39 protein-coding genes and 1 riboswitch (1 of these 40 only partly in view) are annotated in these 57671 nt (G+C 49.0%); of the genes, 22 read left to right on the top strand and 17 right to left on the bottom strand.

Annotated features, from left to right (window positions below; translation table 11 throughout):
• Positions 1 to 68: 68 nt before the first annotated feature.
• From DWU89_RS00235 to DWU89_RS00245, 3 genes are read left to right on the top strand one after another with little or no spacing between them, the layout of a single operon-like run.
• On the top strand, positions 69 to 1811 hold the full coding sequence (locus tag DWU89_RS00235) for a glutamine--tRNA ligase/YqeY domain fusion protein (protein ID WP_115497692.1): 1743 nt from the start codon (positions 69 to 71) through the stop codon (positions 1809 to 1811).
• 31 nt (positions 1812 to 1842) lie between these two features.
• On the top strand, positions 1843 to 3288 hold the full coding sequence (locus tag DWU89_RS00240) for a tetratricopeptide repeat protein (protein WP_115497693.1): 1446 nt from the start codon (positions 1843 to 1845) through the stop codon (positions 3286 to 3288).
• A 2-nt stretch (positions 3289 to 3290) separates the two neighbouring features.
• Positions 3291 to 4202, top strand: coding sequence for a DUF368 domain-containing protein (locus DWU89_RS00245; protein WP_115497694.1), 912 nt, complete (start codon positions 3291 to 3293; stop codon positions 4200 to 4202).
• Here DWU89_RS00245 and DWU89_RS00250 read toward each other — a convergent pair.
• The 10 genes from DWU89_RS00250 to DWU89_RS00300 form a co-directional block, all read right to left on the bottom strand.
• A complete protein-coding gene (locus DWU89_RS00250) occupies positions 4186 to 4941 on the bottom strand; it encodes a LytR/AlgR family response regulator transcription factor (protein ID WP_115497695.1) in 756 nt (251 codons plus the stop codon). The two genes, DWU89_RS00245 and DWU89_RS00250, sit on opposite strands and share 17 nt — an antisense overlap.
• Positions 4942 to 4946: 5 nt before the next feature.
• Complete coding sequence (locus DWU89_RS00255) at positions 4947 to 6014, bottom strand: sensor histidine kinase (protein WP_187574904.1); 1068 nt, start codon at positions 6012 to 6014, stop codon at positions 4947 to 4949.
• Entirely contained in the window at positions 6011 to 6916 is a 906-nt protein-coding gene (locus DWU89_RS00260) for an efflux RND transporter periplasmic adaptor subunit (protein ID WP_115497696.1), read from the bottom strand. Before DWU89_RS00260 ends, DWU89_RS00255 begins: the two co-directional genes overlap by 4 nt.
• 46 nt (positions 6917 to 6962) lie before the next feature.
• Positions 6963 to 11288, bottom strand: a complete 4326-nt coding sequence (locus DWU89_RS00265) for a CusA/CzcA family heavy metal efflux RND transporter (RefSeq protein ID WP_115497697.1) — start codon at positions 11286 to 11288, stop codon at positions 6963 to 6965.
• Between the two features lie 128 nt (positions 11289 to 11416).
• Positions 11417 to 12121, bottom strand: a complete 705-nt coding sequence (pgl, locus tag DWU89_RS00270; protein WP_115497698.1) for a 6-phosphogluconolactonase — start codon at positions 12119 to 12121, stop codon at positions 11417 to 11419.
• A 109-nt stretch (positions 12122 to 12230) separates the two neighbouring features.
• The gene (gene zwf, locus DWU89_RS00275; RefSeq protein WP_115497699.1) at positions 12231 to 13700 is read right to left on the bottom strand and encodes a glucose-6-phosphate dehydrogenase; all 1470 of its coding nucleotides are present in this window, start codon (positions 13698 to 13700) and stop codon (positions 12231 to 12233) included.
• A gap of 249 nt (positions 13701 to 13949) precedes the next feature.
• The gene (gnd, locus tag DWU89_RS00285; RefSeq protein ID WP_115497701.1) at positions 13950 to 15401 is read right to left on the bottom strand and encodes a decarboxylating NADP(+)-dependent phosphogluconate dehydrogenase; all 1452 of its coding nucleotides are present in this window, start codon (positions 15399 to 15401) and stop codon (positions 13950 to 13952) included.
• A 12-nt stretch (positions 15402 to 15413) separates the two neighbouring features.
• Complete coding sequence (locus DWU89_RS00290; protein WP_115497702.1) at positions 15414 to 16790, bottom strand: FAD-dependent oxidoreductase; 1377 nt, start codon at positions 16788 to 16790, stop codon at positions 15414 to 15416.
• A gap of 168 nt (positions 16791 to 16958) precedes the next feature.
• Positions 16959 to 17804, bottom strand: a complete 846-nt coding sequence (locus DWU89_RS00295) for an AraC family transcriptional regulator (RefSeq protein ID WP_115497703.1) — start codon at positions 17802 to 17804, stop codon at positions 16959 to 16961.
• A gap of 22 nt (positions 17805 to 17826) precedes the next feature.
• Complete coding sequence (locus DWU89_RS00300) at positions 17827 to 18633, bottom strand: helix-turn-helix domain-containing protein (RefSeq protein ID WP_115497704.1); 807 nt, start codon at positions 18631 to 18633, stop codon at positions 17827 to 17829.
• Between the two features lie 213 nt (positions 18634 to 18846).
• On the opposite strand from DWU89_RS00300, the gene DWU89_RS00305 reads away from it, so the two are divergent.
• Entirely contained in the window at positions 18847 to 19755 is a 909-nt protein-coding gene (locus DWU89_RS00305) for a DUF2156 domain-containing protein (protein WP_115497705.1), read from the top strand.
• Positions 19756 to 19763: 8 nt separating this feature from the next.
• Positions 19764 to 20708, top strand: a complete 945-nt coding sequence (locus tag DWU89_RS00310; RefSeq protein ID WP_115497706.1) for a GNAT family N-acetyltransferase — start codon at positions 19764 to 19766, stop codon at positions 20706 to 20708.
• A 17-nt stretch (positions 20709 to 20725) separates the two neighbouring features.
• Here the strand turns inward: DWU89_RS00310 and DWU89_RS00315 are convergent, their stop codons facing one another.
• The 4 genes from DWU89_RS00315 to DWU89_RS00330 form a co-directional block, all read right to left on the bottom strand.
• Positions 20726 to 21073 carry an MGMT family protein gene (locus DWU89_RS00315; protein WP_115497707.1) on the bottom strand — a complete coding sequence of 116 codons (348 nt, stop codon included), beginning with the start codon at positions 21071 to 21073 and terminating at the stop codon, positions 20726 to 20728.
• 10 nt (positions 21074 to 21083) lie between these two features.
• Positions 21084 to 23201, bottom strand: a complete 2118-nt coding sequence (locus DWU89_RS00320) for a M3 family metallopeptidase (protein WP_115497805.1) — start codon at positions 23199 to 23201, stop codon at positions 21084 to 21086.
• Positions 23202 to 23319: 118 nt separating this feature from the next.
• Complete coding sequence (locus DWU89_RS00325) at positions 23320 to 25440, bottom strand: M3 family metallopeptidase (protein WP_115497708.1); 2121 nt, start codon at positions 25438 to 25440, stop codon at positions 23320 to 23322.
• Positions 25441 to 25485: 45 nt separating this feature from the next.
• The gene (locus DWU89_RS00330) at positions 25486 to 26976 is read right to left on the bottom strand and encodes a sulfatase family protein (protein WP_392391916.1); all 1491 of its coding nucleotides are present in this window, start codon (positions 26974 to 26976) and stop codon (positions 25486 to 25488) included.
• A 167-nt stretch (positions 26977 to 27143) separates the two neighbouring features.
• Between DWU89_RS00330 and DWU89_RS00335 the strand changes: the two genes are divergently transcribed.
• The 3 genes from DWU89_RS00335 to DWU89_RS00345 all read left to right on the top strand — a co-directional run bounded on the left by DWU89_RS00335 (position 27144) and on the right by DWU89_RS00345 (position 31017).
• Positions 27144 to 28082, top strand: a complete 939-nt coding sequence (locus DWU89_RS00335) for an NAD(P)H-dependent flavin oxidoreductase (protein ID WP_115497806.1) — start codon at positions 27144 to 27146, stop codon at positions 28080 to 28082.
• Positions 28083 to 28146: 64 nt separating this feature from the next.
• Complete coding sequence (locus DWU89_RS00340) at positions 28147 to 29718, top strand: PAS domain-containing sensor histidine kinase (RefSeq protein ID WP_222940330.1); 1572 nt, start codon at positions 28147 to 28149, stop codon at positions 29716 to 29718.
• Between the two features lie 51 nt (positions 29719 to 29769).
• Positions 29770 to 31017 carry a BamA/TamA family outer membrane protein gene (locus tag DWU89_RS00345; protein ID WP_115497710.1) on the top strand — a complete coding sequence of 416 codons (1248 nt, stop codon included), beginning with the start codon at positions 29770 to 29772 and terminating at the stop codon, positions 31015 to 31017.
• On the opposite strand, the gene DWU89_RS00350 is transcribed toward DWU89_RS00345, so the two are convergent.
• The gene (locus tag DWU89_RS00350) at positions 31018 to 33573 is read right to left on the bottom strand and encodes a DUF5686 and carboxypeptidase-like regulatory domain-containing protein (protein WP_115497711.1); all 2556 of its coding nucleotides are present in this window, start codon (positions 33571 to 33573) and stop codon (positions 31018 to 31020) included. It abuts the gene before it with no gap.
• A gap of 130 nt (positions 33574 to 33703) precedes the next feature.
• Positions 33704 to 33803, top strand: a riboswitch (TPP riboswitch).
• Positions 33804 to 33821: 18 nt separating this feature from the next.
• Here DWU89_RS00350 and thiD point away from each other — a divergent pair.
• The 9 genes from thiD to DWU89_RS00395 all read left to right on the top strand — a co-directional run bounded on the left by thiD (position 33822) and on the right by DWU89_RS00395 (position 44888).
• Complete coding sequence (thiD, locus tag DWU89_RS00355; RefSeq protein WP_115497712.1) at positions 33822 to 34661, top strand: bifunctional hydroxymethylpyrimidine kinase/phosphomethylpyrimidine kinase; 840 nt, start codon at positions 33822 to 33824, stop codon at positions 34659 to 34661.
• Positions 34658 to 35257, top strand: coding sequence for a thiamine phosphate synthase (locus tag DWU89_RS00360; protein ID WP_115497713.1), 600 nt, complete (start codon positions 34658 to 34660; stop codon positions 35255 to 35257). Before thiD ends, DWU89_RS00360 begins: the two co-directional genes overlap by 4 nt.
• A complete protein-coding gene (locus DWU89_RS00365) occupies positions 35248 to 35985 on the top strand; it encodes a thiamine phosphate synthase (RefSeq protein ID WP_115497714.1) in 738 nt (245 codons plus the stop codon). Before DWU89_RS00360 ends, DWU89_RS00365 begins: the two co-directional genes overlap by 10 nt.
• 16 nt (positions 35986 to 36001) lie before the next feature.
• Complete coding sequence (gene thiC, locus DWU89_RS00370) at positions 36002 to 37708, top strand: phosphomethylpyrimidine synthase ThiC (protein WP_115497715.1); 1707 nt, start codon at positions 36002 to 36004, stop codon at positions 37706 to 37708.
• 1525 nt (positions 37709 to 39233) lie between these two features.
• Positions 39234 to 40295: a Gfo/Idh/MocA family oxidoreductase gene (locus DWU89_RS00375; protein WP_115497716.1), complete on the top strand. Its 1062-nt coding sequence runs from the start codon at positions 39234 to 39236 to the stop codon at positions 40293 to 40295.
• Positions 40296 to 40387: 92 nt separating this feature from the next.
• Positions 40388 to 40642, top strand: coding sequence for a hypothetical protein (locus tag DWU89_RS00380; protein WP_115497717.1), 255 nt, complete (start codon positions 40388 to 40390; stop codon positions 40640 to 40642).
• 12 nt (positions 40643 to 40654) lie between these two features.
• Positions 40655 to 40969, top strand: a complete 315-nt coding sequence (locus DWU89_RS00385) for a type II toxin-antitoxin system RelE/ParE family toxin (protein WP_115497718.1) — start codon at positions 40655 to 40657, stop codon at positions 40967 to 40969.
• Positions 40970 to 41076: 107 nt separating this feature from the next.
• A complete protein-coding gene (glyA, locus tag DWU89_RS00390) occupies positions 41077 to 42357 on the top strand; it encodes a serine hydroxymethyltransferase (RefSeq protein WP_115497719.1) in 1281 nt (426 codons plus the stop codon).
• 182 nt (positions 42358 to 42539) lie between these two features.
• Positions 42540 to 44888 (top strand): family 20 glycosylhydrolase, encoded by a 2349-nt coding sequence (locus DWU89_RS00395; protein WP_115497720.1) that lies wholly within the window; start codon positions 42540 to 42542, stop codon positions 44886 to 44888.
• A 143-nt stretch (positions 44889 to 45031) separates the two neighbouring features.
• On the opposite strand, the gene DWU89_RS00400 is transcribed toward DWU89_RS00395, so the two are convergent.
• Positions 45032 to 47482, bottom strand: a complete 2451-nt coding sequence (locus DWU89_RS00400) for an alpha-L-arabinofuranosidase C-terminal domain-containing protein (protein WP_115497721.1) — start codon at positions 47480 to 47482, stop codon at positions 45032 to 45034.
• Positions 47483 to 47598: 116 nt separating this feature from the next.
• Between DWU89_RS00400 and DWU89_RS00405 the strand changes: the two genes are divergently transcribed.
• Complete coding sequence (locus DWU89_RS00405) at positions 47599 to 47961, top strand: response regulator (protein ID WP_115497722.1); 363 nt, start codon at positions 47599 to 47601, stop codon at positions 47959 to 47961.
• Between the two features lie 95 nt (positions 47962 to 48056).
• Positions 48057 to 49175: a hybrid sensor histidine kinase/response regulator gene (locus DWU89_RS00410; protein ID WP_115497723.1), complete on the top strand. Its 1119-nt coding sequence runs from the start codon at positions 48057 to 48059 to the stop codon at positions 49173 to 49175.
• Between the two features lie 74 nt (positions 49176 to 49249).
• Here DWU89_RS00410 and DWU89_RS00415 read toward each other — a convergent pair whose 3' ends face one another.
• On the bottom strand, positions 49250 to 50008 hold the full coding sequence (locus DWU89_RS00415) for a polyprenol monophosphomannose synthase (RefSeq protein WP_115497724.1): 759 nt from the start codon (positions 50006 to 50008) through the stop codon (positions 49250 to 49252).
• Positions 50009 to 50115: 107 nt separating this feature from the next.
• Here DWU89_RS00415 and mfd point away from each other — a divergent pair, with 107 nt between their 5' ends.
• The 3 genes in view from mfd to DWU89_RS00430 are tightly spaced (at most 57 nt apart) and all read left to right on the top strand, a layout consistent with a single transcriptional unit that may run on beyond the window.
• Positions 50116 to 53472 (top strand): transcription-repair coupling factor, encoded by a 3357-nt coding sequence (gene mfd, locus DWU89_RS00420; protein ID WP_115497808.1) that lies wholly within the window; start codon positions 50116 to 50118, stop codon positions 53470 to 53472.
• A gap of 29 nt (positions 53473 to 53501) precedes the next feature.
• Entirely contained in the window at positions 53502 to 55406 is a 1905-nt protein-coding gene (locus DWU89_RS00425) for an AMP-dependent synthetase/ligase (RefSeq protein ID WP_115497725.1), read from the top strand.
• Between the two features lie 57 nt (positions 55407 to 55463).
• Positions 55464 to 57671 carry the 5' portion of a beta-mannosidase gene (locus DWU89_RS00430; protein WP_115497726.1) on the top strand. 426 nt of this gene lie beyond the right edge of the window, so the window shows 2208 of its 2634 coding nt (coding positions 1–2208); the start codon lies at positions 55464 to 55466; its stop codon lies beyond the right edge, outside the window.

A 57671-nucleotide genomic window follows, 5' to 3' on the forward strand; every position in this document is an offset into this window, starting at 1 on the left:
TCAGTTGCATTCCGCCCTTTATTTTTGTATCTTTGCAAACTTTGAATAGAAAACATTTAACTACAAAGATGAGCGATATCAAAACGAACGAAGAAGAAGGCAAAAAGAGCTTGAACTTCATTGAAGCAATGGTTGAAAAAGACTTGGCGGAAGGTAAAAACGGCGAACGCGTACAGACCCGTTTCCCGCCCGAACCAAACGGATACCTGCATATCGGACATGCCAAAGCCATCTGCCTGGATTTCGGTATTGCCGAACAGTATGGCGGCGTCTGCAACTTGCGCTTCGACGACACAAACCCCGTAAAAGAAGATTTGGAATACGTGGATGCCATCAAGGAAGACATTGAATGGCTGGGTTACCACTGGAATAATATATATTACGCATCCGATTACTTCCAGCAACTCTGGGACTTTGCAATCCAGCTGATCAAGGAAGGAAAAGCATACGTCGACGAACAGACCTCCGAACAAATTGCGGCCCAGAAAGGGACGCCGACGCAACCGGGAACAAACAGCCCGTACCGCGACCGGCCGATCGAAGAGAGCCTGGAACTGTTCAACAAGATGAACAGCGGCGAGCTGGAAGAAGGCTCAATGGTGTTGCGCGCCAAGATCGACATGGCTAATTCAAACATGCACTTCCGTGACCCGATCATCTATCGTATCGTCAAGACTCCGCACCATCGCACAGGCGACAAGTGGAAAGCCTATCCGATGTACGACTTTGCACACGGACAGAGCGACTTCTTCGAAGGCGTCACCCATTCGCTGTGCACACTCGAATTTGTGGTACACCGTCCGCTGTATGATCTCTTCATCGACTGGCTGAAAGAAGGCAAAGACCTGAACGACAACCGTCCGCGTCAGACCGAGTTCAACAAACTGAACCTGAGCTACACGCTGATGAGCAAGCGTAACCTGTTGACGTTGGTGAAGGAAGGACTGGTAAACGATTGGGACGATCCGCGTATGCCGACGATCTGCGGTTTCCGCCGTCGCGGTTATTCACCGGAGTCCATTCACAAGTTTATCGACAAGATCGGTTACACGACTTACGACGCGTTGAACGAATTTGCCTTGTTGGAAAGCGCTGTCCGCGAAGACCTTAATACCCGTGCGACTCGCGTATCGGCCGTTCTGAATCCGGTCAAGCTGATTATCACCAACTATCCCGAGGGACAGGTTGAAGAGATGGAAGCAATCAATAATCCGGAAGATCCGTCGGCAGGAAGCCATACGATCGAATTCAGCCGCGAGCTGTGGATCGAACGCGAAGACTTCATGGAAGATGCTCCGAAAAAGTTCTTCCGCATGACGCCGGGACAGGAAGTACGTCTGAAAAACGCCTACATCGTGAAATGCACAGGCTGCAAGAAAGACGCTGACGGCAATATCGAAGAGATCTATTGCGAATACGACCCGAACACGAAGAGCGGTATGCCGGACAGTAACCGGAAGGTGAAAGGCACGCTCCACTGGTTGAGCTGCGCACACTGCCTGCCGGCCGAAGTACGCCTGTACGACCGCTTGTGGAACGTGGAGAATCCGCGCGACGAATTGGCTGCCATCCGCGAAGCCAAGAACTGTTCGCCGTTGGAAGCAATGAAAGAGATCATCAACCCCGACTCGCTGAAAATACTGGAAAACTGCTATGTCGAAAAGTTCCTGGCAAATGCCAAACCGCTCGATTACCTGCAGTTCCAACGTATCGGTTATTTCAATGTGGATAAAGATTCCACAGCCGGTAAATTAGTCTTTAACCGTACCGTATCCTTGAAAGATACCTGGAGTAAGGTGAAAGATAAATAATGTGCCAATATTTCAATATGCCAATGTGCCAATGAGAAAAAAAGAAGGTATCTCACGTCTGTTACAGCGCTATCTGTCCGGTCACCAGGAAGGCAGGGACGCCTATTTTGATGCCGATGAGATAGATAGCCTGTTGGACAGTTTTGAAGAATCGGACGATTATACTTACTACGATGAAGTCTTGGCCTTAGGTCTGAGGCTTCATCCCGGTAATACCGATTTGCAGGTCAGGCAATGCAAGTCGTTCGTCTATAACGAAGACTATGAAAGTGCACTTGCCCTGATCGAGACAATCGCCGAAACGGACAATCAGGATCTCGACATGCTGCGTCTGGAATGTTACGTCATGCAAGATTCCTATGACAAAGTGATCGGATATACGGAAAAACTCATTGCCGATAAATGCGAATATCTGGAAACTATATTCGAATATATCGCTCCTATCCTGGGCGATGCGGAGATGAATAAAGAGGCACACGATTACATCAATCGCGGGTTGATGCTCTTCCCCGATAATATGATTTTGAAAGACGAGCTTTGCTATAATCTGGAAATTGAAGGCGATATCGAAAAAGCGATCGGGATCTGTAACGAACTGATCGACAAGAATCCTTATTCCAATGATTACTGGTTTACACTCGGGCGCCTCTATTCGATCAGCGGAGATTATGAGAAAGCAATCGAAGCGTTCGATTTTGCCCTTACCTGTGACGATTCGGATGAAGAGTTGAAAATACTGAAGGCCTATTGCCTTTACATGAATGAGAATTATGAAAAGGCAATCGAAGTGTATAACGAGATTGCAACAACTGATGAGATACGCGCCCGTATCACACCGTTGCTTGCCGAATGTTATGTAAAGTTAGAAGATTACGAAAAGGCTTATGACCTATTGAAAGAACAACTTAGCCGGAACGGTTTGCAGGAAGATTCCAGTACTTACATTAATTATATCCGTTGTTGTGTCGAGACGGGACGTGAAAAAGAGGCTTCCGAGAATCTGATGAAAGCCTCCAGGCTGTTTCCTAAAAACGTCCGGATCCTCTCTCTGTTAGCTTTGACATATCTGGAAAACGGAGAGGAAAAGAAGGCTGTGGAGGTGACAGACCGCCTGTTTAATGTCCTCGACAAATCGGATGACAAAAATCAGGAAGATTTCGAAAGCCTGTTCCATGCCGGTCAATATCTGTATATGAAAGGGGATATAGACAAGGCTTTGCAATATTATAAGAAAGTCTTCGATGCCAATCCGAAAATGCCTCAGATGCATCTCCACTTAGCAATGGCTTATCTGGCAAAAGGAGATCTGAAACATTTCGGGGAGCATTTCCGGCAGACTTCTCCCAATGAAGTGTTCGAATATCTGAAAAATTCCGGTCTCGATTTTGATAAAATTACCGACGAGACAAACTACAAACATATTGCCCCGGAAGATCTGGTGAAAGAATTCCTCAATAATAAGGATAATAACAACTAAACATGAAAAGAAATCTAAAAGACTACGGCCTCTTAGTTTTAAAAGGCATGGGTATGGGTGCGGCGGATGTCGTGCCCGGCGTATCGGGCGGAACCATCGCCTTCATTGTTGGGATCTATGAAGAGTTGATCGACTCGATCAAAAGTATTAACGTATCCAGCCTGAAACTGCTCTTTACCGGAAAGATTGCGGCTTTCTGGAATGCGATAAATGCAAATTTCCTGTTGTCCATTGTTGCCGGGATCGGGATCAGTATCTTTTCATTAGCCAAGATTATTACCTGGTTGCTGACGGATCATCCGATTCTCGTTTGGTCTTTCTTCTTCGGCCTGGTGCTGGCTTCAACCTGGTTCGTATCCAAAGATATCCGGAAATGGGATTGGAAAACGATCCTGAGCTATATTATCGGAATCATAGTCGCTTTCTATATAACGGTTGCAACTCCGGCTGAAACGCCGTCCAATTTGCTCTTCATCTTCCTTTGCGGGGCAATTGCCATCTGTGCGATGATCCTGCCGGGGATATCAGGCAGTTTTATTCTGGTGCTTTTAGGTAAATATTTCTACATCATGGAGGCGGTGAAGACATTCAATATACCTGTGATGCTGGTGTTTATCGGTGGTGCAGCAATCGGTATTACGAGTTTCTCACGCATATTGTCATTTGCTCTCCGCCGGTTCCACGACATTACGATTGCCGTACTGGCCGGTTTTATGTTAGGATCGCTGAATAAGGTGTGGCCCTGGAAAGAGACGATCGAGACTTATACGGACAGCCATGGTCTCGTGAAACCTCTCGTAGAGGCAAACATCATGCCGAACCAGCATATCGGTGAAGCTGTCGGCCTGATGATTTTAGGCTTCGCAATCGTTTATTTCCTCGAAAAGCTATCGAAAACTAAAACCATTCTTTAAACTCCCCTACCCGTGCTTTGCTGACCAGTATTTTTTCCGGGACCGGTACTTTCAGGTTGATAGACAGCCGTCCGTTAAACCAGAGGTCGATATCCTGTATCGCTTTACGCGAGATCAGATATTGCCGGTTCACCCGGAAGAAGAACACCGGATTCAGACAATCGGAAAGTTCATCCAGAGTCTGGGGGAAAATACATTCTTTTCCGTCTGCAAGCACCGCTTTTACGATCCCGTCATCGATATGGAAGAAAAGAACCGTTTCGGCAGAGACCGGCAACAGCTTATCGCCTTTGATGGGGACTAAAAAATGGGTCTTATAACTTTCCTCCTTTCTTAACGCACGGATCAGGGTTGAATAGTCCGGCTCTTTGCCGGCAGGTTCGCCTTGCAAACGCTCCAGCTTATCGAGTGCTTTCCTGATATCGCTGGGATCGATCGGCTTGAGCAGATAGTCGATGCTGTTTACCTTAAATGCTTTTAATGCATATTCGTCGTAGGCGGTAGTAAAAATGATCGGACAGGTGATATCCACATGGCCGAATATCTCGAATGCGGAACCATCCGCCAGATGAATATCCAGGAAAATCAGGTCGGGCATTTTGTGAGCGCCGAACCAGTCTATCGTCTCGGTAATACTGTCTAATACGGCTAAGATTTCCATATCCGGCGCTATTTCCGACAGCAATGCCTGCAAATTGCGGACTGCCGCTTTTTCATCTTCTATAATAAGTGCTTTCATGTCATTTATATCAAAGGAATCGTCACTACAAACGTATCATTTTCTTCACTGACTGCGATCTCCTTTCTGAAAAGGAGGCGGTAGCGTTTAGCCAGGTTGGCCAGTCCGATGCGGGTGCCGCCGCTTGCCGTCAGTTTGGGCTGAAGCGGATTACTGACCGTCAACTGATGCCCTTCGGACTGTATCCGGATTGTCAGCGGGCGGCGGTTGCTGATCTCGTTGTGTTTGACGGCATTCTCGATCAGCAATTGGACAGACATGGGCGGAAGCAGACAGTTTTCCGTGCCTTCGTCAATCCGGATATCGAACGAGAGATTGTCTTCGTAGCGCATCTTCAGCAGAAAGATGTAAGCACGGACAAACTCCATCTCTTCATGGAGCATCACACTCTGGTTTTCGTTCTCCTGCAAAGTGTAGCGAAGCACGCGGGAAAGTTCCTGCAAGTAGTCCTGCGCCTTATCCGGAGTCTCGCGGATCAGGGAACGAAGCGTGTTAAGCGAGTTGAACAGCATATGAGGATTCAACTGGCTCTTCAAGGCTTCATACTGGTTTATCAGGTTCTCTGTCCGGAGTTGCTGGTTCTCGATAAGCACAAGCTGGCTCCGTCTCAACAGGTAGCTCATATAACAGCTTCCCACCACGATACAGGTGATCAGGAAGTCGCGTAACGGGTGCAAATAATGGTGCACCATCGCGTCGATAGCCGGAATGTTGAAATGATGATGCAGGAAGACAAATCCTTTCCCTAACAGGTTGCTGACGATCCAGGTCAGGACAAACGACAACGCTAATTTCCACCAGGTAATATGTACCGCCGGGCGGTCGAACTTGAACAGAAAGGTGTTCAGCGCAAAAAGCAACAGCAACGAGATAAAAGTAAAGAATATCTCGTTTGCCACATCCGCCCAATGCATGCCGGGAAACAGATTATTCTGCCCCGAACGGTCGAACAGCGAAATCAGTTCGGGAAAATGTGTAAGGAAAGCGACCACGATTGAAATCACCGTCAACGCAATCATATATCGGTCTATCCTGTTTATCCACTTCATATCCATAGGGGCAAAGATACTCATTTTTCAACACGCGCCGTCACATACATACCGGGACGGAAACGGCTGTTCGACTCTTTTACGCGGGCATAGACTTCCAGCGAACGGTTTGTCTCGTCCACTTCCTGCCCGACCGAGACGAGAACGGCATGGAACGTCTCTGCTCCCATCCCGTTCACACGGAACTGTACACGCTTACCGGGTTCCAGATTCTGCAAATCCTTTTCGTAGGCGGTCAGGCAAAGCAAGGTTTCGCCTTTGTCTACCACATCACAAATCGATTCTCCGGCATTGATATATTTTCCCAGATTCAGGTCCATCGCCGTGACATATCCGTTAAGAGGCGATTTGACCTCTAAATAAGGACGGATGCCGTTTGCCTGCAACTCTTCCGGCGCAACTCCGAGGATTGTCAATTGTGCGGCTGCTGCTTCCAAACGGCTTTTCATCGAAAGATAATCGGCCTTGCTTTGCTGGAAACGTTTCTGCGAGGCTGCTTCCTGCGAACTTAGGCGTTCCTGGCGTTCATACTCCTTTTGCAGGTATTCGGCCTGGGCGCAGGCATCGAGATAAGCTTGTTGCAGGTTGATGAAATCGGGGTTTTCGAGGGTTGCCAGCACACTGCCTTTCCTGACATAATCGCCGGGGAGCAGAGTCGTGCTGTGCACGGTGCCTCCCATTGTCAGTGTCACGGTGGCGCGGCGTTGCGGCGGGACGACCATGATTCCGTTGAAAGAGGAATGGTTCGGCATGGCCGTAGCGGAAGTGACGGCATCCACCTCGTTTGCCGTGCCGGTCGTATCTTGCATTTCGATTACGGGAGCGGTCGTGTCTGCGGCAGCTTCGGCTACCGGTATTGTCTCTTGTGTCGTCTGGTTGCAGGAGACTAACAACAGAGCTGCAACCGGGATGAATATTCTTTTCATATACTTTGTCTTTATTTGATGTTCTATTTTTATTTCTTCTCTGATGTTACCGGGTGTACATTTCCAACTCCAAAGCTGCCACATTATAGTTATAGACCGCCTCGACATAACCGCGACGGATTTCGCGGGCAGCGTTCAGACTTTGTACAAACTGCGTGATGTCCGTCTCGCTTTCGCGGAACAGCAGAAGGGCGCTTTGCAAAAGGGCGTCCGCTTCGGGCAATGCGCCGGTCGTGTAATAACGGATGCTTTCGGACTGTTTGCGAAGGATCGCCTGCAACTCTTCCACTTTATTATCCAATCCCCGGATATTGGCTTCCGACTCGATGCGGGCGACGTAGGCGTCGATCTTCGCCTGCTTCACCCGGCTATGTTGCGGGAAGAAAAGGACAGGGAAAGAAACGCCTACCATCCATGAGTTCAAACCATTCTGCGGAGCGATCTTCTGGCGGACATAACTTAAGGAAAGTTCAGGAAAGAAGCGGCTGCGTTCCACCCGGAGCATCATCTGTTTCTCATCCGCCTGGCTCTTGAAATAATTCAAATAGGTTTCCGAAGCGGAAGAGACGGCTGCTTCTGTCGGTAGAAGCGTCAATGCCGTATCGGCAGGGAGCAACGAACGGTCTGCGTAACAGGCCCATGTCAGCCGGCGACTTGCGAGCGAAAGCTCTTCCTCCGCCTGCATCAAACGTGTACGGAGATCGGCAGCTAACGTCGTCGTCATATTCCGTTCCAATAAGGTGATATCGCCTTGCTCATAGCGAAGTTGGCCGGCTTGTTGCAACCGCGAGGCTAAGTCGTTCTGCTCCCGGTAAAGGGAACAGAGGTTCGCGGCATACTGGTAATAAACCCAAGCGCGTTTCACCTCGGCTACGATCTCTTTCTTCACCATCTCGCGATAATAGCGGCTGGTCATCACCTGTTTGGAGACCAGGGCATTCTTATAGAAAGGCGTCAGCAGGGAACCAAGCGATTGTGTCAACTCCATCTGGTTATCGTGGCGATATTCGCCGTTTATCTGTCCCCAGGAATAACTGACGGATGTCGGCGCCACTTCCCAGGCTTCTCCCCGGGCGGCGTGCAGACGGTCGACGGCAGCAGATGCCGTTTTTAGCCGGGGATGATTTTGCAGGGCGATGCCGATTGCTTCATCCAGCGTGACTTTTCCTTCCTGCGCCTGCACGGTTGCCGGTGTCAATAACAGGACGGCAGCCAATAGCATGAGCGCTTTGCTTCCCGGCTTGCGCATCCGCTTCCACCAGACCGGGGCGGCATTCACCAAGCGGTAGAACACCGGAATCACAAGAAGCGTCAACACCGTCGAGACGATCAATCCGCCGATCACGACTGTTGCCAACGGCCGCTGTACTTCCGCACCCGCAGACTTGGCAATCGCCATAGGAACAAATCCTAACGAAGCCACCAACCCGGTCAGAAATACCGGACGCAACAGGTGCGGGCATCCTTTCGTTATAATCTTATTTGTCGTCATCTGATATTTTGTTTGTTTCCGCAAGTCATTGAAATGATTAATCATCAGGATACCATTCAGCACGGCAACCCCGAATAGCGCAATGAAGCCGACGCCTGCCGAAATGCTGAACGGCAATCCACGCAGCCATAGCGCTACAATCCCCCCGATCAGCGACAGCGGCACAGTCGAAAAGACCACCAACGTATAAGTCACGCTCTTGAAAGCAAAGAACAGCAGCAGCAGGATCAATGACAGAGCCACCGGAATCACGATCAACAGCGTATCGATCGCATTCTGCAGGTTCTCGAACTGGCCTCCGTACTCGAAATAATAGCCGGGGCTGAGCTTGATATTCTTCTCCAACGTCGACTGGATATCGGCAACGACCTGTTGGATGTCGGCATCGCGCACATTCACTCCGATCACGACACGCCGCTTCGTCGCATCCCGGTTAATCTGCAACGGGCCGTTCACCAGTTCGATATTCGCCACCTCTCCTACCGGAATCTGCACGCCTTCAGCAGTACGGACGAACAGTTTGTCAAGATTCAGATCCGCCACCTTTTCCTTGTCCAGGCGGACAACGAGATCGAAACGGCGTTCGTTCTCAAACACCACGCCGGCGGCTTCACCGGCATAAGCTGTCCGGATAATCGTATTCAGTTCCTCTATATTCATCCCGTAACGGGCAATCCGGGCGCGGTCGTATTTCACGACTAACTGCGGAAGTCCCATTGCCTGTTCGACAATGACGTCGGAAGCACCGGGCACTTTTTCCACGAATTTAGATGCTTCCTTCGCCTTGGCATATAGCTCTTCCATATCTTCTCCATACAGTTTGATCGCGATATCCGCTTTGGCTCCCGTCATCAACTCGTTAAAGCGTAACTGGATCGGCTGGCTGAAGTTGAACTCGGCTCCGGTGATCGGTTCGAGGGCCGCTTTCATCTTTTCCACCATTTCGGCACGGCTTGAGGCGGATGTCCATTCCTTAAAAGGCTTCATGATGATCATCACGTCTGCGTCCTCCACAGCCATCGGGTCGGTGGGAACTTCGGCCGTACCGATTTTAGCCACGACATGTTTGATCTCCGGAAATTTATCCTTCAACACCTTTTGTGCCTGGCGGGACAACTCTATGCTTTGTGTCAGCGAGCTACCGGCCGGAAGCGTCATCTGCATGGCGAAATCGCCTTCGTCGAGCGTCGGGATAAACTCGGCGCCCAACCGGGTAAAGAGCAGCAGGGAAGCGGCCAACAAGGCAAAGGCGGAAACGACTGTCACACCAATGTGATGCAGGCAGAAGTCCAAGCCGTGTTTATATATCTTGTTCAGGCCGGCAAAAAAGCGATCGGCAAAAGTCGGCTTCACCGAAATCGTCCGTTTCAAGAACAGGGAGGCCATCATCGGCACATAAGTCAGCGAAAGGATCAGGGCGCCGATGATGCAGAACACCAACGTCTTCGCCATCGGCGTAAAATACTTTCCCTCGATCCCCGAAAGTGTCAGGATCGGGAAAAAGACAATCAGGATAATGAAGACGGCAAAAGTAGCGCTCCGCACGACACCGCCCGCACCGGCTTCGACCTCGGCATCCATTTCCGCCCGCGACAGTGTCCGGCCTGCCAGACGGCGGGTGTAAAGATGCGCCAGGACACCTTCGACAATCACAATCGAGCCGTCCACAACAATACCGAAGTCGATCGCCCCCAAACTCATCAGATTGGCGGACACTCCGAACAGGCGCATCATAATGAATGCAAACAACATCGCCAACGGGATCACCGAAGCGACAATCAATCCCGCCCGGGCATTCCCCAAAAACAGCATCAGAACGATAAACACGATCAATGCGCCTTCGATCAGGTTCCTGACGACGGTCGAGATATTCCGGTTCACCAGCTCCGACCGGTTCAAATAGGGCTCGACGCTTATCCCTTCCGGCAACATCTTCTGCACCTTTTCCACACGGGCTTCCAACTCTTTCGTCACTACGTTGGCATTGGCTCCCTTCAGCATCATGGCGATCCCGCCGACGCATTCTCCGGTGCCATCCATCGTCATCGCTCCAAAACGCTTCGGGGCACCGAAACGGACTGTTCCCACGTCACTGATATGGATCGGGATTCCTCCCCGGTTGGTGATCACGATGCGTTCGATGTCTTTCGTCCGGCTGATCATTCCTTCCGAACGGATGTAATAGGCCCGGTTCACCTTCTCGATGTAACTGCCACCGGTATTCTGGTTGTTGCGGTTCAATGCCTCAAACACCTCCCCGATCGTTATGTTCAGCGAATAGAGAGCATCCGGATCGACCGCCACTTCGTATTGCTTCAGATAACCGCCGAAGCTGTTGATCTCCACGATGCCGGGAATGCCGGAAAGCTGCCGTTTCACGATCCAGTCCTGGATCGTACGCAGTTCCATGGCATCATATTCCTTTTCGTAACCTGGCGAGACTTTCAATATATACTGGTAAATCTCCCCCAATCCAGTCGTGATCGGCATTAGCTCAGGCATTCCCAGTTCGGAAGGGATTTCACCGGATACCGCCTGTATCTGTTCGTTGATAAGCTGCCGGGCATCGAGCGTCGGCACGCTTTCCTTAAAGACAACCGTAACGAGCGAAAGTCCGAACCGGGAAACGGAACGGATCTCTTCCACATTCATAATATTGCTCATCGCGATCTCGATAGGAAAAGTGATCAACTGCTCCACTTCCTGCGGAGCCAGTGTCGGCGAAACGGTCACAATCTGCACCTGATTATTGGTAATGTCCGGGACGGCATCGATCGGAAGCGTCAGCATTGCATAGATTCCTCCAATCAACAGGAACAGGGCCGTCAATCCCACAAACAGTTTTTTCCGGACAGAAAAACGGACAATTGCTTTAAACATATATTCTCTATTTAAAATAACAAAGGCAAAGATATCCAGCGTATCTCTGCCTTGAAATAAGAATCGTTTAAAGCTGCCCGATTCGGGGTTGAACTATCCGAATGCAGCCCTGAAGAATCAGGGAACGTCTATACAGTCGTGGTATAAACAACCGCCTCCACCGCATGTGTCAGGATATAGGCGGCAGGCGTTGGATTTGTAGGGGAATAGCCTTTTTTCAGTTCCTCCAGCATCTCCTGCTTTCCGGCGCCCAGGACGGGAACCAGCAAGGGCGAATCGTTCAGGATCAGCGGGCCGGTCATCGTGATACGGAACTGGCTCGTTCCCGGATGCTGCGACACAGCGTAATTGCGGCTATCGGTCAGAAGCGGCAATGTGTCCGGGAAAATGGATGCCGTATGCGCATCTCCGCCGATTCCCAAGATAATGCAATCGAAATAGGGCAACTGTCCGTGACGGGGCAGATATTCCTTTACAATGCGTGAATAGCGCATCGCTTCCGTCCCCGGCTCCACTTCGCCGTGAATTCGGTGCACATGATCTTCGGGGATATGCAGCGGCTTAAACAAAAGTTCGTTCGCATGGCCATAATTGCTGTCCGGATCAGTCGGCGGCACACAGCGTTCATCCACCCAGAAGAAACGGATATTATCCCAATCGATCCTCTCTTTATATTCTTCCACCCAAAGGGCGAACATCTTCTTTGCCGTTTCTCCTCCCGACAAGGCGAGGTTGAAAGGATGACCGTCCGTCTTCCGTTCCATATACCCGATCAGGCAGGATGTCATGGCCTGAAGGGCTTCTTTATCGGTTTTAAAATTCTCTATTTTCATAATAAATAATGTGTTAATGTGATAATGTGCCAATATGCCAATGTAAGCAATACAATACACTCTCATTGGCACATTTAGCGAAGCGCCATATTTGCACATTGGCAAATTATTACCCGCAAGTCTGGCAAGGGCAATCCTTCGGCACCATGCCCAAGCGGGCTTTTTCGAGCGGGCCGTCTTCACCGGGGGCGTAGAAGAAGAGGTTCTTTGCTCCTTCTTCTTTCCAGTGGTGAAGGATCGGATCGATCAAGCGCCAGCTGGCTTCCAAGGCATCGCTGCGGGCGTACAAAGTCGAGTCGCCCAGCATGGCGTCGAGCAAGAGGCGTTCGTAGGCGTCCGGCAGATAGCTCTTCGAGAGCGAATCGTAGCGGAAATCCATTCCCACCTGTTTCACCGTAAAACCGGCGCCCGGCATCTTCAGGCCGAACTTCAGCGTGATGCTCTCGTCCGGCTGGATGCGGATGATCAGCTTGTTGCAAGAACCTCCCGAACACTGCCCGGCAAACAGCTGGTGAGGCGTCGACTTGAAGTTCACCACGATCTCCGAACTCTTTTCCGGCAATTTCTTGCCCGTAAAGATATAGAAGGGGACGTCGCTCCAACGCCAGTTGTCGATGAACATCTTCATGGCCACGTATGTCTCCGTCGTCGAGTCGGTGGCAACATTCTTCTCCGTCCGGTATCCGTCGTACTGGCCGCGGACAATCAGGTGGTCCATATCGTGCGTCTTATAAGGACGCAGGGCGCGGAAGACCTTCACGATCTCGTCGCGGATCGGCTCAGGATCGAAGACCGAAGGCGACTCCATAGCCGTAAACGCCATGAGTTGCATCAAATGGTTCTGGATCATGTCGCGCAGGGCGCCTGCTCCGTCATAATACTTTCCCCGGTTCTCAACGCCTAATGTTTCGGAAGCGCTGATCTCGATCGAGTCGATATAGTTGCGGTTCCACAGCGGCTCGAATATACCGTTGGAAAAGCGGAGCACCAGGATGTTCTGCACCGTCTCTTTTCCCAGATAATGGTCGATACGGTAGATTTCTTCTTCGTCAAAGATGTGACAAAGATGTTTGTTCAGTTTCTGTGCCGATTCGAGGCTCGTGCCGAAAGGCTTCTCCACGATCACCCGGCGCCAACCGTCGGCTTTCTCCGGAACGTTTAGCCCGCTTTCTTTCAGGCAGGCCGGGATCAGTTCGTACATCAGGGGTGGCGTGGCAAGATAGTAGATGATCTTGTCAGGCAACTGCTCCTCATGCTGTAACTGGTGGATACGGTCCTTCAGTTTGCCATATTCGGAGGCGTTGGTCGAATCGAACGAGAGGTAAAAGACGCGGCGGAGGAAGTTGTCCAGTTCGGCTTCGTCCACCTCTTTCTTTTTCAGGGCTTCCCGGATGTGTGCCTTCTCGAGGACACGGTATTCGTCGTCTGAATAATCCGTGCGGGCTGCACCTAAGATGCAAAAACGCTCCGGCAATAATCCCCGCACATGCAGTTCATAAAGCGAAGGCAGGAGCTTCCGTCCCGTCAGGTCGCCGGAGGCTCCGAATATAACTAATAATTGATCGCTTGCTGTTTTCATTTGTTTCTTTAATTTAATAGTTTCGGGAACTCCGGAAAGCTTCGCGCAACGTGTTTGAAGATGTCCGGACTTCCGGAAAAGGCTAAACGCCCCGTTTGAAGGTTTCCGAGACCCCGGAAAGCTCCGCGCAGCGTGTTTGAAGGCGTCCGGACTTCCGGAAATGGCCAAACGACCCGTTTGAAGGTTTCCGGAACTCCGGAAAGCTCCGCGCAACGTTTTTGAAGGTTTCCGGAATCCCGGAAAGTCATTTTAAACGCTATACGTTCCGGAAACCGTGTTGCCTCCCTCGCCAGTCCAGTTGGTGTGGAAGAAATGTCCCCGCTCGCGGTCGGTCCGTTCGTAAGTATGTGCACCGAAATAATCGCGCTGCGCCTGAATCAGGTTGGCCGCCGAGTGGAGCGTTCGCAATCCGTCGAAGTAATTCAGGGCGGAACTCATGGCAGGCAAAGCCACGCCGCCGAGTGCGCCTTCCGCCACCACCTGGCGCCAAGCGGGAAGAGCCGCACGGATCTTGTCACGGAAAAAGTCGTCGAACAACAGGTTTTCCAGTTCCGGATTCTTCCTGTAAGCCTCCGTAATCTTTTGCAGGAAGACGGAACGGATGATGCATCCTTTGCGCCAGATACGGGCAATCGTCCCGTAATCCAATTCCCATCCATAATGTTCGGAAGCCCGGCGAAGCAGAGAAAAGCCTTGCGCATAGGAGACTAACTTAGCCGCATACAATGCCTGCCGTACATCTTCAATCTTTAATTCTTCATTCACTTTCACCGGCTCATCATACAGACCATTAGCTTTTATGCGTTCAGGATAGAGGGCGGAAAGCAGACGGGCGTAAACAGCTTCCGTGATCAACGTAAGCGGATCGTTCTCGTCCATTGCCGCAATCGCACTCCATTTGCCTGTGCCTTTTTGTCCGGCGACGTCCAGTATTTTATCGAGCAGCGGCTTTCCGTCTTCATCGCGAAAACGCAGGATATTGGAGGTGATCTCGATCAGAAAACTATCCAGCTCGCCTCCGTTCCATTCATCGAAAACGACAGCCAGCGCGTCATTGTCCAAGCCCTTGCGGTGTTTCAGCAATGCATATGCCTCGGAAATAAGCTGCATGTCGCCATACTCGATCCCGTTGTGTACCATCTTTACGAAATGGCCGGCTCCGCCCGCTCCGATCCATTCGCAACAGGGCGTTCCGTCGTCCAGCTTGGCAGCAATGCCCTGCAGGATGTCTTTCACTAACGGCCAGGCTTGGGCCGAACCTCCGGGCATCACGGACGGGCCGTGCAAGGCGCCTTCTTCGCCACCCGAGATGCCGGTCCCGACGAAGTACATGCCTTTCTCTTCCACTTCTTTCACACGACGTTCGGTGTCGTGGAAATCTGAATTTCCTCCATCGATAATCACATCGCCAGGCGACAGAAACGGCGTCAATTGCGCAATCAGTTCGTCCACCGGACGGCCTGCTTTGACCATCATCATGATCTTACGCGGACGCTTGACCGCCTCGACCAACTGCTCGATGGAATGTGTTCCGATGAAATGTTTTCCTTTTCCGCGACCGCCTGTAAAACGGTCCACGACGCCCTCTTCCCCGGGGGCGCTACGGTTATATACGGCTACGGTAAAGCCTTTGCTTTCCATATTCAGCGCCAGGTTCTCGCCCATCACGGCAAGCCCGATCAATCCTATATCTGCTTTCATTTCTTATTTGTTTTATTTTATGTTGAATAAATCATTCAGTGATTCGCTCATGGAAGGATGAGTGAAAATATTGTCACGAAGGAGGACATAATTGTTATCCGTACGCATCGTTAGCGCAACCAGATTGATGATCTCGCTCGACTCGGCACAGAACAGCGTACAGCCCAGAATCTGGTTCGTATCGACGTCGATCACCGCTTTCAGCAGGCCTTCCGTCTGCCCGACCGTGCGGGTCCGGGGCATTGTGGCGGCAATCACTTTGGATACTTTTATATGCCGTCCCGTCCGGCGCGCCTGCTCTTCGTTCAGACCGACGTGCGACAGGGGCGGATCGATAAAGACCGAATAAGCGACTGCTTCCCGGTCACCGGTATTGCGTTTCCCGTCGCCAAAAAGTTCGTCCCGGATAATCCGGTAGTCGTCCAGCGAAAGATAGGTGAACTGCAGGCCGCCGCGCACATCCCCGATCGCCCATATATTGTTGACAGTCGTATGCAAGCGGTCGTCCACATCGATAGCCCCGCGTTCCGTCAGTTTCACTCCGGCTGCTTCCAGGTTCAGACCTTCGGTGTTCGGACGGCGTCCGGTGGCCAGCAGGATCGCATCGGCTTCCACGCGGATCGTTTCACCACTCAAGGCATCGCGGTAAACGACGGTTGCCTTGTCCGAATCCCGTTCGATCTCCTGCACGACGGCATTCAGCCGGATCGACATACCTTTCTTTTCTAAAACCGTTTTCACGGCTTCAGCGATATCACGGTCTTCACGCGGAATAAACTTATCGCCGCCTTCCAACACCGTGACCTCCGAACCGAAGTTAGCAAAGATCGAAGCAAACTCGAGCCCAATATAACCGCCTCCGACTATCGCTAAGCGGCGAGGCAGTTTGTCCAACTCCATAATGGAAGTGCTGGTATAAACAAACGGATTATTTTTGATTCCTTTGATAGAAGGGATAACAGTCGAGGCTCCGGTATTGATGAATATCTTCTCCCCCTGCAACATGATCGTTTCGCCATCGGTTTTCACTTCTATTTCATAAGGAGAACGAAAGGAAGCGGTGCCCGTATAAACAGTCACAGAATCTTTACTGTCCAGGTTATCGAAATTCTTCTGCCTGAGGTCGGCCGTGATCTTTCTTTTTTCCACGATCGCCTTGTGGAAGGCTTCGGCGCGTTGTTCGAAGGTTGTATAATGATTATACTGGGCAACTTTGGAAAGATGAACCAGGACCTTTGTCGGAATACATCCGATATTGATACATGTCCCGCCATACATTTCTTTCGAGCGTTCAACAACGGCGACACTCCATCCGCGATTGCCTAAATCCGCAGCCAGTGTTTTTCCGCCTTTTCCAAAACCAATGATAATTGCATCATACTTTTTCATTTTTCGTGTCCTCCTTTGTTTTCTACTTAAGAAACATTTCATTAAACCTGATTGTTCCCGGTAAGCATCTATTAATTGATCTGTTTTTTCTATGATGCAAAAATACAGACCCCTTATATTTCAGAGGATAGTGATTTTACCCTTAGATTTGGCAATATTCCCTGTTTTCTACACAGTCTCCTTTTTGTGCTGCCGCCGGTATTCGGTCGTGCTCAACCCTGTTGCGTTCTTAAAGAAGCGGCTGAATGTTGCCTGATCTTCAAAACCAAGCATCAGGGCAATCTCCTTCGAACTTTTGGAGGTGTAGAGCAGCAGGCGTTCGGCTTCCGCCTGGATACGGTTGTGGATAATGCGAATGGCAGATGGCTGATGATAGGATGAAAGGATATTCGCTAATGTCTTCGGCGACTTGTTGAGCATATCCGCATATTCCTGCACCTGCTTCTTCTCCTTGAAATAAGTATCGACCAGGACATGGAACTTGCGGATCGTCTCGAACTGGAAACTGTTCTCCCGGACAACACCTTGCCTGTCTTCCGCTATGCGCGTACATAAAATGATAAAGCGTTTCAACAAAACCCGGAGCATCTCATCCTGCAAGTGGTCGGAACTCTGAAACTCCTCCTGCATGATCCCTGTCAGCGTGTCGATCTTCCGCCGTTCCTCTTCCGAAAGAACAAAAGTCAGCACATGCGACGAGCCATGAAACAGCAATCCGTTACAAGAAACCTCATGGTCATTTCCGTGTATGCAATAGAAGTTACTGTTGAACATCAACGTATAACAAACGCCCTCCACACGCACAAATTCCAGATGGTGCAAATGGGAAAGCGGCACCAACTGTCCTTCCTTCAGGATGATTTGTTGATGATCGATATCCAGTTCAACCTCTCCGGAGCTTACCCAAATAAACTTATACAGGGTTTTATCTTTCAGAAGGCCGACGTCTTCATGAAGCGAATCTGTCAGAATGATCCGCCCTTTTATTTTAGCGTTTTCAAATGTCCATTTCATGGTATTAATCTTTAATTTTCAATTACCTCCAGTTTCCCGGCAATTCCCCGGTATGGCGTCTGAACCAACGTGCAAAGGTATCATAATTTGAGAAATTCAGCATCACAGCGATACGGGAAGGTCGCAGGCGGGTCTTGATCAGCAGGTCTTTTGCTTCAAGCAAGACATACTGGCTGATCCATTCTGCCGCCGATACGCCGGAATATGATTTACATTTACTATTCAGTTCCATAGAAGTCATGCCCAATTTCTCTGCATAATAATAGACCGGATAATGATGATAGCGACTTATCAGCAATGCGAAATCGTAAAACATAGGCGGAATCCGGCTATCCCGGTCGTCTGCAACATGGCCGCCCTGCTGAAGATAGAAAATCAGGGCACGCAATAACGATTCTACCACTTTAACGCGGACATCGCTCATCCGTTCGATCTGAGACTGTATCAACCGGATGTAAAGATCGGTTTCCTCCATCTCATCCGGCGTAATATCCCGGTACATCAGCCTCTGCCGATTGATCAGCAGATCACTGCTGGCATAAATAACAACCCCTTCAAAGCCTGTTTCCGAGAAGCGGGATATTTCCTTGATATCATCTGTTGCCGCCAAAAGAACCTGTCCGGCTGTTATAGAAAACTCCTGGTCGAGGGCTTTAGAAACAAACCTTCCACCCCGGCAAATCACGGCAAGAGTCCCTGCGTCCATCGGAAACAGATCATAATCCTGCCCGGCTTCGACGTGAATGATTTTTAAAGAACTTTCCAATGTCAGATTTGCAGTCGACACGGCATGATAGAGATCAATCGGTAATATTTTTTCTGTGCTCATATTCTTTTTACTTTAAAATAAAACATTGCACTTCGAACATTTAAAGATAGAAGTAAGTTTAATAAGTACAATCATTTTTATATTTACTTAAAGCCCTATTAATAACATTTATAGAGTTTATCCGGCGATATACAGAATTGATTGAATTTCTTTCTCTGAAAACATTCATACATATTAATTAGTTCTATATTTGTACCTCAAAAAAAGAAAAAGATGAAGATACCGTTTAAACCGATCAAAATCGAAGATAAAGACATTATAACCTCTTTTACAATACCGAGCAATTACAAGAATTGCGATTATTCATTTTCTAATATCTGTAGTTGGCGGTTCTTGTATGACAGCGAATATGCTGTCGTAGACGGTTGCCTGCTGATCCGTTTCTGGATCGAAAATAAGACAAGAGTTGCCTATATGACGCCTACCGGACAGGGAAACCTGCAAAAGGCGATCGAATTGTTAGAAGCCGATTCCCTCGAACAAGGGCATCCGCTTTGTATGTTAGGCGTCACATCCGATGCCAAAGAAGAACTGGAAAAGGCAATCCCCGGCGGATTCTTTTATATCCCCGAACGGGACTATTTCGATTATATCTACCTGCGCGAAGACCTGGCAACCCTGAAAGGGAAAAAGTACCAGTCGAAACGCAATCATATCAACAACTTCAATAAGAACTACGAATATAAATATATTCCTATCACGCCGGAACTGGTTCCCGAATGCCTCCAACTCGAATGTAAGTGGTATAAGGCGAACCGGATAGACAATGACGAAGAGGATCTGAACGACGAACGCCGTTCCATGAACTACGCCCTGAATCATTTCAACGAATTGGGGTTGATAGGCGGCGCCATCTGCGTAGATCATCAGATAGTCGCTTTCTCCTTCGGTGCTCCGATCAATCATAACACATTCGGCGTACATGTCGAAAAGGCGGATGTGAACTATGAGGGCGCTTATGCTGTTATCAACAAAGAATTTGCCTCTCACCTGCCGGAAAAGTACATCTATGTGAACCGGGAGGAAGACTTGGGTATTCCCGGCCTGCGTAAGGCTAAACTTTCGTATAACCCGTTCATTCTATTGGAAAAATCCGCAGCAATAAAGAAACCTGCAAAATAAAATGAACAATGGATAACAACAAGCCTCAATTGATCGATCTATGGCGTACCTCTTTCGACGACAGCGAAGAATTTATCAGCCTGTTCTTCGACCGCGTCTATAAAAAGGAGAACGCTTTGTTTATAGAAAAAGACGGGAAGATCGTTTCCGCCCTTCAAATGCTTCCGTATGTCATGACCTATTACGGAACGGAAATATCCGTAAATTACATCTATGGAGCCTGTACGCTTCCTTCCGAACGCGGCCAGGGACTTATGCGCCAGTTGATAACGGAAGCCTTCGAAGTGATGAAAAGCCGGAAAGTGGCCCTGACGGTTATCATACCGGCCGATCCCTGGCTGTTCGATTATTATCGTGACTTAGGCTATACGGAGGCTTTCGACTACTCGGAAGAGACTTATATCCGCCCTTACGAGATTGCTTGGGAACAAGGCATATTGATTGTCCCGCCGGAAGTTCCTTCCATGGAAACCCTTTATAAATTCTTCGATAAGAAACAGCGTGAACGCACTTGCTATGTGTTGCACGGCTATGACGACTTCGTCACAATCCTGCGCGACCTGCAACAGTCCGGCGGACAAATGCTGACTGCCCTGAATGTCCGGGAAGAGCCGATCGGGATGATCTTTTTCTATCCTGCCGGCGACCATATTTATGTCAGGGAGTTGATGTACGACAATGATCATATTAAGAATTTGCTCCTTCAGGAAGCAACGACGCAAAATAATGTAGAGAAGGCTATTTACCGGACTTCTTTCACCGGGCCGGGCACTTTTCCGTTAGGAATGGCACGTGTGCTTGATCGTGACCGCCTTATACATCATTGGGCATCCACCCATGAAAACTCCGTGCTGAACATCGGGGAACTGAAAGAGATGGAAACGCAATCACTGACGCGTCTGTTGCTTGGTTATCAGAGCCGGGAAGCCTATATGAGCCTGATGCTCGATTAGTCCATAGACAAGGTTGTTTACTCCAGACCGACTTCTTTCAACGGATTCCAGAAGACAGATTTCCAGTTTTGGATCCGGTCATTAATGACAGTTACGCCTTCTGCTTCCAGCAGTTTCTGCATCCGCTCCGGAGTGCCGAACGCATCTTTCCCGGAAAGGATTCCCTGGCTGTTCACGACACGATGGGCAGGAATGTCTGACTCGAAAGAAGGAATATGCCCCAACACACGCCCGACAAGACGGGACATATTGGGATATCCGATGGCCCGGGCAATCGCGCCATAACTGGTGACGCGACCTTTCGGAACATACCGGACCATCTGATAAACAGCTTGCTTGAAATCTTCTTTATCCAAGTCAGACATATTACAATAGTTATTTAAGACCTCTGTTCTTCAATAAAGGCTCCGTATTCGGTTCCTTTCCGCGGAAGTTCTTGTACATATCCATTGCATCGTCAATTCCGCCCGGTGTCAGGATGTAGGTACGGAATTTGGCAGCCACTTCAGGATTAAAGATATCGCCGGTTTCTTTGTAGGCTTCGTAAGCATCGGCATCTAAAACTTCCGCCCAGATATAACTGTAATAACCGGCCGTATAACCACCGCCCATCGTGTGGTTGAAATAAGTCGTACGATAGCGGGACGGAATCTGGCGGATCAGGCCGCGTTTGCCCAACGTCTCATTTTCAAACTTCATCACATCCAGATCGGCAGGAATTTCTTTCAACACATGATAATCCATATCCAACAGAGAAGCCGCCAAATATTCGGTCGTTGCAAATCCTTGTCCGTATTTGCCGCTCTTATCCAACTTCTCGATCAGAGCTGCCGGAATCACTTCGCCCGTCTGGTAATGTTTGGCATATACTTTCAAAACTTCCGGCTCGAACACCCAATGTTCCATCACTTGTGAAGGTAATTCCACAAAGTCGCGGGGAACGCCCGACACGCCATAATAGTGCACATCCTTGAAGAGATTATGCAAGCCATGACCAAATTCATGGAACAACGTTTCCGCTTCATCGGCACTTAACAGAGCAGGTTGCCCTTCCGCCGGCTGGCTGAAGTTGCAAACGATCGTGACAATCGGGCCGAGGCGTTTGCCATCCTGGTAAGTTTGCGAACGATAGGTTCCACACCAGGCTCCGCCCCTCTTGCTTGCACGCGGGAAGAAGTCAAAATAGAGGATTCCTAAATAACTTCCGTCTTTATCCTTGCACTCGAAAGCCTGCGCTTCGGGATGAGGAAGCGGAATATTGTTAACCGGAGTAAATGTGATGCCATACAGCTTGTTCGCCACATAGAAAGCGCCATCGCGCACATTATCCAATTTCAAGTAAGGACGCACCTGGTTTTCATCCAGATCGAACTTAGCCTTTTTAGCTTTCTCGAAATAATAACGCCAGTCCCAGCCTTCCGCCTCGAAATTGCCGCCTTCTTTCTTGATTTCGGCATTGATGTCGGCCAGTTCCATCTTGGCTTTAGCTAAAGCCGGAGTCCAGACTTCATCCAGCAAAGCATACACCTTATCCGAAGTCTTTGCCATGCGGTCTTCCAGGACGAAAGAGGCATAATCGTCATATCCCATCAGCTTGGCCTTTTCCAGACGCAGCGTGATCAGATCGCGAACGACTTTATTATTATCTGCGTCATTTCCATTATTTCCCCGATTGATATAACCTTTAAAGATTTTCTCACGCAAAGCGCGGTTATCGGCATATTGCAGGAACGGCATTACACTCGGATTATGAAGCGTGAAAAGCCATTTGCCGTCCATCCCGGCAGCTTTAGCCGCTTTGGCCGCATTCGCAATCAGGCTTTCGGGCAGGCCGGAAAGGTCTTCCTTCTTATCGATCACCAACTGGAAATCGTTCGTTTCTTTCAACATATTCTGTCCGAAAGTGAGCTGGAGCATGGAAATACCGCTGTTCAGTTCACGCAACTTCTCCTGTTTGTCGGCCGGCAGATTGGCACCGCCCCGCACAAAGTCCTTATATGTTTCTTCTAATAATTTCTTCTGTTCCTTGTCCAGATTGAATTTAGCCTGGTTGTCATAAACCTCTTTCACGCGGGCAAAGAGCGCCGGATTAAGGCTGATGTCGTCATTATGCTTGGAAAGTAGCGGGGAAAGTTCCCGGCTCAGCGCCTGCATTTCATCATTTGTATTCACACTGTTCTGACCATAAAACACGGAACTGACCCGTTTCAACAGGCGACCGCTCTGATCGAGTGCAACAATCGTGTTTTCAAAGTCCGGCACGGACCGCTGTTTTACGATGGCGTCGATTTCCTGCTTCTGCTCTTCCATGCCTTGCAGGAATGCCGGTTTGTAATCGGCCAAAGTGATCTTATCGAACGGAGGGACACCAAACGGTGTGGTAAACTCTGTCAGGAAAGGGTTTCCCTCCTGGGCTGCATCTGCACCTTTTTCAGGTGAACCGCATGCGCTCAACACGACGGCTAAGCCGGCTGCCATAAATGTTCTCTTCATTCTTTTCTCTTGTTTTTTATGTGAATAATAAAAAATTGCATAGGCATGTATTTTAAATTCCATGCCCATGCATTTTCTGTTCCATGGGCATGAAACTAAAATTCCATGCCCATCCGTTTTATTTCAGACCTCTGTTCCGCAACAACGGATCGATGCTCGGTTCTTTGCCCCGGAAGTTTCTGTACATAACCATGCCTTCGTCAATACCGCCCGGAGACAGTACATACGTACGGAATTTGGCAGCCACTTCGGGATTGAAGATATCGCCGGTTTCCTTGAATGCCTCGAAAGCATCGCAATCCAGGACTTCCGCCCAGATATAACTGTAATAACCGGCTGTGTAACCGCCTTCCATCGTATGACCGAAATAAGTTCCCCAATAACGGGGAGCAATCTGTTTCAACAACCCGCGACCATACATTGCATTTGCTTCAAACTTCTCTATATCCAAATCAGCAGGAATCTCTTTCAAAATATGATAATCCATATCCAATAAAGAAGATGCCACATATTCGGTTGTTGCAAAACCCTGTCCGTATTTCCCACTCTTAACGATTTTATCGACAATTGCTTGCGGGATCACTTCGCCTGTATTATGATGTTTGGCATAAACTTTCAGCACTTCCGGTTCGAACACCCAATGCTCCATCACCTGTGAAGGAAGTTCCACAAAATCGCGGGGGACACCGGATACACCGTTGTAATGCACATCGGCGAACAGTCCGTTCAGAGCATGTCCGAACTCATGGAATACGGTTCCTGCTTCGTCGGCGCTTAATAATGCAGGCTGTCCTTCTGCCGGTTTGCTGAAGTTGAATACGGTGGTTACAATCGGAGCGACACGTTTACCGTCTTTATAAGTCTGATCCCGATAGCCGCCACACCAAGCGCCGCCGCTCTTTCCGGGACGGGTAAAGAAGTCCATATAGAGCACGCCCAATGAAGAGCCGTCTTTGTCCTTGCATTCAAAAACCTGTGCATCCGGATCGGGAAGCGGCATATTCTGCAACGCGGTAAAGGTGATGCCATACAGCTTATTTGCCACATAGAAAGCGCCTTCACGGACATTGTTCAGCTCCAGATACGGACGAACCTCGTTCTCATCCAGATCGAACTTTGCGATCTTGGCTTTCTCGAAATAATAACGCCAGTCCCAGCCTTCAGCCTCGAAGTTACCGCCTTCTTTCTTGATTTCGGCATTGATATCGGCCAGCTCTTCTTTTGCCTTTGCCAATGCCGGTGTCCAAATCTTGTTCAACAGGTCGTAGACGTTCTTTTCGTTCTTTGCCATGTTTTCTTCCAGGACATATGCGGCAAAGTCTTCGTAACCTAACAACTTAGCCTTTTCCAAGCGGGCGGTAACCAGTTTTTTGATCACATCCTTATTGTCGTTTGCATTGTTGTTATTGCCACGGCTGATGTAGGCATTATAGATTTTCTCACGCAAAGCGCGGTTGTCCGCATATTGCAGGAACGGCATCACACTCGGATTATGCAGCGTGAACACCCATTTGCCCTCCATTCCTGCCTCTTTGGCTGCGGCAGCTGCTGCGGCTACCAATGTTTCGGGCAGGCCGGAAAGGTCTTCCTTCTTATCGACAACCAGTTGGAAAGCATTCGTTTCTTTCAGCGTGTTCTGCCCGAAAGTAAGCTCCAACAAGGAAATCTGCTCGTTCAGCTTACGAAGCTGGGCCTGCTTGTCAGCGTCCAGATTAGCGCCGCCACGTACAAACCCTTTGTATGTTTCTTCCAGCAACTTCTTCTGTTCCTTGTTCAGATCGAATTTAGCCTGGTTCTCATATACGGATTTCACACGGGCAAAGAGTTTAGGATTCAGGCTGATGTCATCCGAATGTTTGGAAAGCAACGGTGAAAGTTCCTGTTCAAGCGCCTGGATTTCATCATTCGTATTAACACTGGCTTGTCCGCTGAAAGCATAGGCGACTTTCGTCAACAACTCTCCGCTCTGATCCAGTGCAACAATCGTATTTTCAAAAGTAGCCTCGTCCGGGTTGTTGACGATAGCGTCTACTTCTGCAACGTGCTCTTCCATTCCTTTCAGGAAGGCAGGCTTGTAGTGTTCAACCTTGATCTGATCAAATGGAGGAACACCAAACGGCGTCGTGTACTCGGTAAAGAAAGGATTTACAACCGCTGTATCTGCGACATCGCCTTTCTTCGTGGAGTTACATGCCCCTAAAACAACTGCCAGACCGGCAGCCATAAGTGTTTTGTTCATGTCTGTACTATTAATTTATTCTAATGGCAAAGGTAGCCAATTCTACTAAAAATTGGTCTTTTTACCGGTTTCTCTTTTTAATTGTTCAAAACGCATCATCATCTGCCGCAGGCGGCGCGGTTCTTTTGTTGCCAGATTATTCTGCTGCCCCGGGTCCTCTTTGACGTTATACAATTGGTAGCAATCGCTAAAGCCTGCAAATTCAGCTTCTTCCTTGTCGCCATAATAATCCGGATAAGGCGGGATCATCACCCAATCACCCTGGCGGAAAGCATAATTATAATAACCTTCAATCACCAGTTCCCGGCGTCCCTGATCACTATTGCCCAAAAAGACCGGCAACGTATTCTGGCTATCCGTCTTATCCGGATAAGCCTGTCCCGTGAGTGCTGCCAAAGAGGCCAAAAGATCCATCTGGCAAACCAAAGCATCCGATACGCCCGGTTTAACCACCGCCGGCCAGCGGAGCAGGAAAGGAATACAAGTTCCTCCGTCATACAAACTCGTCTTGCCACCGCGGTAAGGACCGGCAATCTTATGGTTACCGACCAACTCGACCGCTTGATCCTGATAGCCGTCGTCCAGGACAGGACCGTTATCGCTTGAGAAAATAACCAACGTATTTTCCGTCAGTCCGAGCCGGTCCATCTCTTTCAGAAACTCCGTCACACACCAATCCGCTTCCAGAATCACGTCTCCACGCGGTCCCATGCCGGATTTGCCGGCAAACTTCTGATTCGGCACGCGAGGCACATGCGGCTGATGTAATCCGTAATACAGGAAAAACGGCTTGTCCTTATTTTCCTTCATGAAAGTCTTGGCTTTCTCAAGGAACAGTTCTGCCATGTCTTCGTCTTTCCATTGAGCCGCCTTTCCGCCCTTCTGGAAACCGATACGGGGAACGCCGTTCACAATCGCTCCGGCATGCCCTACGCTCGGATGCATACGCAACAGCTCCGGATTATCCTTGCCGGTCGGCTCGCCGGGGAAGTTTTCCCGATAGCTGACATACAAAGGATCGTCCGGCTGCAAACCGACACCTTTGCCGTTTTCAATAAAGATACAGGGAACCCGGTCATTGGTTGCCGCCTGGATAAACGAATAGTCATAACCGATTTCTTTTGCTCCCGGATAGACCGTTTTATTCCAGTCTACCGCTCCGTCGCCCAATCCCAAATGCCATTTGCCGACCGAACCGGTCACATAACCGGCCTGCTTCAGGACTTTCGGCAATGTCACCTGCTGCGTATTGATAATCAATGCTGCATTTCCCGGAAGAATCTTGGCTTCCGTGTTTGTCCAGGGATAAAGACCGGTCAACAGGGAATAGCGGCTCGGCGTAGAAGTCGCCGCCGTACAATAGCCTTGTGTAAAGCGCAGTCCTTCATTGGCGATCCGGTCCATGCCGGGAGTACTGATAGCTGTCGCGCCGTAACAACTGAGGTCTCCATATCCCAAATCGTCGGCAACAATCACGACGATATTCGGCTTCTGCGGCGAAGTCTGTGCCAGAAGCGGTAAAGAGAAAGCACCCATCAAGGGGAGTAAACAGTGTTTCATTTGCTTATTTTGTATTTGAGCGTTAGATTATAACAGTCTTAACTTAAAACATGTAATAATCCGCAAATATAATGATAGTAGTGAAATGCTGTTACACATTTTTCGCTAATATTGCACTTGTACAAATAAAATTATTGATGAAAATGAACAGAATTTGCGAACTTTTCGATATTCAATATCCGGTTATACAGGGTGGAATGGTTTGGTGCAGTGGTTGGAGGCTTGCTTCCGCAGTGAGTAATGCAGGCGGTTTAGGTCTGATCGGCGCTGGTTCCATGCATCCGGACGTGCTGCGTGACCATATCCGCAAATGCCAGGCTGCGACCGACAAGCCTTTCGGGGTAAATGTGCCTTTGATGTATCCGGAAATCGACGCATTAATGAATATATTGGTAGAGGAAAATGTAAAGATTGTTTTCACCTCTGCCGGCAATCCCAAAACATGGACCGGATTTCTGAAGGAACACGGAATGAAAGTCGCCCACGTAGTCAGCAGTTCCAAGTTTGCCGCCAAATGCGAACAGGCCGGTGTCGACGCCATAGTTGCCGAAGGCTTTGAAGCTGGCGGACATAACGGGCGTGAAGAGACAACCACGCTATGCCTGATTCCGGCGGTACGTCGTGCGACCATTCTCCCGCTAATGGCTGCCGGAGGCATCGGAACAGGCGATGCGATGCTGGCAACTTTCGCTTTAGGGGCCGAAGGTGTACAAATCGGAACCCGTTTTGCCCTGACGAAGGAAAGCTCGGCACACGAAAACTTCAAGAACCTCTGTCTGAACCTGAATGAAGGCGACACGAAGCTCCTGTTGAAGAAACTCTCTCCCACCCGTCTGATCAAAGGCGATTTTACGACAGCTGTCGAAGAAGCCGAGGCCCGTGGCGCTTCCGTCGAGGAAATGAAAGAGCTGTTAGGAAAAGGACGTGCTAAAAAAGGTATTTTCGAGGGGAACCTCCAAGAAGGCGAACTCGAAATCGGTCAAGTAGCATCCTTATTCCGGGAATCGCAAACTGTAGCAGAGGTCATGAAAGAGATTTTGGATGATTTTCAAGCAGGAGTGGAAAAATTGAATCATTTTTAATATTATCTTTGCAAGCAAGAATTAAGGGATTCAAACAAATAATTAACGTACTTAAATTAACGCTATGAGTATTATTGTTCTAATACTGATTGTTGAAACAGCACTTTGTATCATACTTCTGTTATCCTGGATCAGAAACAAGAAAAAGCAAGCGGCATATAAAGCCAGAGAAGCCGAAATTACGGACTTTCAGTTATTCTGCCTGAATATATTGGACAATATGCCTTTCCCTGTACTTGTCAAAGATATCAACGATGATTTCAAATATAAGTTTTGGAACAAAGAAGCTGAACTTCAATCCGGCAAAAAGCAAAGTGAAGTATTGGGGCATTCCGATATCGATATCTTTGGTGAAGAGCGTGGTTTGAGATACCGAAAAATAGACGAACAACTGGTAAAAGATAAAAAAGAATATCGCTCGGAAGAAGATTATCTTACTCCTGATGGGGTTTTACACAAAACAATTGTGAGCAAATCGGTTGTATCGCTTGGGAATGACCACTGGCTTCTCATAGCCCGTTGGGACATTACCAAGATAAAAGAATACGAACAAGAATTAATTCAGGCAAAAGAGAAACTGGAAAATGTCATCAAGACACAGGATTTGGTGCTCAACAGCATTAATTTCGGACTTGTTTATGTAGACAAAAACTATGTTGTGCAATGGGAATCAACAGCCAGCCTGAATAATATAGCTAAAGGGCGGAGGTATATAGCGGGAAAAGTGTGTTACGAAACTGTGATGGGTCGTCAGAGTCCTTGCCCCCATTGCGCATTAAGTGATACGGTTGAGAAAGGCAAACCAGTTCGCCACGAGATAACCGAAGGAGATACGACTATCGAGATCAGCGCCATACCGGTCTACTCAAACGACGGAAGCGAAATGTTGGGCGGCTTGATGAAGCTCGAAGATATTTCGGATAAAAAACGGATCGAACATTTGCTCTATGAAGTAAAGAAAGCGGATGAAGCAAACCAACTGAAATCAGCTTTCTTAGCGAATATGAGCCACGAAATCCGTACGCCTTTGAATGCAATTGTCGGCTTTTCCAATCTTCTGGCCGAAACCGACGATCCCGAAGAGAAGAAAGAATTTGTTCATATCATTACATCAAATAACGAGTTATTGCTCCAGCTGATCAATGACATCATCGATATGTCCAAAATAGAAGCAGGAACACTTGATTTTAACTATTCCGACACGGATATTAACCTGTTGATGGAAGACCTTTGCCAGCAAATGCAGCTGAAAAATCAAAGACCGGACAGTGTTAAGATCGAATTTGTACAAAAGCAGCCGGAATGCATTATCCATACGGACCAAAACCGTGTTATGCAGGTAATGATTAACTTTATGACCAATGCCATGAAATTCACAGAACAGGGCAGCATTACCTTCGGCTATGAAAAATCCGAAAAAGACATCTATTTTTTTGTTAAAGATACCGGAATCGGAATCCCTGCCGAAAAGAAAGACAAAGTATTCGAACGCTTTGTCAAGCTGAACACTTTCGTCCAGGGAACAGGGCTTGGGCTTCCTATTTGTGCCATGATCATCGAGAAATTCGGAGGAATAATAGGTGTGGATTCCAAGGAAGGCGAAGGGTCCACTTTCTGGTTCCGGTTGCCAATCTGATTTTGAACTGATTTTTTTTGTACTTTTGCTACGTACAAACTAAAAAAGTCAATGCTTAAACGTCTATTTGTATCTGCAGGAATTCCCTTTTTTGTTCTGTCTTTATCTGTTAAAGCTCAAGAACAAGGTCATGTTATTACGACAGATAGCACAGCCCGGAAAGAAGTTATCACCGTTGACGGTGTGGAACTGAACGAAAGGCAATTAAAACGCTACTACCGTCAATTGCGTAAAGACTCCATTCGTGCACATAAAAATATATGGTGGTCCGTTCTCGGAGGGCCATCTTATACACCGGAAGCTTCATTCGGTGTTGGAGGTGCAGTCTTAGCCAGTTTCCGGATAAACAAACAAGATACTGTTTCACAACGGTCCTTTCTGCCTGCCGGTCTGAATCTGTCGCTGAACGGAACCATTGTTGTTGCCGGTGCAGGAACATTTTTCTTCAATGAAAACCGTTTTCGCATTTACGTAAGTTATGGTTACAGGAATGAGCCTTCGCATTACTATGGCAAAGGATTTGAAAAGGCAGAAAATCTGGAGCGGAGCGATTCGACGACCAAATTCCACCGAAACTATTTCCAACTGTATCCGCGTTTTGTATGGGAAGTACGGCCTCATTTCTATTTAGGCGGCCTGTTCGATCTGAATTATACACGGGCATCGGATATAAATCCGGTAATGGAAGAAGATCCTTATTTCCGGAAATTTAAAAGCAAATATTTCAATGTCGGTATCGGCGGGCTCATCCAATATGATACCCGTGATGATGTTGCAACTCCTACACGAGGGATGTTGTTAGGTACAAACGTCAAATTGTTTGGAAAATATCTCGGAGGTGCTTATAATTATGAAATCATCGAACTCGAATATCGCCAATTCAAGAACGTATTCCGTCCGCGCAGTACACTCGCCTGGATCGCCAAAAGCCAAATCGGCATGGGAGATATTCCTTTTACGGAGTTACCGACATTCGGTTCTCCCTTCGACCTTCGCGGCTATTATATGGGCAAATACCGGGATAAATCGATGGCTTACGGAATTATCGAATATCGCCATATGTTCGGTTCACCGGCAAAATACAAAAGCGGCAACTTCTGGGCGAAATGCGGTTTTGTAGCCTGGGCCGGAACCGGGACGATCGGGGAAACTCCTTTTGACTGGAACAAGTGGAAATTCAATTTCGGTGCCGGACTCCGTTTCCAGATGCAGCCGGGAAAGAATTTCAGGCTGGATATCGGCAAAGAGCCCGGACAACCAGGTATGCAGGTCTATATGAATATGACGGAAGCATTCTGATCAGAACGACAGTCGCATCATAAAACGAACGCCCTTCGTCTGGATACCCGGATTATCACGATAGTTCAGACGCCAGACATAATCCAGACGAAGGAACTTTAAGATGTTTTCCACACCGACACTGGCTTCCATATAAGGCGCTTTTCCCAATGTATAGGTATCGTCGGGAAAGAGATATAAGCCGTCTCCACCATTCATCGGATTATTCTTTTCAGTCAGATGTCCCCACAAGCCGCGGAAACAGAAAACTTCCCTCCATTTCAACTTCTTTATCATCGGTATGCGGTTCAACAGGTTACCATTCATGTAATAAGTTAAATCCCAGGAAGCATATTCATCGTTGATGAACTCCATCGCGTTCATATTCGTATATGACTCCGGCTGGATCGTATAAGAAAGGTTGGCATTCGGCAAGATCAACAATGGATAAGGAACTTTGTTCCAGACTTTTCCCGCTTTGGTTATAATATCGATATAACCGAAAGCCGAGAACCAGAAACGTTTCTGAATGCCGATATCCGTACGCTGGTAATCGTACGACGACCCCAACAGGTTTTTCTTCGCCATCACATGGCTGAAATTGAAGATCAGCGCATCGAAAGTAATCGGGTAACGAAGGTTACGCGTCTGATAGAACTTCTCATCCTTTGCATAACGGAATTTCAGTTCCAACTCCGTCATGTCATAACTCTTAGTAGGTGTTATAATCCCATCCGGACCAATACGGTCGAATACAGCATACTCGGTAGCATATTCACGGCGGTTACGGACAACAGCCCCATAAGCCAAACCATTATAATGCTCATGATAGTAAGTCAACTCGGCTTGCCGCAAATAAGTGGCACGCGTATCTTTCTGACGCTTCCACGCCAGGAACATATTATCTTTGCTGGCATACATATATTGCTGTCCCAACTGGTTGATGTCGTACATGTATTCCAAACGGATCGAGTTCAACGGGAACTCCTTACGGTATTCCTTACGGTCGTTGAACGAATATTCGACAAGAGCGTCATATTTCAGCTTTTCATCTTTTGTCCCATACGCCATATAACCGTCAAAGAACAAGTTTTTGCTGAATGCCGTCGTCGTTGTTCCTCCCACACGAAAGCGGGCTCCTTCGATCGCATTACCACTGATCGCCGTATTCATCGGACCAAATTCGAATTTACTTTTCAACGGGTCCTTATTGGTCGGGATATAACCGGAAACGAGGATCGATACGACCTGTTCCGTTATGTAAAAGATCGGAACGGAGCGGAATTTTGCCATCAGCTTCTCGACGGAATTGGGATTCTTCTTAATCCCCTCTTCCGGACGGTTGCTTATCCAGAATTCATCCGTCTGCCGATACGCTTCTTTCAGCGTAATAACAGGCGCACTCTCCTTAAACACCTGGGCCTGTTCGACATCCGGCTCCTTAAACGACTGGTTGCTGTAAACATTCAGACGCCGCGCATACATGCCTTTGGACTTTTCGCTTAACTTGAAATTGACATTGATATCGTCTTTCGTAATGATACGGGTACTGTCCGGCGTACGTTCGAACGTCTGTTCGATTGTCATTCCGGATACGAAGTTCAAGTTGATATCTTTGGGAACGTTAAGGATCGCTTTCTGCACAAAGAACGTGGAGTCGAGCGTGACAAACAGATGCCCGGTAAAACCGAATGTCTCCGAGTTGAAGGGGACAAACCCCAGATCAACGCAGTTCCGCCCGTTCACCTCCAACGTGTCGAGCAGATAATATTTGTAATAGTTCGGTCCGATTGTAGAAAGCGGGCTTACAAACCGTTGCAGAAACAAAGGTATATCGTTTTTAAAGATATCGACTTCCCGGAAAACCTCGTTCAGGAACTGTTGGATACCGTCGCGGGAGAATATTTCATCCACACCGGATGCTTTGCTGCCTTTGACAACCCGTTTTTCCGACTTCGGCTCTTTGCGATAATAAACCGTTTCGACCTTTTCCCTTTCCGAAACCGGCAGAATAGTCGTGCCGACATCGAGTGTATCGACAAAATCAATCAGGAAATCAAACTTGCCCGGCTTTCCGTCTTTTTTGGGTTTAGGATGGAAATCGTTCATCGCAAAGACCATCTTCTCATACTGATCGTATTGAAAATAGTCATGATTACGAGGGTCATTGCTTTCACGTGAAGCAATCACCTGTTTTACAAAGGTCACAGCCGGATTCTCCTTTTTGCTGTATTTCTCCTTTTTCGGCTTGACAACGACCTCATTCAACGCGATTCCGTTCGGCGCTAATTGTATTTTCAGATTATTGGTCCTGCCCGGAGTGACTCCCACTTCTTTTGTATCATATCCAAGATAAGAAACAACCAAGGTTCTGTTGGCATTCGGAGTAGAGAATGTGAAATTCCCGTCCCCGTCAGTTGCCGTTCCTATCGTCGTTCCTTTGAATATAAGAGATACATAAGGTAATCCTTCTCCAGTAATCGAGTCGGTCACTATTCCTTTTATTATCGTATTCTGTCCATTTGCTATCCATACCACAAATAAGGATGCCAGCAAAAAAACAATCTTTTTCCCCATCACAATTTTCTATCCTTAGATTTCTACTTTATCCCTAATTAAACGCTGCAAAAGTATAACAGTTTATTTTTACAGAGTGTTCCAAAACGTGCACATAATCTTCCAATTGAAAAAAATTCTTTCTACCTTTGCCTGTTGAAAGGGGTGCCATACTGTAAACGGGCTGAGATTATACCCTGTGAACCTGATGCGGGTAATGCCGCCGTAGGAAAAAACAGACAAGGCTTTTCCCTCCTTTTTATATATAAATGAAAACAAACACAATGTTTCGCTATCCGGTAGCACTCACAATTGCCGGTTCAGACAGCGGCGGCGGTGCAGGAATACAGGCGGACCTGAAGACATTTTCAGCATTAGGCGTCTTCGGTGCTTCTGTAATAACATCCATTACCGCCCAGAATACAACGGGTGTAAGGGGGATACAGGCTGTTTCGCCGGAAATAGTGGAAGGACAGATAGATGCCGTATTCGAGGATATAACGGTCGATGCCGTAAAAATCGGGATGTTGCATAACCGGGAAGCTGCCGGGATTGTAGCCTGTGCGATCGACCGTTTTTCGCTTTCAAAAGTAATTCTCGACCCTGTCATGATTTCGACAAGCGGCAGTAAGCTGATGGAAGACGAGACGATCGAAGTCATTGTAAACGAATTGTTCCCTAAGGTCATGTTAGTGACTCCGAATATAGACGAAGCAGCTTTCCTGTCAGGCATGCCGATACGGAATGAAGAAGAGATGGAAAAAGCCGCTCAAGAGCTTTTAGCCCGGGGATGCCGTTCCGTCCTGATGAAAGGCGGCCATCTGGAAGGAAGCGAAAGGGCCGATATCCTGTACATGAAGGATTCAGCCCCTCTCCGATTGGTTGTCCCGGCTGTTCAAACACAAAACACGCATGGCACAGGATGCACACTGTCTTCCGCAATTGCTGCTTACATGGCTTTGGGAAAAGGATTGCCGGATGCCGTAAGCTTGGCAAAAGAGTACGTAACAGCCGCCCTTGAAGCCGGTGCTGACGTGCAGACCGGACACGGGCATGGGCCTATGAACCATCTGTTCGCTCCCGTTCCGCTGATAAAAATAAAAGCATGAAAAAGCTGATTGTAATCACGACACCGGGCTTCTTTCCGGGAGAAAACATCATTCTCACCCGGCTTTTTGAAGAAGGAATGCAATCTCTCCATCTGCGTAAGCCGGAAGGAAAGATAGACGAACTGCGCCGGCTGCTGGATAAGATACCGGCTGCCCACTATCCGAAAATCGTGCTCCACGACTGCTTTTCGCTGGCAACAGATTACGGCTTGGGAGGCGTGCACCTGAACCGGCGCAACAGCCTGGCGCCATCCGGCTTCAAGGGGACGGTCAGCCGTTCCTGCCATTCCATCGAGGAAATCCGACACTACCAGTCGCTCGACTATCTGTTCCTGAGCCCTATCTTCCGGAGCATCTCGAAAGAAGGATACGGAAGTGGTTTTGCAATGGAAACCTTACAACAGGCCTCCGATGCCGGAATCATAAACGAAAAGGTTTTCGCCCTTGGCGGCATAGACCTCGCCACTCTCCCGTTGCTCCGCCCTTTCCGTTTCGGAGGAGCGGCCGTGTTGGGCGCGCTTTGGGGAGAGCGTCCGTCGACAGACAAACAGGATATTATTATCACACAATATAAAAAACTACAAGCATGGAATTAGACAATTATTTAGAGAGCTGCGCCGGCAGAGGCCGGTATGCTTGTTTCACCGGCCAAAACCGACTTATGTTCATCACGCATCGTACAAACAAATATACAGAGCTGGATGAGATCAAGATGGTAATCAAAGGCGGTTGCAACTGGGTTCAGCTCCGCATGAAAGACAATCTGAACCTTGAAGTCGCCAAAGAAGTTTCGCACTTCACCCTGTTCAAAGGCGGTTTAGATTGTGTCTGCTGCCTGGATGACAACCTGGAAATGGCAATCAAAGCCGGTATCCATTGCGTCCATTTAGGGAAAAACGATATGCCGGTATCAGAAGCCTGGCGGATCATCATCGAAAAAGGCTTGGACGACCTTTTCCTTGTCGGCGCAACGGCAAACACCTTCGAGGATATTTTGAAGGCGGACCGGGAAGGCGCTTCTTACATCGGCCTGGGGCCGTACCGTTTTACCGAGACGAAAAAGAACCTGAGCCCCGTGTTAGGATTGGAAGGATATCAAAAAATCATGGAACAATATAGGGAAGCCGGTCTCGAAATTCCTATCTTTGCCATCGGAGGCATTCAGTTTGAAGATATTGCCCCCTTGATGGAAACAGGGATAGAAGGCATCGCCGTCTCCGGAGCGATCATCAATGCCGATGATCCGGTGGAAGAAACACGCCGTTTCATCAGGGAGATCAACAAACACAAGCCGGACCCTTGCAGGAACGATTCAGAAATATAAAAAAACATACAATACAATGGCAAGTAAAAACAGAATACGCATTACCTATCCTTCATCGGAAAAGATCTATGTTCCCGGCAGCATCCACAAGATAAATGTGGGCATGCGCAAGATCAAGATACTGGATACCGTCACGCGTGGTGAAGACGGAGAACTGATCCACAAAAAGAACAATCCCGTAATCGTTTATGACACCAGCGGTCCGTTCTCGGACGCTAAAATCACAGTCAATACGCAGAACGGCATTCCCCGCATCCGCGAATCCTGGTATGCAGGGCGCAAGGATCTGGTACAATTGGAAGAATTGACCTCCGACTACGGCCGCCAGCGTTTGGCAGACCCGTCGCTGGACGCCATCCGTTTCCCGAAACACCATCTGCCTTACCGGGCGAAGCCGGGCAAAAACATCACCCAGATGTATTATGCCAAACGACGCGTGATCACACCCGAAATGGAATACGTGGCAATCCGCGAGAACCAACAAATCGAAGCCCTCGGCCTGAAATCCTATATCACACCGGAATTTGTGCGCAAGGAGATTGCCGCCGGACGCGCCATCATCCCGGCAAACATCAACCACCCGGAAGCCGAACCGATGATCATCGGCCGGAAGTTCCTGGTCAAGATCAACACGAATATCGGAAACTCCGCCCTTTCGTCCGGCATCAACGAAGAGATCGAAAAGGCCGTATGGAGTTGCAAATGGGGAGGCGACACCCTAATGGACCTTTCCACCGGCAACAACATCCACGAGACGCGCGAATGGATCATCCGCAATTGCCCTGTGCCGATGGGAACAGTCCCTATCTACCAGGCTTTGGAGAAAGTGGACGGAAAGATCGAAGACCTGAGTTGGGAGATTTACCGCGACACGCTGATCGAACAGGCCGAACAAGGCGTCGACTACTTCACCATCCACGCCGGCCTGCTGAAGAAACACGTCGAACTGACGCAGACGCGCCTGACCGGTATCGTTTCACGCGGAGGCTCGATCATGGCTAAATGGATGCAGATTCATAATGAAGAGAACTTCCTTTATACCCATTTCGCCGAAATCTGCGAAATACTGAAGATGTATGACATTGCCGTCTCGATCGGCGACGGTCTCCGTCCGGGTTCCATCTATGATGCCAATGATGCCGCCCAGTTTGCCGAACTGCATACGATGGGCGAGTTGACACAGATCGCCTGGGACCAGTTCGTACAGGTCATCATCGAGGGACCGGGCCACGTCCCCATGAACAAGATACAGGAGAATATGAAAGAACAGCAATATGCCTGCCACAACGCTCCGTTCTACACATTAGGCCCGTTGACAACCGATATCGCACCGGGTTACGACCATATCACATCCGCAATCGGAGCCGCCCAGATCGCTTGGCACGGAACGGCAATGATCTGCTACGTCACCCCGAAAGAACATCTCGGGCTGCCGGACAAGGAAGACGTCCGTACAGGTGTTGTCGCCTATAAGATTGCCGCCCATGCCGCCGACCTGGCCAAAGGGCATCCCGGCGCACAAGTGCGTGACAATGCCTTGAGCAAAGCCCGCTTTGAGTTCCGTTGGAAAGACCAGTTCAACCTGTCGCTCGATCCGGAACGCGCCCTGCAATACTACAAGGACAGCGCCGTGACGGATGGCGAATACTGTACGATGTGCGGCCCGAACTTCTGTGCCATGCGCCTAAGTAAGGACTTGCATAAAGAAGATTGCGGGAAGTAGATAGCCCGCCTTTGGATACGGTAAATGATGATTTAACGGGGTGTTTGCTCGTATTTACCGGACGCAGACGGGCGCAGATAACGCAGAGGAACGCAGACTTATTTTCTTTTAAAACAATAAATGATCTGCGTTCCTCTGCGTCGTCTGCGCCCGTCTGCGTCCGGTAATACAAACATAGCAACTTACCGATAAATCATCATTTATTGTTTCAAATCTGGCAAGTTTTGAACCTCCTGCAAACCTGATGAAAATATACAATATCCCCCCTTTCCTGCCGTTTTTCTATTTCATCCGAAATCTTGATCGATTTTGGATTGACTCTTTTCACGTTTTAAACTCCCCTTTCTGACAATAGGAAAAACGAGGTGCGCAGTCCGTTCCGGAAAGCGTACAATTTGATTGCTGAAAATCGGAAACACCGACAATGTGATAATGCTTAACTCCCGGAGAATCGAATATTTGAAAACAAAACGGACGGCGTCCCAAATATTCCAAGGAAATTCAAGTGCTTTTTTGCCCTTAAGACGGTCCTTTTTTCAATTACGACCGTCCAAATCGCCATTACGACCGTGCTAATCTTCGCGAGGTGCCGAGTGCACTACCTATTAGCACGGTCGCGATGGCAAAGAGGACGGTCACAATTGCTGGAAACGCTCAAAAAAGAGGAAAAAGTCCCTTTTTAAGGCCCAAAAAGCGGATTAACATTTGTTTGGTTTCGGATGTCTTCTGGGCTTGAAAAATGCGTTTTTTACAATAAGCCTCCCTGCCGTAGACTCTCTTTTGGGGGATGTGTCAAAACTGCCCTGTTCCCGCGCTTGACGCGGGATCGCATTAAAACCGACCGTATAAACAACTGATTGATAAGGCCTGTTCTTTTGCGGCCCCGCGTCAAGCGCGGGGACAAGGGACTTTTGACATATCTCTAAGCCCTAAAACCGTTTGTTAAAACGAAACGGCAAAAGAGAGCCTGCGGCAGAGGGGTTATTGTAAAAAACGCATTTTTTGAGCTCGAAAGGTCCCCTAATTCAAACAAATGTCAACCTACTTTTCAGCTGCCAAAAAGGGGCTTTTTCCTATGATCCGGCACCTTATCGCCATAAAGAGGGACTTTATCGCTCTGATCCGGAACTTTATTGCCCCGAAGTCAGACTTCATATAGCACGAAGTCAACCTTCAAAGCGATGAAGCGTTACTTCAAGGGAATTTTCTGCGCACCTCACGGCAACAAGCCCCCAAAATTTCCTTGGGATATTTGGAACGCCGTCCGCATTTGTTCGCAAATATTCGATTCTCCGGGAGTTAAGGTTTATCACTTTGCCGGCATTTCTGTCTTTTGGTAATCAAATTGTACGCTTTTTGGTATGGGCTCGGCACCTCATTTTCTCTGTTGTCACCCGAGTAGGTTAAAACCATGAAAAAAAGTCAATCCAAAATCGATCAAGATTTCGGACGAAATAGAAAAACGGCTGAAAAGGGGGGTTATTGTTTAATATAATATTTATATCTTCGCAAAAAAAGCATCATTATGGATAAGATCAAAACAGGTTTGGCAGCCTTCGGTATGTCCGGGCAGATATTTCATGCTCCGTTTATCAGTACGAACCCGGCTTTCTGCCTGACGGCAATCACAGAGCGCAGTAAGGAACTCTCGAAAGAGCGCTACCCGTCGGCACGCATCGTGCGCAGCTTTGACGAATTGATTGCGATGGACGAACTGGAACTGATTGTCGTCAACACACCGGACAGCACGCATTATGACTATGCCCGCCGTGCGCTGGAAGCCGGAAAGAACGTGATTGTGGAAAAGCCTTTCACGGCGACGGTCCGACAGGGGGAAGAACTCATTGCGCTTGCCCGCTCCAAAGGGTTGGCCCTAAGTGTGTATCAAAACAGGCGCTGGGATTCGGATTTCCTGACGGTCAAAGAGATTTTAGACAAAGGGGTGTTGGGACGCCTCGTCGAGTTCGAATCAACCTTTCCGCGCTATCGTAACTTTATCAAGCCCGGAACGTGGAAAGAGACCGGCGAGATGGGCGGCGGCTTGACCTATAACCTCGGGGCGCATGTCATCGACCAGGCTGTCCAGTTGTTCGGCGTGCCGGAAGCTATTTTTGCAGACATAGATATTATCCGTACCGGAGGACTGGTGGACGATTACTTTGTGATACACCTGCTTCGCCCCTCCAAAGCGCCGCATGTGAAGGTGACACTGAAATCGAGTTACCTGATGTGTGAACCGGAACCCCGTTTTGTGCTGCACGGCACGGAAGGTTCGTTTGTCAAATACGGTCTGGACCGGCAGGAAGCCGATCTGAACGAAGGCCTGATGCCCGGCACTGCTAATTGGGGAGTGGAAGACGAAAGCATCTGGGGCCTCCTTCATACGGAAAAAGACGGTAACATCGTCCGCCACAAATATCCCAGTCTTGCCGGAAACTACGCCGGCTTCTACGACAACATCCACCGCCACCTCCGCCTCTCCGAACCGCTCCAGACGGACGCCGCCGGCGTATTGCCCGTCATCCGCCTGATCGAAGCGGCTTGGGAAAGTAGCAAAGAGGGAAAAGTGGTCAAATTTGGAAAATAAGAGAAGCTTAAGAAATAGTCCGGTTTTATACGGACTATTTCATTTGATATACTTATATTTGCAACTGTATCAACATATAATATAACTACAATATGACAACTATGGAATTAAATGCAATGAAGCAGCTCTTGATCGAGGATATTCTGGATATAGATAATCCGGAGCTGATCCCTTATCTGAGAAGGGCTTTAGATAAGTTTATAGATATGTCCGCCCTTCCGTTGAAACGTCCCTGCGTATATACACATGAAGAACAGATGGAAATTTTAAGGCAATCACTGATAGATATCGATGAAGGAAAATGCCTGTCAACTGAAGAACTGGAAGAAGAAATGAAAACCTGGTAAAACTGCAAAGACATGACAAGACTAAAACCTTACTGGACTGATCAAGCGATCAGACAAATGAAAGAGATTCACGACTTTTACAAAGCTTTCGGGAAAAAAACGCTTCGGAAACGCGTCTATCCCATAAAAAAGCAAGTGGAACGTTTGACACATTTGCCTTATTTAGGGAAAGCCGAAACGGATTATCAAGGAATGGAGTCTTTTCGTTCCCTGATCGAAGGAGATTACAAGATTGTCTATCTCATCAAAGGAGAGTTCATCTACATTGTAGCCATTTTCGATTGTCGGCAAAATCCATCCAACCTATATAAGATGTTGAAGTTATAAGTATATTTCAAGACTATTTTATCCCTCTATACAATTTTTTATCGTAAATTTGCCAACGGTCCCATTAAAAGAAAAGGGATTCATTGCAATAACCAATTTTACATGTAATGAAAAGAGACAATATCATTTTCGACATCATTGAGAAGGAACATCAGCGCCAGGCTAAAGGCATAGAACTGATTGCTTCCGAAAACTTTGTAAGCGACCAGGTGATGCAAGCCATGGGTAGCTGCCTGACCAACAAATACGCCGAAGGGTATCCCGGCAAGCGCTATTATGGAGGTTGCGAAGTAGTAGACCAGAGCGAAACCATCGCTATCGAACGGTTGAAACAGATTTTCAATGCAGAATGGGCGAACGTACAGCCTCATTCAGGTGCACAAGCGAATGCAGCCGTATTTCTGGCAGTGTTGAACCCGGGCGATACATTCCTCGGTTTGAACCTGGCACACGGCGGCCACCTTTCTCACGGTTCTCCAGTAAACAGTTCGGGTATCTTATACCATGCGACAGAATATAACGTAAAAGAAGAAACCGGCCGTGTCGACTACGACCAGATGGAAGAAGTCGCCTTGCGTGAAAAACCGAAATTGATCGTCGGTGGCGGTTCCGCTTATTCCCGCGAATGGGACTACAAGCGCATGCGTGAAATCGCTGACAAGGTTGGCGCTCTGTTGATGATCGACATGGCTCACCCTGCAGGTCTGATTGCTGCCGGTTTGCTGAACAATCCGTTGGAATATGCCCACATCGTAACTTCTACGACACACAAAACATTGCGTGGTCCGCGCGGAGGTATCATCCTGTTAGGTAAAGACTTCGAAAACCCCTGGGGTAAGAAGACTCCGAAGGGCGAGATCAAGAAGATGTCCCAGTTGCTGGATTCAGCCGTATTCCCGGGTATTCAGGGAGGTCCGCTGGAACATGTGATCGCTGCAAAAGCTGTCGCTTTCGGCGAAGCGTTGGAACCGGAATACAAGACCTACCAGGCACAGGTGAAGGCAAATGCTGCCGCTATGGCAAAAGCATTTATCGATAAAGGTTACAAGATCATCTCCGATGGTACGGATAACCATAGCATGCTGATCGACCTGCGCAAGAAGTTCCCCGATCTGACAGGTAAAGTCGCTGAAAAAGCATTGGTCGCTGCCGATATCACGGTGAACAAGAACATGGTTCCGTTCGACAGCCGTTCGGCTTTCCAGACTTCCGGTATCCGTGTCGGAACTCCGGCTATCACCACTCGCGGCGCTAAAGAACCGTTGATGGCTGAAATCGTAGAAATGATCGACACTGTACTGGCCTCGCCCGAATGCGACAAGACTATCACTGCTGTTCGCGAAAAAGTAAACGGCATTATGAAGGAATATCCTATCTTCGCTTGGTAAAATTAATACAGAGAGGGTGTGGCAAAACCCCTTGTCCCCGCGCTTGACGCGGGGCCGCAAAAGGACAGGCTTTATCAATAAGCGATTTATATCGTTCAGTTCTAATGCGATCCCGCGTCAAGCGCGGGAACAAGTAGTTTTGTCACATACTTCTTTCATTCATACAAAAAACACCAAAAAACATGATGAAACTCATTTCGATGTGTGCCGGCGCAGCACTTTGTATTCTTGCGTCGTGCAGCGAAGGGCCTACAAAGCAGATGTCTTACAACCAGGGCATCAATGTAATCCCGACTCCTGTAAGCCTCGTCCAGAACGAGGGCAGTTTTAAACTAAACAAGAACACCGCTTTCTCCGCTTCCACACCGGAAGCTAAAACAGTTGCCGAATATTTCGCAGCCCAGATGAATCTGGCTACCGGCTATCAGATAACTGTCAGCGACAAAGCCGCTTCAAACGGCATCGCACTGACGATCGACGAAACACTGGATGTAAACGATGAAGGCTATACGCTGGACGTTACACCGAACGGCGTTACTGTCAAAGCAAAGAATCCGCAGGGCTTATTCTACGGTATGCAGACATTCATGCAACTGCTTCCGGCCGAGATCGAAAGCCAGGCTGTTGTTAACGGCATTGCCTGGACGGCTCCCTGCGTGACTGTGAAAGACGAACCGCGTTTCGGATATCGCGGCATCATGCTCGACCCTTGCCGCCATTTCATTCCGGTAGAGAATGTAAAAAAACATCTCGACGTGTTAGCTTTGTTCAAGATCAACCGTATGCACTGGCACCTGACAGACGACCAGGGCTGGCGTATCGAGATCAAGAAATACCCGAAGCTGACGGAAATCGGCTCCAAACGTATCGACGGTGAAGGTACCGAATACGGAGGTTTCTATACACAGGACCAGATTAAGGAAATCGTTAAATATGCCGCCGACCGCTTTATCACGATCGTGCCGGAAATCGAACTTCCGGGACATGAACTGGCTGCCATCGCCGCCTATCCCGAACTTTCCTGCAAGGGCGAGCCGACCACTCCGCGTATTATCTGGGGTGTGGAAGACATCGTCATGTGTGCCGGAAAAGAAGAACCGTTCGAGTTCATGCAGGGCGTATTCGATGAAGTCGCTCCTCTTTTCCCCGGCGAATATATCCATATCGGAGGTGACGAATGTCCGAAAATCAGCTGGAAAAACTGTCCGCTTTGCCAGAAACGTATCCGCGAAGAAGGTTTGAAAGCAGACAAGGAACACTCCGCCGAAGAAAAGCTGCAGAGCTATTTCGTTCAGCGTATGGAAAAATACCTGGCTGAAAAGCATGGAAAGAAGATCATCGGCTGGGATGAAATCCTGGAAGGCGGCCTTGCTCCTACTGCAACCGTCATGTCATGGCGTGGTGAAGAAGGCGGTATCGCCGCTGCCAATCTGGGACACGAAGCGATCATGACTCCGAGCAGCAACGGTATGTATATCGACCAGTTCCAGGGCGATCCCAAGATCGAACCGGTTTCTATCGGCGGTTACGACCCGTTGGAAAGAGTATATGCCTACAACCCGACGCCGGACACATTGGTGGCTGCCGGAAAAGATCATTTCATCAAAGGCGTACAGAGCAATTTGTGGTCTGAATATATGTATAACACGGATCTTCTGGAATACCGCGCTTACCCGCGTGTCCTGGCTGTTGCCGAAATAGGTTGGACACCGCTGGCACGCAAGGACTATAAGGATTTCGAACGTCGCCTGGACAATGCACTGGTTCGTTTGGATGCGTTAAATATCAACTACCATATCCCGCAACCCGAACAGCCGAACGGTTCCTGCAACTTCGTGGCTTTCACAGACAAGGCTTCCCTGGAATTTAAAACAAGCCGCCCGATCAAGGTGGTTTATACGATCGACGGAACAGAACCGACTCCCGAATCGACGGTTTACACCGCTCCTATCGAGTTTACGGAATCCGGCGTGCTGAAGATCCGCTCCGTATTGCCTTCCGGCAAGATGAGCAAGACACGTACGATCACAGTTGAAAAGCAGGCGTTGGCACCGGCCAAGGAAGTAGCCAAAACAACTCCGGGCCTGGAAATGCAGGTGACGGACGGAATGTACCTGAACACCTCCAAATTGGTTGACGCAAAGGAATGGAAGAAATCCGTGATCAAAGATTTGCGTGAAATCACCAGCGTTGTCAAGACAAGCGAATCGATGCGCGGCGTTAAGCAATATGCGGCCATCGCAACCGGCTATGTAAACATTCCGGAAGACGGCGTTTACTATATTTCTTCCGATAACGAAGAAGTCTGGATCGACGGCAAATTGTTAGTGAACAACGGCGGCGAAGTAAAACGTTTCTCCCGCCACGACAGTTCTGCAGCGTTGTCAAAAGGTTTGCACGAAATCAAGGTTGTATTCTTAGGACATATCATCGGCGGCTGGCCTTCCAATTGGAATGACGGCAGTGTGAAGCTGCGCAAAGCCGACACCGACAAGTTCGTTAAGATCACTCCCGAGATGTTGGTTCATTAATCAACGTTATACAAAACTGAAAAGGCTGTCTCGCAAAAGGCAGCCTTTTCTTGTTTTATCCGATAAGTACCGGACGAGAAACGGATAGGCATCGGATAACAATTGGATGGGCAACCGTTTCCGCTCCGATGCCTATCCAAATATCAATCGACTTTGAGCTTCATAATCGTAATCGAGTTCGGAGGGAAATTATATACTTTGGGGCCACTCATAGAGAAAGTAATCTCTTTCGTTTCCGGCACGATTGCATCCGGTTTGCCGAAAGTATTGCGCGCATCGGGATCACCTGTCAGCTGGATGATTTCCGCCGTATTTTTGACATTGAGACCTTGCAGGTCGAGCTCTGTCCTTTCTTCATGCTGAGTCGTGTTGACCACTTTCAGGATAACCGTATTGTTTTCCTTATCCAGCGTAGCGGTTGAAACCAACGACGGAATGGAAGGGATGATAACATCATGGACCAATGTATCATCGACGAAGCAACTGATATGCTCATCCTTGCAGCTTATCCTTACATTATACCAGCGATTGCTCTGGAACGGATAGGATACGGGAGCGCATAACGTATCCCTCACTCCACCGGCCTGGCGGTAAAGCTCGGCAAAGCCCCCTCCGATTGTCATCCCGATATAGTCGTTCTGTTCGCCGGGCAACCCGTTGTCACGCACACGGAACTGGATCTGCCCGCTCCCTTTCGTCCTTCTGATATCGGCGGAAAAGGTATAATCATAAGCGGTGGAATCACCCAACAAGAGGTAATTCCAGCGGTTCGGTACGGGGATCAAGGTTCCCTGGTCTACTTTCCAGCTTCCCGTCATAACCGTTCCTTCCGTAACCGGCGAATTATTTATTTTCACTTCCTTAAAGTCATAACTATTGTCGAACATCTCGATGCCGGCACGCCCGAACGTAACCTGCGGTTTCTGATACGTTCGCACCTCCGTCTTCAAGACTTCGTCACCCCTGTTGTTGCCGAACATTTGCAGCAGGTGGTAAGAGGGAGAAACGGCAATCTGCCCGCCGTCAAAGGAAATAGCCGGATAGCGTTCCATCTTGTATTTTGTGTTTCCGACGATCGGGGCATAAGCCAAACGCCTTACGATATCCTGTCCGTTCTCCACGCCGACAAGGAAACAGGCCTCTGCGATAGCTGCCCGCAAGCTTCCGGGCTGTGTTCCGCCGGATAACCCGAACTCGCCGATAAACACAGGTGGCATACGACGCGAATACCGTCCGGCTGTATATCTGTTGTAATTGGAGATCAGGAAAGATTCACTCGCGTAAAGATGCGTGTCCGACCATTCGTTCCGGTTCTTTCCTTTTATGTAGGAACTGCTTACCACCGTAACATCCGGATAAACTTCATTGATCGCCTTCTTAAACAGGGCGAAACGTTTCGTGTACTCCTGCCCGTAGTTCTCGCTCCCTATCTCTACATACTTCAGTCCGAAGGGTTCCGGATGTCCATGCTTTGCACGCAATGCACCCATGATGGAATCGGCAGGCTCGTTGGCATAGGCAATAGCATCCAAAGCATCCTGTACCAATTTGTCCATCGCCGTAATATCTTCGTAACGCGGACGGCGGCTCTGGCTGGTCACACCGCTGTTAATGACATAGACGGGCTCGGCGTTCAGGTCCTCGCACATCTGCAGGTATTCATGATAGCCGACTCCGTTTGTCGTGCCATACGCCCAGACATTCCAGAAATGCTTACGTTCGGCAATATCGCCTATCGTTTCACGCCAGACGGGATAGGTTCCGGCCGTGTATCCTTCCACAAAGCTGCCTCCCGGAAAACGGATAAACTTAGGTTGCAAAGCGGCAATTAACTCCATCAGCTCCGGCCGTAATCCGTTCGGCCGCTCCTTCCAAGTCTTTTGCGGAAAGAGGGATACGACATCCAGCCAGAAGACAGCCGAACTGTCTGTCGTGACGGTTAACACCGCTTTACCGGTAGTCGATGTCGCCGTAAAAGTATGTTTATATTTCTTCCACTCATAAGCCGGAGCAACACGGAATACTTCACTGAAAGCCGTATTTCCCGTTGAATCGGCCAATGTAAAGCTTACGGTTTTCGGAACCATAGAGGCGCCTTTTATATAGAAAGACAAATCATATTTCTCGCCTTCACGGATAGGAATCCCCTGATATCCATCCGCTATTACGCCGCCTTTCCCGATTTCGGCCGATGCGGAAACAGAGACCAACAGGGAACGGCGGTTTTTGTCATTAATCAGCTCTTTCGTGTCCGGGTACATATAGGAAGTAGGAGAAAAACGGCGCCATCCGGGAACCGAATCAGGACGCAAAAAAGGGATAGTCCAACCATTTGGCGTCGTCAGAACACGGCGGACAGGATCAAAGGGGCAGTTCAAAGGCGGCACTCCGTCCTCAAAACTCCGGTTCTGTATAAGTTCGGCATAAATGCCGCCATCCACCGCATGATTAATCTCTTCTATTGTCAAGCCATACAGTTCTTTATTCACCGGGACCGTCAATCCTTCCCCATCCACCAGGATAGAAGATGTGACAGGCATTTCCGGCTGGCAGCTTACCAGTAAAAGCGCTAAAAGAAGTGAATTCGATTTCATGGTGCAAACTTAAAGAATAATTTCTATAAAAAGCCACTGACTAAAGAAGGTTATTTCGGACAAATGATTATATTTGTAAAATAAATACATAAATAAAACCCAAGAACGACAGCCTTATGAATAAATCTATCCTTTTAGTAGATGATAAACCGGAAATTGCGAAAATTATAACACTTTATTTATCCGGATACAATGTAAAGTATGTGGAGAATCCGATTATTGCTCTTAATTGGCTGAAGGAGGGAAACATGCCGGATGCCATTATTTCGGATCTTATGATGCCGGAAATGAACGGGGAAGAATTTGTTACAGCTTTAAAAGAGAACGAAAATCTTTCACATATTCCGATACTCATTCTGACGAGTGTTGAAAGCGACTCCGACAGGACACGGCTCTTTGAAAAGGGCGCTAACGATTTTATTCTTAAGCCATTTAACCCCGAAGAACTAAAAACGAGGATAAAAGTTTTATTGAAATAATATTTATTTTCAGAGAAAAAAGCAATTATATCAGCAGAATTAAATACATTTGTATCATTGATAGTATTTGAATATCAAGAAAAGTGCAGAATCAAATGGAAAACTTAGCATCACAATATACTGTATTAGTAGTAGATGACGTACCTACTAACGTAATGCTTGTTCAAGCGATATTGAAAAAAGAAGGCTACACACTACTGACAACAGACAGTGGAGCAAAAGCATTGCGTATCGCCCAGGAAAAGCATCCCAATCTTATTTTGCTTGATATCATGATGCCGGAAATGGATGGTTATGAAGTGTTGCAACACCTGAAGAGCAATCCTGAAACCAATAATATCCCCGTAATCATCATGTCTGCTTTGAGTGACATGCAGAGTATTGTAAAAGGCTATCAGCTGGGGGCTACGGAATATGTAACGAAGCCGTTCCAACGGGAAGAGTTGGTGAAACGTGTCGCCCACCGTTACGAACTGTTCAGCATCAAACGTATCAAACAGGAGCTTGAAAACACAATCGAATCACGCGATACGCTCTATTCAGTCATTGCGCATGACTTGCGCTCTCCGCTTGGCTCCCTTAAAATGATGAATAACGCCATCCTGATGATGGTCGATAAGAGTCAGGTCAGCGACGAAGTGTATGAGATGCTCCAGATGATGAACAAGACATCGGAAGAAATATTCCAGTTGCTCGACAACTTGCTGAAGTGGGCCAAAAACCGGCTGAACAAACAAAGCATTTACAAGCAACAAGTAGACATTAACAGTATTGTAAGCAGTACTGCCGATATATTTATCCCGATGGCTGCCCAGAAAGGCATATCTATCGTTATTGACGGTTTGGACAAAGAGCTGATGGGATCGGTGGACATCGACATGGTAAAGACTATTGTCCGCAATTTAGTATCAAATGCAGTTAAGTTCAGCTACGAAAAGGGAACGATTACGATATCGACCAAGACGGATGGCAACTTTGTCATTGTCAGTGTCAAGGATTCCGGCAAGGGGATCAAAGCCGAGGACCAGGGTAAACTGCTCAAACAAAATACGCATTTTACCTCTTACGGAACGAATAATGAAAAAGGCTCCGGCTTAGGCTTGATGCTCTGTAAGGACTTTGTGGAACAAATGGGCGGTAAACTGTGGTTTGACTCGGAAGAAGGAAAGGGCACTACGTTCCATTTCTCTCTAAACGCACTGAATCAGGAATAAGAACAAAAGATATATAAATGAAAAAAGCTGCACCTTTCGGGATGCAGCTTTTTTCATTTATTATCTGTAGTATATTATCCGGCAATTGCCTTCCGGTTTCCTTTCTGCGGATACTTTTTGAATAAGCTCCACCACTTCAGCTTTAACACGCCGAACAGGGCTTCTCCGAAAATAGAAGAATTCATCTTTGACGTTCCCAATATCCGGTTGATGAAGATGATAGGGACCTCTACGATCTTAAAGCCACATTTATACGCCGTAAACTTCATTTCTATCTGAAAGGCGTAACCCTTGAAGTGGATATGGTCCAGATCGATCGTCTCGAGCACTTCCCGGCGGTAACACTTGAAACCGGCTGTCGTATCCTGCACCTTCATACCTGTTACAAAGCGGACATATACGGAAGCATAGTAAGACATCAGCACACGTCCCAGCGGCCAGTTCACGACATTCACGCCATTGCAGTAACGGGAGCCGACTGCCACATCGCCACCCTGTTCCGTACAGGCTGCATATAGTTTGGGAAGATCGTTCGGATTATGACTGAAGTCTGCATCCATTTCGAATACAAAATCGTACTTGTGTTCTATCGCCCACTTGAATCCGCAGATATAAGCCGTACCCAATCCCAATTTGCCTTTACGTTCCACCATGAAAAGGCTTTCGGGAAACTCTTTTTGCAATCGTTTTACAATATCCGCCGTACCATCGGGCGATCCGTCATCTATAATCAAAATATGAAATTCTTTCTCCAACCCAAATACAGCCCGAATAATATTTTCGATATTCTCCTTCTCGTTGTAAGTGGGAATAATAACAATACTGTCTGACATAATCCTTCTAATTTGTAGGGCGAAGGTACATATTTTAATTGATTTAATACTATGCCTGTCTACTATTTTGAACAAAAAGCCTACCTTTGCGAAAAGAACATATCACATTGGAGGTACAAGATTTACTGAAACAATATGCTGCCCATCCGCAAGTGGCGGCATTAAATACCCTGCTAAAAAGCGAAACGTCCCGCAATATATTTCTGAAAGGACTGAACGGTTCAGGGGCCGCAATGACAATAGCTTCTCTTTTTTCAAAAAGAAGGGGGAGCTATGTGTGTGTGTTAAACGATCTGGAAGAAGCCGGCTATTTTTACCATGATCTGGTTCAACTTACCGGAGGCGACGGAATCTACTTCTTCCCTTCCGCCTACAGGCGTGCGATCAAGTACGGACATGTGGATCCGGCTAACGAAATCCTGCGTACCGAAGTGCTCAGCACTTTGCAGGACCCGGACATCCCTTTCGTCATCGTCACCTATCCGGACGCGTTGGCCGAGAAAGTGATCTCCCGAGAAGTCCTGAAGGAAAACACGCTGAAGATCAGTGTCGGCGAGAAATTAGACAATATGTTTGTCTCGGATGTACTGGACGAATATGGATTCGAGCAAGTAGATTATGTCTATGAACCGGGACAATATGCCCTGCGCGGCAGTATCCTGGACGTGTTCTCGTTCTCGTACGAATTTCCGTACCGTATCGACTTTTTCGGTAACGAAGTGGAGACGATACGCTCGTTTGACGTAGAGACGCAGTTATCGAAAGAGAAGTTAGACAGCATTTATATCGTGCCGGAGATGACACGAGGCAACCGTACGAACTCATCTCTGCTGGACTCGTTGCCATCTGCCACCCTGCTCGCCTTCAAAGACCTGGCATGGGTAAAGGAACGGATCGGCAGTATCTGGAACGAAGAGCCGGTCGTAGGAGACGAAGACTCTTTTGCAGATGCCGAACAAATGCGGGCAAAGTTAGTGACAGGTGAAGATTTCCTGCATGCCGCCCTCGGTTTCCGCCGCATCCATTTCGGTACACGCCCGACAGGGACAGCAGACACGACGCTAACTTTTGCCACAGAGGTACAACCGATCTACCACAAGAACTTCGATCTGGTAAGCGAATCTTTCCATAAATACAGGGAAGACGGCTATACATTATATGTACTGAGTGATGTGGAGAAGCAGGCCGCGCGTATCCGCGCAATCTTCGAGGACCGGGGAGATGATCTCCCCTTCACCTCCGTCAACAAGACGATACACGAAGGTTTCGCCGACGAGACGCTGCGCATCTGCCTCTTCACAGACCATCAGCTGTTCGACCGCTTCCACAAATTCAACCTCAAAAGCGACAAGGCACGGAGCGGCAAGCTCTCCCTCTCGCTGAAAGAGCTGAACCAATTCACGACCGGCGACTACATCGTCCACATCGACCACGGTGTCGGACAGTTCGGCGGACTGGTACGCACCGAGGTGAACGGGAAGATGCAGGAAGCGATCAAGCTGATCTACCAGAACAACGACATCATCTTCGTCAGCATCCACTCTCTCCACAAGCTGTCCAAGTACAAAGGCAAAGACAGCGGTGAGCCGCCCAAGCTGAGCAAGCTCGGGACCGGAGCCTGGGAGAAGATGAAGGAACGGACCAAGTCGAAAGTCAAAGACATCGCCCGCGACCTGATCCTCCTCTATTCCAAGCGGAAACAGGAAAAGGGCTTTGCCTACAGCCCGGACAGCTTCATGCAGCACGAGTTAGAGGCCAGCTTCATTTATGAAGATACGCCGGACCAGATGAAGGCAACCGCTGACGTGAAAACGGATATGGAGAACGACCGCCCGATGGACCGTCTGATCTGCGGCGACGTAGGTTTCGGAAAGACTGAAGTCGCTATCCGCGCCGCCTTCAAGGCTGTGGCTGACAACAAGCAGGTGGCGGTGTTGGTCCCGACCACCGTCCTCGCCTTCCAGCACTACCAGACATTCTCCGAACGTCTGAAGGATTTCCCCTGCCGGATCGAGTATATCAGCCGGGCACGTACGGCTAAAGACATAAAAGAGATTCTGAAAGACCTGAAAGAGGGACAAGTCAACATCATCATCGGGACACACCGTATTGTCGGCAAAGACGTCAAGTTTAAAGACCTCGGCCTGCTAATCATCGATGAAGAGCAGAAGTTCGGCGTTTCTGTCAAAGAGAAGCTGCGCCAGTTGAAAGCCAACGTGGATACGCTCACGATGACTGCGACGCCGATCCCCCGCACGCTCCAGTTCTCACTCATGGGAGCACGCGACCTGTCGAGCATCACGACGCCTCCGCCCAACCGCTACCCGGTACAGACCGAGGTGGAACGCTTCAACCCGGACATCATCCGCGAAGCGATCAACTTCGAGATGAGCCGCAACGGGCAGGTGTTCTTCATCAACAACCGCATCCAGAACATCTACGAGATGGAAGCGCTCGTCAGACGCGAAGTGCCGGATGCCCGTATAGCCGTTGGCCACGGGCAGATGGAACCGGAGAAGTTGGAAAAGATCATCCTCGACTTCGTCAATTACGAATACGACGTGCTGATTGCGACCAGCATCGTCGAGAGCGGTATCGACGTGCCGAATGCCAACACGATCATCATCAACAATGCCCAGCAGTTCGGCCTCTCCGACCTGCACCAGCTGCGCGGACGCGTCGGGCGGAGCAACCGGAAAGCCTTCTGCTACCTCCTCTCCCCGCCTCTGTCGAGCCTTACGCAGGAGGCACGCCGCCGCTTGCAGGCAATCGAGAACTTCTCCGAGTTAGGCAGCGGCATCCATATCGCCATGCAGGACCTCGACATCCGGGGAGCCGGCAATATGTTGGGGGCCGAACAGAGCGGCTTCATCGCTGACCTCGGCTACGAAACCTATCAGAAGATACTGGAGGAGGCCGTAGACGAGTTGAAGGCCGAAGAGTTTGCCGACCTCTATTCCGACGCAACCGAGAAGCGCCCTGACACAGGCAGCGAATATGTCCGTGAAACCTATATCGAAAGCGATCTGGAACTGATGTTCCCGCCGACTTATATACCGAACGACTCCGAACGCGTCTCCCTCTATCGCGAACTGGACAAGATGGAGGAAGAACGCGACATACTTGCTTTTACCGAACGCCTGAAGGACCGTTTCGGCAAAGTGCCGAAGGAAGGAAAAGAACTGATCCGCATCGTCCGCCTGCGCCGTATGGCAAAGCAGTTGGGCATGGAAAAAGTTGTGCTGAAAAAAGGGCAGATGAGTATTTTCCTCGTCGCCAACCCCGACAGCCCCTACTATCAGAGCGAGGCGTTCGACAAACTGCTCGGCTTTATCCAGAAGCACCCGCGCGAATGTAACCTCCGGGAGCAGAACGGGAAACGCAGTATCGTGATCAAGAACGTACCGACGGTCGAGGCGGCTTGCGGATATATGGAAGAGATAGAGAAGGTTCCTGCCCTTTAGTGAATAAAACAATTAAACAGATATCAGACATGAAGAAGACAATTATAGACCTTTTCGAGAGTTCGGTGAAGCAATATCCCGACAACCCCTTCCTGTGGGAGAAGACGAAGGACAAGTTCGAGCCGACAACCTACAAGGAAGTCCAGCAGCAAGTCTATACGGCAGGTGCCGGATTGATGGCTCTCGGAGTGAAGAAGGGAGACAACATGGCGCTCCTTTCCGAAGGCCGTAATGCCTGGATCATCGGTGAACTGGCCATGTTCTACGCCGGGGCGACCAACGTCCCGCTTTCCATTAAGCTGGAAGAAGCGAACGACCTGCTGTTCCGCCTTGTGCATGCCGACGTGAAATACATCCTTGTCTCCGGTAACCAGCTGAAGAAGATACGGGCTATCATGGACCGCCTTCCCCTTGTGGAAAAAGTGATCGTGATAGACGAGCAGACGGAATATAAGGAGAAAGAGATTCCCCTCTCCGAAGTTCTCCGGATGGGAGAAGCGTATCTGGAAGCGCATCCGTTGGATGAGTTCCTGACTATCGGCAAGTCGTTGCAGGATGGCGATTACGCGACTATCACCTATACCTCCGGAACGACAGCCGACCCGAAAGGCGTCATCCTCACGCACCGCAACTATACGGCCAACGTGGAGCAGGCGCTCTCCTGCGTCAACATCGACGACACCTGGCGTACGTTAGTGATCCTTCCGCTCGATCATTGTTTCGCGCATGTGGTCGGCTTCTACATCTTCATGTCGAAAGGAGCATCGGTAGCGACCGTACAGGTGGGACGTACCGGGTTGGAGACGCTGAAGAACATTCCGGTCAATATCAAAGAGTTCAAGCCCTATTTGATTCTGAGCGTCCCGGCGTTAGCAAAGAATTTCAAGAAAAACATCGAGCAGGGCATCCGGGCACAAGGTAAACAAGTGACCCGCCTGTTCAAATTCGCCCTCAAGGTCGCCTACCTCTATAATGGCGACGGCGGGGAGGATAAAGGGCGTGGCGTCCGTTGCCTGCTGAAACCGCTTGTCAGCCTGTTCGACAAGATACTCTTCACCAAGGTGCGCGAGAATTTCGGCGGCCAACTCAAGTTCTTCATCGGCGGAGGCGCCCTGTTAGACAAAGATCTGCAGAAGTTCTACTACGCAATCGGCCTGCCGATGTACCAGGGTTACGGGTTGAGTGAAGCCACTCCGGTGATTTCGACCAACGGCCCGCACCGGCATACGTTCGGGAGCAGCGGCGTACTGGTTCGTCCGCTCGACCTGAAGATATGCGATGCCGACGGCAAAGAACTCCCGATAGGTGAGAAGGGCGAGATCGTCATACGAGGCGAGAATGTGATGGCAGGCTATTGGAAGAATCCGGTATCGACGGCCGAAACCGTACGCGACGGCTGGCTCTATACCGGAGATATGGGTTATATGGGACATGACGGCCTGTTGTATGTGCTCGGCCGTTTCAAAAGCTTGTTGATCGGTAGCGACGGTGAGAAGTACAGTCCCGAAGGAATCGAGGAAGCGTTGGTCGAACATTCTTCCTGCATCGACCAGTTGATCCTGTATAACAACCAGAGTCCGTACACCGTTGCCCTTGTCGTGCCGAACAAAGAACGTCTGAAGAAACACTTAGCGCACCAGCATCTCGATCTTTCATCCGATAAAGGATGCGAGGAAGCGATCCGGATCATCCAGTCGCAGATAGACCGTTTCCGCAAAGGGGGCGACCTGTCGACCCTCTTCCCCGACCGCTGGTTGCCTGCCGCCTTTGCCGTCTTGCCGGAACCTTTCACGGAGCAGAACGGCATGGTCAACAGCACGATGAAGATCGTCCGCGGCAAAGTGGAAAAAGCCTACGCCACCCGCATCGACCAGCTCTACACCCCGGAAGGGAAGAACCCGATCAATGGGGAGAACAAAAAGGCGTTGGGATAAAGCAGAACTAAACACAACGCGATCTGTTATTGTTTAGTAGAAACAAAAAACATGATTATGCGTTACAAAACTATCGCCTCCGCCCTCGCCCTCGCCTCTGCCCTTGTGGTTGCGGTTCCGGCAATGGCGGATGGAGTGTCTGAACAAAACATCGACAGCGGCTGGACCTTCAAGCAGGTTCGCGGCAATAACTGGTATCCGGCCACCGTGCCGGGGGTTGTCCATACGGATCTGATGGACAACGGGATCATCGAAGATCCCTTCTATCGCCTGAACGAACGGGGCGTGCAATGGGTGGATAAAGAGGATTGGGAATATAAGACGACACTCGATGTCGCCCCCAATGTGTTCGACAAGGACAATATCGACCTGGACTTCAAAGGGCTCGACACCTATGCCGATGTCTACCTGAACGACTCCTGCATCCTGAAAGCCAACAATATGTTCCGCGAGTGGCTCATCCCCGTCAAAGGTCTGTTGAAGAGGGACGGCAACGAACTCCGCATCTACTTCCACTCTCCTATCAAAATGGATATACCGAACTTCGACGCCCTGAAACATCCGATCGAGGCCGGCAACGACCAGTCCGAAAACGGCGGTGTATTCGATAAGAAGGTAAGCGTCTTCGCACGCAAGGCAGGCTACCATTACGGCTGGGACTGGGGGCCCCGTCTCGTCACAAGCGGTATCTGGCGTCCAGCCTACCTGATCGGCTGGAATGATGCCCGCATCGACAATGTCCAATACATCCAGGAAAAAGTCAATGCCAAACGAGCGGAGATCAAAACCCGTGTCGAAATCATCGCCGACAAGGAGGGAGAAGCCACGCTCACCCTCAAAGCCGGAGGTATCAGGGAGACTTGGACAAAGACCGCCCATGTAAAGAAAGGCAAAAACCTGATCGAGACCGACCTCGTCGTCCGTAATCCCAAACTCTGGTGGTCGAACGGTCTGGGGGAAGCCCACCTCTATCCTTTCACAGCCACCGTCACCATGGATGGCAAGGTGGCCGACGCGGATACCACCAACATCGGCATCCGCAGCCTTCGCGTCGTACGCGACAAAGACAAGGACGGCACTACCTTCTATTTCGAACTGAACGGTAAGCCGGTCTTTGCCAAAGGGGCCAACTACATTCCGCAGGATAACTTCCTGCCGCGTGTCACGCCCGAACGCTACGAAAAAACGATTCTCGATGCCGTCAATGCCAATATGAATATGCTCCGTGTCTGGGGAGGCGGTATCTACGAGAACGACCTCTTCTATGACCTTTGTGACCGGTACGGCATTCTGGTCTGGCAGGATTTCATGTTTGCATGCAGTACCTACCCGATGACGCCGGAACGCTTAGAGAACATCCGGCAGGAAGCGATCGACAATGTCGTCCGCCTGCGTAACCACCCCTGCATCGCGATCTGGTGCGGTAACAACGAGAACCATACAGCCTGGTTCAACTGGGGCTGGATGCAGAAATACGAGAAGCTGGGCGTGCTGGAAGAAATGCGGAAAGACGATAAGGAGCTTTTCCATAAACTACTGCCCGAAGTCGTAAAGGAATATGACCCGACCGCCTTCTACCTGCCCTCCTCCCCATACGGCGGCGATCCGGATGCCAAATGCGAAAGCGGCAAAGAGAACTGGAACCCGAACGGCGACGCCCACTACTGGGGAGTATGGCATGCCAAGGACAGCATTGCGAACTACAACAAGATACGTGCCCGTTTCTTCTCGGAGTACGGTTTCCAGTCGTTCCCGGAGTACCAGTCCATCCTGAAATATGCACCGGAAGAACGTGACCATGATATCTATTCGGAAGTAATGATGGCACATCAGCGTGCCGGCAGCCATGCCAACGGCCTGATCGAATGGTACCTGCTGAACGAATACCGGAAACCCAAAGACTTCCCGAATTTCCTTTACATGGGGCAGCTGCTCCAGGGCGATGCGATCAAGACAGCGATCGAGGCGCACCGGCGCATGATGCCTTACAATATGGGAACCCTGTTCTGGCAGCATAATGATTGCTGGCCGGTCGCTTCCTGGTCGAGCCGCGACTATTACGGACGTTGGAAAGCCCAGCATTATTTCGCAAAGAAAGCGTTTCGGGACATCCTCGTCTCTCCGATCGCAGAAGACGGCATACTGAATATCTACATCGTATCCGACCGCTTACAGGCAACGAAAGGCCTGCTTGACGTCCGCGTCATGGACCTGAAAGGTAATGTCCTGTTTGAACAGAAAAAGAATGTAACGCTGCCTGCAAAC

The sequence above is a fragment of the Parabacteroides acidifaciens genome (genome assembly GCF_003363715.1).
Classification (GTDB): Bacteria; Bacteroidota; Bacteroidia; order Bacteroidales; family Tannerellaceae; genus Parabacteroides; species Parabacteroides acidifaciens.

Excerpts from the sequence above, each read along its gene's own strand:
- DWU89_RS00300 (WP_115497704.1), bottom strand. The coding sequence starts at position 18,633 with ATGAGCACAGAAAAAATATTACCGATTGATCTCTATCATGCCGTGTCG.
- DWU89_RS00235 (WP_115497692.1), top strand. The coding sequence starts at position 69 with ATGAGCGATATCAAAACGAACGAAGAAGAAGGCAAAAAGAGCTTGAAC.
- DWU89_RS00425 (WP_115497725.1), top strand. The coding sequence starts at position 53,502 with ATGAAGAAGACAATTATAGACCTTTTCGAGAGTTCGGTGAAGCAATAT.
- thiC (WP_115497715.1), top strand. The coding sequence starts at position 36,002 with ATGGCAAGTAAAAACAGAATACGCATTACCTATCCTTCATCGGAAAAG.
- DWU89_RS00245 (WP_115497694.1), top strand. The coding sequence starts at position 3,291 with ATGAAAAGAAATCTAAAAGACTACGGCCTCTTAGTTTTAAAAGGCATG.
- zwf (WP_115497699.1), bottom strand. The coding sequence starts at position 13,700 with ATGAAAACAGCAAGCGATCAATTATTAGTTATATTCGGAGCCTCCGGC.
- DWU89_RS00395 (WP_115497720.1), top strand. The coding sequence starts at position 42,540 with ATGATGAAACTCATTTCGATGTGTGCCGGCGCAGCACTTTGTATTCTT.
- DWU89_RS00325 (WP_115497708.1), bottom strand. The coding sequence starts at position 25,440 with ATGAACAAAACACTTATGGCTGCCGGTCTGGCAGTTGTTTTAGGGGCA.
- DWU89_RS00380 (WP_115497717.1), top strand. The coding sequence starts at position 40,388 with ATGACAACTATGGAATTAAATGCAATGAAGCAGCTCTTGATCGAGGAT.
- DWU89_RS00310 (WP_115497706.1), top strand. The coding sequence starts at position 19,764 with ATGGATAACAACAAGCCTCAATTGATCGATCTATGGCGTACCTCTTTC.
- DWU89_RS00260 (WP_115497696.1), bottom strand. The coding sequence starts at position 6,916 with ATGAAAAGAATATTCATCCCGGTTGCAGCTCTGTTGTTAGTCTCCTGC.
- DWU89_RS00250 (WP_115497695.1), bottom strand. The coding sequence starts at position 4,941 with ATGAAAGCACTTATTATAGAAGATGAAAAAGCGGCAGTCCGCAATTTG.
- DWU89_RS00415 (WP_115497724.1), bottom strand. The coding sequence starts at position 50,008 with ATGTCAGACAGTATTGTTATTATTCCCACTTACAACGAGAAGGAGAAT.
- DWU89_RS00345 (WP_115497710.1), top strand. The coding sequence starts at position 29,770 with ATGCTTAAACGTCTATTTGTATCTGCAGGAATTCCCTTTTTTGTTCTG.
- DWU89_RS00240 (WP_115497693.1), top strand. The coding sequence starts at position 1,843 with ATGAGAAAAAAAGAAGGTATCTCACGTCTGTTACAGCGCTATCTGTCC.
- DWU89_RS00335 (WP_115497806.1), top strand. The coding sequence starts at position 27,144 with ATGAACAGAATTTGCGAACTTTTCGATATTCAATATCCGGTTATACAG.
- DWU89_RS00265 (WP_115497697.1), bottom strand. The coding sequence starts at position 11,288 with ATGTTTAAAGCAATTGTCCGTTTTTCTGTCCGGAAAAAACTGTTTGTG.
- DWU89_RS00290 (WP_115497702.1), bottom strand. The coding sequence starts at position 16,790 with ATGAAAAAGTATGATGCAATTATCATTGGTTTTGGAAAAGGCGGAAAA.
- DWU89_RS00350 (WP_115497711.1), bottom strand. The coding sequence starts at position 33,573 with ATGGGGAAAAAGATTGTTTTTTTGCTGGCATCCTTATTTGTGGTATGG.
- gnd (WP_115497701.1), bottom strand. The coding sequence starts at position 15,401 with ATGAAAGCAGATATAGGATTGATCGGGCTTGCCGTGATGGGCGAGAAC.
- DWU89_RS00410 (WP_115497723.1), top strand. The coding sequence starts at position 48,057 with ATGGAAAACTTAGCATCACAATATACTGTATTAGTAGTAGATGACGTA.
- DWU89_RS00320 (WP_115497805.1), bottom strand. The coding sequence starts at position 23,201 with ATGAAGAGAACATTTATGGCAGCCGGCTTAGCCGTCGTGTTGAGCGCA.
- DWU89_RS00365 (WP_115497714.1), top strand. The coding sequence starts at position 35,248 with ATGGAATTAGACAATTATTTAGAGAGCTGCGCCGGCAGAGGCCGGTAT.
- DWU89_RS00375 (WP_115497716.1), top strand. The coding sequence starts at position 39,234 with ATGGATAAGATCAAAACAGGTTTGGCAGCCTTCGGTATGTCCGGGCAG.
- thiD (WP_115497712.1), top strand. The coding sequence starts at position 33,822 with ATGAAAACAAACACAATGTTTCGCTATCCGGTAGCACTCACAATTGCC.
- glyA (WP_115497719.1), top strand. The coding sequence starts at position 41,077 with ATGAAAAGAGACAATATCATTTTCGACATCATTGAGAAGGAACATCAG.
- DWU89_RS00330 (WP_392391916.1), bottom strand. The coding sequence starts at position 26,976 with ATGGGTGCTTTCTCTTTACCGCTTCTGGCACAGACTTCGCCGCAGAAG.
- DWU89_RS00295 (WP_115497703.1), bottom strand. The coding sequence starts at position 17,804 with ATGAAATGGACATTTGAAAACGCTAAAATAAAAGGGCGGATCATTCTG.
- DWU89_RS00385 (WP_115497718.1), top strand. The coding sequence starts at position 40,655 with ATGACAAGACTAAAACCTTACTGGACTGATCAAGCGATCAGACAAATG.
- DWU89_RS00405 (WP_115497722.1), top strand. The coding sequence starts at position 47,599 with ATGAATAAATCTATCCTTTTAGTAGATGATAAACCGGAAATTGCGAAA.
- DWU89_RS00255 (WP_187574904.1), bottom strand. The coding sequence starts at position 6,014 with ATGAGTATCTTTGCCCCTATGGATATGAAGTGGATAAACAGGATAGAC.
- DWU89_RS00305 (WP_115497705.1), top strand. The coding sequence starts at position 18,847 with ATGAAGATACCGTTTAAACCGATCAAAATCGAAGATAAAGACATTATA.
- DWU89_RS00360 (WP_115497713.1), top strand. The coding sequence starts at position 34,658 with ATGAAAAAGCTGATTGTAATCACGACACCGGGCTTCTTTCCGGGAGAA.
- DWU89_RS00400 (WP_115497721.1), bottom strand. The coding sequence starts at position 47,482 with ATGAAATCGAATTCACTTCTTTTAGCGCTTTTACTGGTAAGCTGCCAG.
- pgl (WP_115497698.1), bottom strand. The coding sequence starts at position 12,121 with ATGAAAATAGAGAATTTTAAAACCGATAAAGAAGCCCTTCAGGCCATG.
- DWU89_RS00315 (WP_115497707.1), bottom strand. The coding sequence starts at position 21,073 with ATGTCTGACTTGGATAAAGAAGATTTCAAGCAAGCTGTTTATCAGATG.
- DWU89_RS00340 (WP_222940330.1), top strand. The coding sequence starts at position 28,147 with ATGAGTATTATTGTTCTAATACTGATTGTTGAAACAGCACTTTGTATC.